Annotated in this window: 71 protein-coding genes, 2 rRNA genes and 2 other annotated features (1 of these 75 only partly in view); all 73 genes read right to left on the bottom strand. The window is 44.9% G+C overall.

Features of this window, described 5'->3' with window-relative positions; translation table 11 throughout:
* Nucleotides 1-143 carry the 5' portion of an iron-sulfur carrier protein/transcriptional regulator SalA gene (salA, locus tag GLW00_RS19155; RefSeq protein WP_160916751.1) on the bottom strand. Its footprint begins 910 nt before the window's first position, so the window shows 143 of its 1053 coding nt (coding positions 1-143); the start codon lies at nt 141-143; its stop codon lies beyond the left edge, outside the window.
* Nucleotides 144-223: 80 nt separating this feature from the next.
* Nucleotides 224-949: an N-acetylmuramoyl-L-alanine amidase CwlD gene (cwlD, locus tag GLW00_RS19150; protein WP_160916749.1), complete on the bottom strand. Its 726-nt coding sequence runs from the start codon at nt 947-949 to the stop codon at nt 224-226.
* A 122-nt stretch (nt 950-1071) separates the two neighbouring features.
* Entirely contained in the window at nt 1072-1920 is an 849-nt protein-coding gene (locus tag GLW00_RS19145; RefSeq protein ID WP_160916747.1) for a VOC family protein, read from the bottom strand.
* Nucleotides 1921-2178: 258 nt separating this feature from the next.
* Nucleotides 2179-2571 (bottom strand): 30S ribosomal protein S9, encoded by a 393-nt coding sequence (rpsI, locus tag GLW00_RS19140; protein WP_075038155.1) that lies wholly within the window; start codon nt 2569-2571, stop codon nt 2179-2181.
* An 18-nt stretch (nt 2572-2589) separates the two neighbouring features.
* Complete coding sequence (gene rplM, locus GLW00_RS19135; RefSeq protein ID WP_146818442.1) at nt 2590-3027, bottom strand: 50S ribosomal protein L13; 438 nt, start codon at nt 3025-3027, stop codon at nt 2590-2592.
* Nucleotides 3028-3241: 214 nt separating this feature from the next.
* The gene (truA, locus tag GLW00_RS19130; protein WP_160916745.1) at nt 3242-3982 is read right to left on the bottom strand and encodes a tRNA pseudouridine(38-40) synthase TruA; all 741 of its coding nucleotides are present in this window, start codon (nt 3980-3982) and stop codon (nt 3242-3244) included.
* Between the two features lie 16 nt (nt 3983-3998).
* Nucleotides 3999-4796, bottom strand: coding sequence for an energy-coupling factor transporter transmembrane component T family protein (locus GLW00_RS19125; protein WP_115894998.1), 798 nt, complete (start codon nt 4794-4796; stop codon nt 3999-4001).
* On the bottom strand, nt 4789-5661 hold the full coding sequence (locus tag GLW00_RS19120) for an energy-coupling factor ABC transporter ATP-binding protein (RefSeq protein WP_160916744.1): 873 nt from the start codon (nt 5659-5661) through the stop codon (nt 4789-4791). The genes GLW00_RS19125 and GLW00_RS19120 overlap by 8 nt, the downstream gene beginning before the upstream one ends.
* A complete protein-coding gene (locus GLW00_RS19115; RefSeq protein ID WP_115895000.1) occupies nt 5637-6476 on the bottom strand; it encodes an energy-coupling factor ABC transporter ATP-binding protein in 840 nt (279 codons plus the stop codon). The genes GLW00_RS19120 and GLW00_RS19115 overlap by 25 nt, the downstream gene beginning before the upstream one ends.
* Nucleotides 6477-6665: 189 nt before the next feature.
* On the bottom strand, nt 6666-7025 hold the full coding sequence (rplQ, locus tag GLW00_RS19110) for a 50S ribosomal protein L17 (protein WP_160916742.1): 360 nt from the start codon (nt 7023-7025) through the stop codon (nt 6666-6668).
* 45 nt (nt 7026-7070) lie between these two features.
* Nucleotides 7071-8015, bottom strand: a complete 945-nt coding sequence (locus tag GLW00_RS19105; protein WP_089654419.1) for a DNA-directed RNA polymerase subunit alpha — start codon at nt 8013-8015, stop codon at nt 7071-7073.
* A gap of 180 nt (nt 8016-8195) precedes the next feature.
* A complete protein-coding gene (gene rpsK / locus GLW00_RS19100; protein WP_146818455.1) occupies nt 8196-8591 on the bottom strand; it encodes a 30S ribosomal protein S11 in 396 nt (131 codons plus the stop codon).
* A gap of 30 nt (nt 8592-8621) precedes the next feature.
* Nucleotides 8622-8987: a 30S ribosomal protein S13 gene (gene rpsM, locus GLW00_RS19095; protein ID WP_160916740.1), complete on the bottom strand. Its 366-nt coding sequence runs from the start codon at nt 8985-8987 to the stop codon at nt 8622-8624.
* A 24-nt stretch (nt 8988-9011) separates the two neighbouring features.
* Nucleotides 9012-9125 (bottom strand): 50S ribosomal protein L36, encoded by a 114-nt coding sequence (rpmJ, locus tag GLW00_RS19090; RefSeq protein ID WP_002509257.1) that lies wholly within the window; start codon nt 9123-9125, stop codon nt 9012-9014.
* 28 nt (nt 9126-9153) lie between these two features.
* Entirely contained in the window at nt 9154-9372 is a 219-nt protein-coding gene (gene infA / locus GLW00_RS19085) for a translation initiation factor IF-1 (protein WP_008636026.1), read from the bottom strand.
* Nucleotides 9350-9685, bottom strand: a complete 336-nt coding sequence (locus tag GLW00_RS19080; protein WP_035511657.1) for a KOW domain-containing RNA-binding protein — start codon at nt 9683-9685, stop codon at nt 9350-9352. Before GLW00_RS19080 ends, infA begins: the two co-directional genes overlap by 23 nt.
* A 16-nt stretch (nt 9686-9701) precedes the next feature.
* Nucleotides 9702-10448, bottom strand: coding sequence for a type I methionyl aminopeptidase (gene map / locus GLW00_RS19075; protein WP_160916738.1), 747 nt, complete (start codon nt 10446-10448; stop codon nt 9702-9704).
* On the bottom strand, nt 10445-11098 hold the full coding sequence (locus tag GLW00_RS19070; protein ID WP_115895002.1) for an adenylate kinase: 654 nt from the start codon (nt 11096-11098) through the stop codon (nt 10445-10447). Before GLW00_RS19070 ends, map begins: the two co-directional genes overlap by 4 nt.
* Before the next feature lie 43 nt (nt 11099-11141).
* Entirely contained in the window at nt 11142-12434 is a 1293-nt protein-coding gene (gene secY, locus GLW00_RS19065; RefSeq protein WP_115895003.1) for a preprotein translocase subunit SecY, read from the bottom strand.
* Complete coding sequence (rplO, locus tag GLW00_RS19060) at nt 12434-12874, bottom strand: 50S ribosomal protein L15 (RefSeq protein WP_089654425.1); 441 nt, start codon at nt 12872-12874, stop codon at nt 12434-12436. Before rplO ends, secY begins: the two co-directional genes overlap by 1 nt.
* Before the next feature lie 30 nt (nt 12875-12904).
* A complete protein-coding gene (gene rpmD / locus GLW00_RS19055; RefSeq protein WP_089654426.1) occupies nt 12905-13087 on the bottom strand; it encodes a 50S ribosomal protein L30 in 183 nt (60 codons plus the stop codon).
* An 18-nt stretch (nt 13088-13105) separates the two neighbouring features.
* Complete coding sequence (gene rpsE / locus GLW00_RS19050) at nt 13106-13600, bottom strand: 30S ribosomal protein S5 (protein WP_326315280.1); 495 nt, start codon at nt 13598-13600, stop codon at nt 13106-13108.
* 23 nt (nt 13601-13623) lie between these two features.
* Complete coding sequence (rplR, locus tag GLW00_RS19045; RefSeq protein WP_115895005.1) at nt 13624-13986, bottom strand: 50S ribosomal protein L18; 363 nt, start codon at nt 13984-13986, stop codon at nt 13624-13626.
* A gap of 35 nt (nt 13987-14021) precedes the next feature.
* Nucleotides 14022-14558: a 50S ribosomal protein L6 gene (gene rplF / locus GLW00_RS19040; RefSeq protein WP_089654428.1), complete on the bottom strand. Its 537-nt coding sequence runs from the start codon at nt 14556-14558 to the stop codon at nt 14022-14024.
* Between the two features lie 30 nt (nt 14559-14588).
* The gene (gene rpsH, locus GLW00_RS19035) at nt 14589-14987 is read right to left on the bottom strand and encodes a 30S ribosomal protein S8 (RefSeq protein WP_089654429.1); all 399 of its coding nucleotides are present in this window, start codon (nt 14985-14987) and stop codon (nt 14589-14591) included.
* A gap of 30 nt (nt 14988-15017) precedes the next feature.
* Nucleotides 15018-15203, bottom strand: coding sequence for a type Z 30S ribosomal protein S14 (locus GLW00_RS19030; protein ID WP_035511674.1), 186 nt, complete (start codon nt 15201-15203; stop codon nt 15018-15020).
* Nucleotides 15204-15229: 26 nt separating this feature from the next.
* Nucleotides 15230-15769, bottom strand: coding sequence for a 50S ribosomal protein L5 (gene rplE / locus GLW00_RS19025; RefSeq protein WP_115895006.1), 540 nt, complete (start codon nt 15767-15769; stop codon nt 15230-15232).
* Between the two features lie 26 nt (nt 15770-15795).
* The gene (gene rplX / locus GLW00_RS19020) at nt 15796-16107 is read right to left on the bottom strand and encodes a 50S ribosomal protein L24 (RefSeq protein ID WP_035511676.1); all 312 of its coding nucleotides are present in this window, start codon (nt 16105-16107) and stop codon (nt 15796-15798) included.
* Between the two features lie 40 nt (nt 16108-16147).
* A complete protein-coding gene (rplN, locus tag GLW00_RS19015) occupies nt 16148-16516 on the bottom strand; it encodes a 50S ribosomal protein L14 (RefSeq protein ID WP_035511677.1) in 369 nt (122 codons plus the stop codon).
* Nucleotides 16517-16558: 42 nt separating this feature from the next.
* The gene (rpsQ, locus tag GLW00_RS19010; protein WP_035511679.1) at nt 16559-16822 is read right to left on the bottom strand and encodes a 30S ribosomal protein S17; all 264 of its coding nucleotides are present in this window, start codon (nt 16820-16822) and stop codon (nt 16559-16561) included.
* A 24-nt stretch (nt 16823-16846) separates the two neighbouring features.
* Nucleotides 16847-17047, bottom strand: coding sequence for a 50S ribosomal protein L29 (rpmC, locus tag GLW00_RS19005; RefSeq protein ID WP_008636054.1), 201 nt, complete (start codon nt 17045-17047; stop codon nt 16847-16849).
* Entirely contained in the window at nt 17037-17471 is a 435-nt protein-coding gene (rplP, locus tag GLW00_RS19000; RefSeq protein WP_027953416.1) for a 50S ribosomal protein L16, read from the bottom strand. The genes rpmC and rplP overlap by 11 nt, the downstream gene beginning before the upstream one ends.
* 18 nt (nt 17472-17489) lie before the next feature.
* A complete protein-coding gene (gene rpsC / locus GLW00_RS18995) occupies nt 17490-18131 on the bottom strand; it encodes a 30S ribosomal protein S3 (protein WP_035511682.1) in 642 nt (213 codons plus the stop codon).
* A gap of 3 nt (nt 18132-18134) precedes the next feature.
* Entirely contained in the window at nt 18135-18476 is a 342-nt protein-coding gene (rplV, locus tag GLW00_RS18990) for a 50S ribosomal protein L22 (protein ID WP_035511684.1), read from the bottom strand.
* Between the two features lie 20 nt (nt 18477-18496).
* Nucleotides 18497-18775, bottom strand: a complete 279-nt coding sequence (gene rpsS, locus GLW00_RS18985; RefSeq protein ID WP_035511685.1) for a 30S ribosomal protein S19 — start codon at nt 18773-18775, stop codon at nt 18497-18499.
* Nucleotides 18776-18832: 57 nt separating this feature from the next.
* A complete protein-coding gene (gene rplB / locus GLW00_RS18980) occupies nt 18833-19666 on the bottom strand; it encodes a 50S ribosomal protein L2 (protein ID WP_146818467.1) in 834 nt (277 codons plus the stop codon).
* Between the two features lie 36 nt (nt 19667-19702).
* Nucleotides 19703-19990 (bottom strand): 50S ribosomal protein L23, encoded by a 288-nt coding sequence (rplW, locus tag GLW00_RS18975; RefSeq protein WP_146818469.1) that lies wholly within the window; start codon nt 19988-19990, stop codon nt 19703-19705.
* Nucleotides 19990-20613 (bottom strand): 50S ribosomal protein L4, encoded by a 624-nt coding sequence (gene rplD, locus GLW00_RS18970; protein WP_160916736.1) that lies wholly within the window; start codon nt 20611-20613, stop codon nt 19990-19992. The genes rplW and rplD overlap by 1 nt, the downstream gene beginning before the upstream one ends.
* Before the next feature lie 21 nt (nt 20614-20634).
* Complete coding sequence (gene rplC / locus GLW00_RS18965; RefSeq protein WP_089654434.1) at nt 20635-21270, bottom strand: 50S ribosomal protein L3; 636 nt, start codon at nt 21268-21270, stop codon at nt 20635-20637.
* Between the two features lie 32 nt (nt 21271-21302).
* On the bottom strand, nt 21303-21611 hold the full coding sequence (rpsJ, locus tag GLW00_RS18960) for a 30S ribosomal protein S10 (RefSeq protein WP_089654435.1): 309 nt from the start codon (nt 21609-21611) through the stop codon (nt 21303-21305).
* A 570-nt stretch (nt 21612-22181) separates the two neighbouring features.
* Nucleotides 22182-23372 carry an elongation factor Tu gene (gene tuf / locus GLW00_RS18955; protein WP_089654436.1) on the bottom strand — a complete coding sequence of 397 codons (1191 nt, stop codon included), beginning with the start codon at nt 23370-23372 and terminating at the stop codon, nt 22182-22184.
* A gap of 127 nt (nt 23373-23499) precedes the next feature.
* A complete protein-coding gene (fusA, locus tag GLW00_RS18950; protein ID WP_115824706.1) occupies nt 23500-25578 on the bottom strand; it encodes an elongation factor G in 2079 nt (692 codons plus the stop codon).
* A gap of 41 nt (nt 25579-25619) precedes the next feature.
* Complete coding sequence (gene rpsG / locus GLW00_RS18945) at nt 25620-26090, bottom strand: 30S ribosomal protein S7 (RefSeq protein ID WP_160916734.1); 471 nt, start codon at nt 26088-26090, stop codon at nt 25620-25622.
* Nucleotides 26091-26142: 52 nt separating this feature from the next.
* On the bottom strand, nt 26143-26562 hold the full coding sequence (gene rpsL / locus GLW00_RS18940) for a 30S ribosomal protein S12 (RefSeq protein ID WP_089654439.1): 420 nt from the start codon (nt 26560-26562) through the stop codon (nt 26143-26145).
* 94 nt (nt 26563-26656) lie between these two features.
* A complete protein-coding gene (locus tag GLW00_RS18935; RefSeq protein ID WP_089654440.1) occupies nt 26657-26908 on the bottom strand; it encodes a 50S ribosomal protein L7ae-like protein in 252 nt (83 codons plus the stop codon).
* A gap of 143 nt (nt 26909-27051) precedes the next feature.
* Nucleotides 27052-30663: a DNA-directed RNA polymerase subunit beta' gene (rpoC, locus tag GLW00_RS18930; RefSeq protein WP_160916732.1), complete on the bottom strand. Its 3612-nt coding sequence runs from the start codon at nt 30661-30663 to the stop codon at nt 27052-27054.
* Between the two features lie 72 nt (nt 30664-30735).
* A complete protein-coding gene (gene rpoB, locus GLW00_RS18925; RefSeq protein WP_160916730.1) occupies nt 30736-34263 on the bottom strand; it encodes a DNA-directed RNA polymerase subunit beta in 3528 nt (1175 codons plus the stop codon).
* A 315-nt stretch (nt 34264-34578) separates the two neighbouring features.
* Complete coding sequence (locus GLW00_RS18920) at nt 34579-35250, bottom strand: class I SAM-dependent methyltransferase (RefSeq protein WP_439108906.1); 672 nt, start codon at nt 35248-35250, stop codon at nt 34579-34581.
* An 83-nt stretch (nt 35251-35333) separates the two neighbouring features.
* Nucleotides 35334-35699: a 50S ribosomal protein L7/L12 gene (gene rplL / locus GLW00_RS18915; protein WP_089654443.1), complete on the bottom strand. Its 366-nt coding sequence runs from the start codon at nt 35697-35699 to the stop codon at nt 35334-35336.
* Between the two features lie 50 nt (nt 35700-35749).
* Nucleotides 35750-36250, bottom strand: coding sequence for a 50S ribosomal protein L10 (rplJ, locus tag GLW00_RS18910; protein WP_160916763.1), 501 nt, complete (start codon nt 36248-36250; stop codon nt 35750-35752).
* 43 nt (nt 36251-36293) lie between these two features.
* Nucleotides 36294-36439: a sequence feature (ribosomal protein L10 leader region), on the bottom strand.
* A gap of 51 nt (nt 36440-36490) precedes the next feature.
* A complete protein-coding gene (gene rplA / locus GLW00_RS18905) occupies nt 36491-37186 on the bottom strand; it encodes a 50S ribosomal protein L1 (RefSeq protein WP_146818485.1) in 696 nt (231 codons plus the stop codon).
* Between the two features lie 117 nt (nt 37187-37303).
* Nucleotides 37304-37729 carry a 50S ribosomal protein L11 gene (gene rplK, locus GLW00_RS18900; protein ID WP_035511717.1) on the bottom strand — a complete coding sequence of 142 codons (426 nt, stop codon included), beginning with the start codon at nt 37727-37729 and terminating at the stop codon, nt 37304-37306.
* Nucleotides 37730-37881: 152 nt separating this feature from the next.
* Entirely contained in the window at nt 37882-38418 is a 537-nt protein-coding gene (gene nusG / locus GLW00_RS18895; protein ID WP_146818487.1) for a transcription termination/antitermination protein NusG, read from the bottom strand.
* Nucleotides 38419-38547: 129 nt separating this feature from the next.
* Nucleotides 38548-38724 (bottom strand): preprotein translocase subunit SecE, encoded by a 177-nt coding sequence (secE, locus tag GLW00_RS18890; protein ID WP_160916728.1) that lies wholly within the window; start codon nt 38722-38724, stop codon nt 38548-38550.
* A 40-nt stretch (nt 38725-38764) separates the two neighbouring features.
* Nucleotides 38765-38914, bottom strand: a complete 150-nt coding sequence (gene rpmG / locus GLW00_RS18885) for a 50S ribosomal protein L33 (RefSeq protein ID WP_074736204.1) — start codon at nt 38912-38914, stop codon at nt 38765-38767.
* Between the two features lie 79 nt (nt 38915-38993).
* Nucleotides 38994-39650, bottom strand: coding sequence for an RNA polymerase sporulation sigma factor SigH (gene sigH / locus GLW00_RS18880; protein ID WP_160916726.1), 657 nt, complete (start codon nt 39648-39650; stop codon nt 38994-38996).
* Between the two features lie 81 nt (nt 39651-39731).
* The gene (locus tag GLW00_RS18875; RefSeq protein WP_115824702.1) at nt 39732-40241 is read right to left on the bottom strand and encodes an NYN domain-containing protein; all 510 of its coding nucleotides are present in this window, start codon (nt 40239-40241) and stop codon (nt 39732-39734) included.
* Between the two features lie 3 nt (nt 40242-40244).
* Complete coding sequence (gene rlmB, locus GLW00_RS18870; RefSeq protein WP_160916724.1) at nt 40245-40988, bottom strand: 23S rRNA (guanosine(2251)-2'-O)-methyltransferase RlmB; 744 nt, start codon at nt 40986-40988, stop codon at nt 40245-40247.
* Nucleotides 40985-41392 carry a Mini-ribonuclease 3 gene (locus GLW00_RS18865; protein WP_160916723.1) on the bottom strand — a complete coding sequence of 136 codons (408 nt, stop codon included), beginning with the start codon at nt 41390-41392 and terminating at the stop codon, nt 40985-40987. The genes rlmB and GLW00_RS18865 overlap by 4 nt, the downstream gene beginning before the upstream one ends.
* Nucleotides 41393-41396: 4 nt before the next feature.
* Nucleotides 41397-42797, bottom strand: a complete 1401-nt coding sequence (gene cysS / locus GLW00_RS18860) for a cysteine--tRNA ligase (protein ID WP_160916721.1) — start codon at nt 42795-42797, stop codon at nt 41397-41399.
* Complete coding sequence (cysE, locus tag GLW00_RS18855; protein ID WP_202412574.1) at nt 42787-43449, bottom strand: serine O-acetyltransferase; 663 nt, start codon at nt 43447-43449, stop codon at nt 42787-42789. Before cysE ends, cysS begins: the two co-directional genes overlap by 11 nt.
* 72 nt (nt 43450-43521) lie before the next feature.
* Nucleotides 43522-43740, bottom strand: a binding site (T-box leader).
* A gap of 44 nt (nt 43741-43784) precedes the next feature.
* On the bottom strand, nt 43785-45254 hold the full coding sequence (gene gltX / locus GLW00_RS18850; protein ID WP_160916719.1) for a glutamate--tRNA ligase: 1470 nt from the start codon (nt 45252-45254) through the stop codon (nt 43785-43787).
* Nucleotides 45255-45311: 57 nt separating this feature from the next.
* Nucleotides 45312-46502: a bifunctional 2-C-methyl-D-erythritol 4-phosphate cytidylyltransferase/2-C-methyl-D-erythritol 2,4-cyclodiphosphate synthase gene (locus GLW00_RS18845; RefSeq protein ID WP_160916717.1), complete on the bottom strand. Its 1191-nt coding sequence runs from the start codon at nt 46500-46502 to the stop codon at nt 45312-45314.
* Nucleotides 46503-46600: 98 nt separating this feature from the next.
* The gene (locus GLW00_RS18840) at nt 46601-47695 is read right to left on the bottom strand and encodes a PIN/TRAM domain-containing protein (protein ID WP_160916715.1); all 1095 of its coding nucleotides are present in this window, start codon (nt 47693-47695) and stop codon (nt 46601-46603) included.
* Between the two features lie 154 nt (nt 47696-47849).
* Nucleotides 47850-48923: a DNA integrity scanning diadenylate cyclase DisA gene (disA, locus tag GLW00_RS18835; RefSeq protein ID WP_160916713.1), complete on the bottom strand. Its 1074-nt coding sequence runs from the start codon at nt 48921-48923 to the stop codon at nt 47850-47852.
* Nucleotides 48924-50303 (bottom strand): DNA repair protein RadA, encoded by a 1380-nt coding sequence (gene radA / locus GLW00_RS18830; protein ID WP_160916711.1) that lies wholly within the window; start codon nt 50301-50303, stop codon nt 48924-48926. It abuts the gene before it with no gap.
* A 261-nt stretch (nt 50304-50564) separates the two neighbouring features.
* Entirely contained in the window at nt 50565-53024 is a 2460-nt protein-coding gene (gene clpC / locus GLW00_RS18825) for an ATP-dependent protease ATP-binding subunit ClpC (protein ID WP_160916709.1), read from the bottom strand.
* Nucleotides 53025-53042: 18 nt separating this feature from the next.
* Complete coding sequence (gene mcsB, locus GLW00_RS18820) at nt 53043-54113, bottom strand: protein-arginine kinase McsB (RefSeq protein ID WP_160916707.1); 1071 nt, start codon at nt 54111-54113, stop codon at nt 53043-53045.
* Nucleotides 54113-54661, bottom strand: a complete 549-nt coding sequence (gene mcsA / locus GLW00_RS18815) for a protein-arginine kinase activator protein McsA (protein ID WP_160916705.1) — start codon at nt 54659-54661, stop codon at nt 54113-54115. The genes mcsB and mcsA overlap by 1 nt, the downstream gene beginning before the upstream one ends.
* A 20-nt stretch (nt 54662-54681) precedes the next feature.
* Nucleotides 54682-55146, bottom strand: a complete 465-nt coding sequence (locus GLW00_RS18810) for a CtsR family transcriptional regulator (RefSeq protein WP_160916703.1) — start codon at nt 55144-55146, stop codon at nt 54682-54684.
* A 167-nt stretch (nt 55147-55313) separates the two neighbouring features.
* Nucleotides 55314-56006, bottom strand: coding sequence for an MgtC/SapB family protein (locus tag GLW00_RS18805; protein ID WP_160916702.1), 693 nt, complete (start codon nt 56004-56006; stop codon nt 55314-55316).
* An 85-nt stretch (nt 56007-56091) separates the two neighbouring features.
* Nucleotides 56092-56205, bottom strand: a 5S ribosomal RNA gene (gene rrf / locus GLW00_RS18800).
* 89 nt (nt 56206-56294) lie between these two features.
* Nucleotides 56295-56415 (bottom strand): 23S ribosomal RNA (locus GLW00_RS18795); the annotation flags it as partial.

Below are 56415 nucleotides of genomic sequence, written 5' to 3'. Positions count from 1 at the left end.
CCGATCAATATCTTAACGCTGACATGATTTTTCTCTTCCTTAATTTTTATCTCTTCAACTCCACCTGTTTCTTCCAACGTTTTATGTAAAAACGGGTCTTCGATCGAATGGAGGATTTCTAGTACTTTTCCTTCTGTCAACAAGCCGTTCACCATCCTTAGAAATATGTTTCACTATGGCTAGTATAACATATATGAAACGCTTTCTAAGTGATTTGCTTCAATCAATCTTCTGATGGCAGCTCTCTTTCTGTCACATACCGGAGCACTCCCTGATAGATGGATGCTGACATCTTCCTTTGGTAATCATTATCCTTTAACAATTCTCTTTCCCCAGGGTTTGATAAAAACCCGGCTTCCACTAAGACACCTGGAGCTTTCGCGTGTTTAAGGATATAGATACTGGACAAGCCAAAAGCTCCACGATCCGTATTCCCTATGTTCTCCTTGATTTCGGATTGAATAAACTTGGCCAACGTTTTGCTTTCCTCATTTTTTGGATAGTAAAAAGTCTGGGCGCCGCTCCATTTTTCAGAAGGAATGGCATTCAAGTGTATACTGATGTATAAATCCGCTTCTTTTTCTTCAATGTACTGAACCCTGTTCCTGACATCTTCCGCCTGCCTGCGCCGAGCTTTTTCCGCTTCATCTGATGCAAGGTCATTGTCATCATCACGGGTTAGGTACACGAGTGCTCCCGCTTGCTGCAAATAATCACGAAGGTACTCAGCCATTTGCAGCGTAATGACTTTCTCTTCCGTACCATCTTTGCCAGAAGCACCAGCATCAGGTCCCCCATGCCCAGGATCCAATACAATCACTTTACCGGACAGCGGAGATGACCATACTGTCCAAGCGTCCTTTGCTTCCTGAATCGGATAGGAAACAGCGCACACCAATACAATGATCCCTGCTAACCATAGAAATGTTTTCAACCTAGGATTTCGCATGCCTCACACTCCCTTATACTCCTCCATTTCACTATATGGGACAGGATGGACAAATATGTGAAAGCATGAGGAAGCTTTTTAGCAGGGAATCATAACACTCTATTTTCGTTTTGGTTTAAAATTTAAACAACTAACCGTATGCGGTTCTTTGATGGATCTATGGTGTAGATCACTCCATCCTTTTCATCGACAGAAGCTCCCATTTGCCGGATTCTATGGATCGCTTCTTCCCTTGAGTGGTTCTGAGGAAAATGAAGATCAAACCATTTCAACCCTGCTTCCTGCTTCTCTGGAGACGGGGCATCGGTACCCTTCCATGTGTTGAGCCCGATGTGGTGATGATAGTTAGCCGATGAAATAAACAAGGCTTCATCACCGAGCCGGCCCACTACATCGAAACCTAAGCCATCACAATAGAATTGTTTCGCTTTTTCAAGGTCAGAGACATGGAGATGAACATGCCCCATGACCGTCCGGTCCGGCAGACCCACCCACCCGGGGTTCGTTTCAAAACGGAACAACCCCTCAAAGTCCAATGGGTCAACTGCCATCTTCACCTCACTGCCGGACCATTCCCATAAGGAAGAGGGCCGGTCAATATACACCTCAATTCCATTTCCATCAGGATCAGAAAAGTAGATCGCTTCACTAACGAGGTGATCGGCTGAAGCCACCTGAACGTTTTTATTAATCAAGTGTTTGACCAAATCGGCGAGATCTGACTTTTCCGGCAAAAGGAGCGCAAAGTGATACAGTCCTGTCGCTTTTCTATTAGGTGGTCTAACATCTTGATCCTCCTCAAGGACAAGAAGCGGCTTTTCTCCCCCTGCACTTAAATGAACGGCTTTACTGGACCGCGCCCATATTTGAAAACCGATAATGTTTGTATAAAAATCCAACGATCGATTCAAATCCATGACTCGTAAAGTGACTAGATTGACATGGATGTTTTCTTTTTCATGAAAAAGCATGTGAACTCCTCCATTCGTATATCTTTTCCCTCAGTATATCGGAATAAGAATTTCACATATATTCATATGCTTTCAAGTATGTCTGGCACCGGCTTTACTTTCATAGATGCCTGGCACCCCTTTCGCTAGTTCCAGTGCCAGGCACCCTTTGTTAGCCACCGTTGTCTGGGACGTCATTTAAGACCTCACCGAAACAAAAATAAACATAAAAAAAGACTCCCAACCGAGTCGGTTGAGAGTCTTTTGCATAAGCATTGATTAACGCTTGGAGAATTGTGGAGCGCGACGAGCACCTTTAAGACCGTATTTCTTACGCTCTTTCATACGTGCGTCACGAGTCAATAGACCAGCGCGCTTCAATGGTGTACGGTATTCAGGATCCGCTTGTAACAATGCACGAGCGATTCCGTGACGGATTGCACCAGCTTGTCCTGTGAATCCACCGCCATCTACGTTTACATAAACGTCATAGTTACCTTCTGTTTCTGTAACAGCTAGAGGCTGTTTCAGAATCATACGAAGCGTTTCATATGGGAAAAAGTCTTCAGCATCACGTTTGTTTACTACTACACGACCAGTTCCTGGAACAAGACGTACACGAGCTGTTGAGCTCTTACGACGACCAGTACCTGAGTATTGTACTTGTGCCACTAAGATTACCTCCTTTGATTATCCGCGAAGTTCGTAAACTTCTGGTTTTTGTGCTTCATGCTTGTGGTCCGCACCAGCGTAAACATGAAGTTTCTTGCCCATCTTACGTCCAAGACTTCCTTTTGGAAGCATCCCTTTAACAGCAAGCTCTAGCATTTGCTCAGGGTATTTCGTACGCATTTCGTTAGCCGTACGGGATTTCAAACCACCTACGTGGTTAGAGTGACGATAATAGATCTTATCGTTGATTTTGTTACCTGTAAGTTGGATCTCACCAGCATTAATGATGATGACGTGGTCACCAGTGTCAACGTGTGGTGTGTATGTTGGTTTATTTTTACCGCGAAGGATCGCAGCAACTTCGCTCGCTAAACGGCCGAGTGTTTGCCCTGCAGCATCCACAACATACCATTTACGTTCAACGTTGTTTTCATTTGCCATGAAAGTTGTGCGCATATCGGTTTCCCTCCTGAAATGTTTGATTTCTCATAGACTTCGTTACTACTTTATCATTTATCTCAAATACGATTAGTTTTCCGGGGCTAACCGTGGTACAGAAATAAAATGCCATAGAATATAATATAACACCTTGTAACTATATGTCAAGGGCATGCACACCTGGATTCGTTGTTTTTTTAAAAGAGTGCCTCAATTTCCGGGGCGAACCCATCTAATAAAACACTTCCCATAAAAACAAGCCTTGCGGGGGTGCCGTCTTCCCTGCTTCGTTACGGTTTTTTGCTTCGATGATCCTCTTTACATCTTCAGGGTCACGTTCGTTCCTTCCAATTTCCAAAAGCGTGCCGACAAGAATCCGAACCATGTTATAGAGGAAGCCTGAGCCACGGAAGACAAAAACCATGTCATTTCCCTCTTTGGTTATCTCTGCTTTGTAAATCGTCCGAACCTTGGCCCCTTTGATGTCTGTCTTCGGTGAACAAAAAGAGGTGAAATCATGCTCTCCCTCAAGATGCCTGCACGCTTCTCTCATCCGGTTGATGTCAAGTTCTGCGCGTACGTGGTGAGTATAGTGACGGCGGAAGAGATCAGGCTCATGAGCCTGATAGACATAATAGCGGTACTCTTTTCCCTTGGCATCATATCTTGCATGGAATTCTTCCGTTGCTTGCTCAGCAGAAACGACTTGAATATCATCCGGTAGAAGCGAGCCCAAGGCTCTTTTCCAATTCGCAATAGGAATATGGAGGGGAGTATCAAAATGAATTACCTGACCGACCGCGTGAACACGGGCATCCGTACGTCCGGAAGCGACCACTTTCACCTGATCTCCTTTGTGCATTTTCCTTAATGCTTTTTCAAGCTCCGCCTGAATGGTATTCCCATTAGGCTGAACCTGATAGCCGGCGTAATTCGTCCCATCATAACCGATGACCATACGAATTCTTTTCATAAAACGATCCTCCCCGTCAGCTTCTCGTCATGAATAGGGCGATGACTAATAGAGCGAACAGGACATACAAAGAAATATCAAGCTTCGATATCCTCAGCTCCCTGAGTTTTGTACGACCTTCCCCTCCTTGATAGCCACGCGCTTCCATCGCCATAGCGAGCTCTTCTGCGCGTTTGAACGCACTGACGAACAAAGGTACTAGAAGAGGTACAATCGCCTTCACACGGTCCTTTAACGCCCCTGTGCGGAAATCTACCCCTCGGGAGGCCTGGGCTTTGGAAATTTTCTCTGTCTCCTGCATCAGTGTCGGAATGAAGCGGAGGGAGATCGACATCATCAGTGCCAGTTCATGGACTGGGAACTTCACTTTTTTCAGTGGACCCAACAGCTCCTCGATGGCATCTGTAATTTCTATCGGCGTTGTTGTCAACGTAAGCAGCGAGGTCACAAGAATGAGGAGAAAGAACCGTAATGAAATGGCTCCCCCCTGGACAAGACCTTCTCTGTATACATCCCAGCCCAATATAGAAAACACGACGTCCCCCTCCCTCGTGACAATTAAATGGAGAAGGAACGTAAACACAATAAGGAACCATACCGGTTTCAAACCTTTCATAATGTAACGGAAGGGGACCCGGGATAGCAAGGCACTGCCAACAGCAAAAAGAGCAAGTACCCCGTAGCTCATAACAGAGTTAGCAAAAAATACGATCACAACAAAAAAGAAGATGATAGCGATTTTCGAACGAGGGTCAAGGCGATGGATCACGGAATCTGTCGGAATATATTGGCCGATAATTAAAGAACTACTCATGATCGCTGCCCCCTCTCACTTTGCGGGCTAATTCTTTTGCTAACTCAGCTATGGTCTGCCCTTTATACTCAAGTTCAATCCCATACTCTTTCTCAGCCTTGCTCAAGAAGGAGATAACTTCCGGAACATCCAACTGGACGCGCTCAAGGTCTTCCTTCTGTTGAAAAATCTCCAATGGAGTCCCTTCTTTGTAAAGTTCCCCATGGTTCATGATCAAAATATAATCGGCATAAGCAAGCGCATCTTCCATACTGTGAGTGACTAAGATTGTCGTCAGTTCCTTTTCACGATGAAGGTCGTAAAACATATCCATCACTTCACTTTGACCGCTGGGATCAAGTCCTGCCGTTGGTTCATCTAAAACAAGGACCTTAGGATCCATGGCAAGTACCCCGGATATAGCTACACGACGCATCTGCCCACCACTCAAGTCGAATGGTGAACGATCGAGCAAATCTTCAGGAAGCTTCGTTGCTTGAACCGCAGCTTTTGTCCGTCGCTCAATTTCTTTCTGGGGGACACCAAAATTCTGGGGACCGAAAGCAATGTCCTTGGCCACTGTTTCTTCGAACAATTGGTGTTCAGGATATTGGAATACAACACCGACTTTCTCACGTAACTCTCTCAAGTGCTTGTTTTTCACACCAGCTTCAATGGTGAAGTTACCCACCTGTATTTTTCCTTCTGTTGGCTGCAGCAGTCCGTTCAAGTGCTGAATCAGCGTCGACTTCCCTGACCCAGTATGACCAATGACAGCTACAAAGGATCCAGATTCAATCGAGAAGGTCATATCATTCAGTGCTTTGTGTTCGAATGGACTATTCGGTTGATAGGTATAGCTTACATGGTCAAACGAGATGTGCATAAGTCCTCCAACAACTCCTGGTGATTGAGTGGCTCACGAGATAGGCTTAAACCTTCTGCTTTGAGATGATCAGCCATTTTACTTACAAACGGAGTATCCAAGCCAATTTCAGTCAACTGTTCTTTTCTAGAGAATACGTCACGCGGCGTCCCTTCCATCCAGACTTCTCCACCATTCATGACGATCACTCTTGAAGCCAATGTCACTTCTTGAAGGTCATGGGTAATGGTCACTAATGAAAGGTCTCTTTCCTGCTGGACGTCGCTGACGGTCTGCATGATTTCTTTTCTTCCTTTTGGATCAAGCATAGCGGTTGCTTCATCAAGAATGATAAATTCAGGGGACACAGCAAGGACGCTGGCGATGGCCACGCGCTGTTTTTGGCCTCCTGATAATCGATGGGGTTCATGCGTCTCGTATGCTTCCATACGGACAGAGTTCAGACTTTCTTGAATCCGCTCAAGCATAAGGTCACGAGGCATACCGTGGTTTTCCATACCAAAGGCTACATCATCCCTTACGGTAGTCCCAACAAACTGGTTATCCGGATTTTGAAAAACCATCCCCACCTGTTTCCTGACTTCCCATACCGTCTCAGGGGTCACTTTCATTCCATCGACGATAATTTCCCCTTCCTGAGGGAACAAAAGCCCATTCATTAATTTAGCAATTGTCGATTTGCCTGAACCATTATGACCGATGATGGCCACCCATTCATCCGGACCTATGGTGAAGCTCACGTCCTTTAACACCCAGGGCATGTCTTCCTGGTATTTAAAGGACACATGACGAAACTCGACTTGTCTCTCTCCCATCTGTGTTCCTCCTCTGCTCAACTGACTATTTCCCAGGAAATATGACACCATTTCCTATCAACCGAAGGGTGGCTCATCTAAATTCCGACGCCACCCTGACGGTGTTTCCTTCCATTTGGATATAAAAAAAGGGCTGGATGTAACCTCGCGATGAGATTCAGTCCTGCCCTTTTACCCTCATGGTATTCATTAAACTAGTTCAATGATCGCCATTTTCGCTCCATCACCTTTACGCTCGCCTAGCTTAAGCACGCGAGTGTAACCACCTTGACGGTCTTCATAGCGTGGGCCGATGTCAGAGAATAGCTTTTGCAAAGCTGTCTGCTCCCCATCTTCGTCGGCTTGCGCATTGTAAAGGAATGATTCAGCTTGACGACGGGCATGTAGATCGCCGCGTTTCCCTAGTGTAATCATTTTTTCTACAACAGATTTAAGCTCTTTCGCTTTAGCTTCTGTTGTTTCCAAACGTTCGTGAATGATCAAGTCTGTCGCTAAGTTGCGAAGTAGCGCCATACGCTGATCCGTTGTACGTCCTAGTTTTCTAGCCATTGATAATCCCTCCCTTATCTGAATCTCTTAGATGTGTTCTATCAATCAATCGTCTTTTCTTAGACCTAATCCCAGTTCGTCCAACTTGTGCTTCACTTCTTCAAGTGACTTGCGACCAAGGTTACGTACCTTCATCATGTCTTCTTCAGACTTATTCGCAAGTTCCTGCACTGTGTTGATACCAGCGCGCTTCAAGCAGTTGTAGGAACGGACAGATAGATCAAGTTCTTCGATCGTCATTTCTAGAACTTTTTCTTTTTGGTCCTCTTCTTTTTCAACCATGATTTCAGCTTTTTGAGCTTCATCAGTCAGGCCTACAAAGATATTGAGGTGTTCCATATAGATTTTAGCCCCAAGAGAGATCGCTTCTTCCGGACGAATGCTGCCGTCCGTCCATACATCCAACGTCAACTTGTCAAAGTTAGATGTTTGACCGATTCTAGTGTTCTCTACTTGATACGTTACACGGGATACCGGCGTAAAAATAGAGTCAACTGGAATAACGCCAATTGGTTGATCCTCATGGTTGTTTCCTTCAGCCGGACGATATCCTCGGCCGCGTTCTGCTGTAATACGTGCACGGAAGCTGGAGTTGCTATCTAATGTTGCGATGTGAAGATCTGGATTAAGAACTTCTACATCACTGTCGTGCGTAATGTCAGCCGCTGTAACTTTTCCTTCACCCTGTACATCAATCTCCAAAGTCTTTTCTTCGTCGGAATACACCTTCAAAGCTAGTTTCTTCAGATTAAGAATAACTGTGGTTACGTCCTCGACGACACCTTCAATGGTTGAGAACTCATGAAGGACCCCGTCAATTTGAACTGATGTGACAGCAGAGCCGGGAAGTGAGGATAATAGGATACGACGCAAGGAGTTCCCTAGAGTTGTACCATACCCACGCTCAAGCGGTTCTACGACGAACTTACCAAAAGTAGACTCATCGCTGATCTCGACCGTTTCAATCTTTGGCTTTTCAATTTCGATCATTTACACTAAACCCTCCTTCAAAACGTCGAAACCCCGGTTAGACAATAGGTCTAACCGAAATTCCTCAGGTAGGCAGTCCCGATAAAAAGACAACTGCATATTTTCTCTGTCTACGACGGTGATGATATAAAAGCTATCATAACCCATTATAGACAGGGTGACAAATTCTATTCAGAACTATTATACGCGACGACGTTTTGGTGGGCGGCAACCATTGTGTGGAACTGGAGTTACGTCACGGATTGCCGTAATTTCAAGACCTGCTGCTTGTAGAGAACGGATCGCTGCTTCACGACCAGCACCAGGGCCTTTAACTGTTACTTCAAGAGTTTTCATACCGTTGTCCATAGCGTCTTTCGCTGCAGCTTCAGAAGCCATTTGAGCAGCGAATGGAGTAGATTTACGGGAACCTTTGAAACCAAGGGATCCGGCACTGCTCCATGCGATAACGTTACCTTGAACATCAGTGATCGTTACGATTGTGTTGTTGAAAGTAGAGCGGATGTGTGCCACACCGGTCTCTATATTCTTTTTCACGCGACGCTTACGACTACGAGTGTTTCCTTTACGTGCCATATAGTTAGCTTACCTCCTTTGTGATGCTTATTATTTACGTTTGTTAGCCACGGTACGACGTGGGCCTTTACGTGTACGAGAGTTGTTTTTTGTCTTCTGTCCGCGAAGTGGAAGTCCACGACGGTGACGGATTCCGCGATAAGAACCGATCTCGATCAAACGCTTGATGTTAAGAGAGTTCTCACGACGAAGGTCACCTTCCGTGTTGTGTTGCTCCACTGCTTTACGGATTTTACCTAGTTCGTCTTCTGTAAGGTCGCGAACGCGAGTATCTTCAGAAACGCCAGCTTCAGCTAGTACGTCTTTGGCAAGGGATTTACCGATACCATAAACGTAAGTTAGGGATACGACTACTCGCTTATCACGAGGAATATCTACACCTGCAATACGTGCCATAAGTTACGTGCACCTCCTTCAGTTTTAGCCTTGTTTTTGTTTATGCTTAGGGTTTTCACAGATAACCATGACTTTACCTTTACGTTTGATGACTTTGCATTTTTCGCAAATTGGTTTTACAGAAGGCCTTACCTTCATCATCCATACCTCCTTTAAGATCGGAGTTTTATTTATAACGGTACGTAATACGTCCTTTAGTTAAGTCATAAGGGGAAAGTTCTACCGTTACCTTGTCTCCTGGTAAGATTCGAATGAAGTGCATGCGAATTTTCCCGGAAACGTGCGCTAAAACGGAGTGACCGTTCTCGAGTTCAACCTTGAACTGAGCGTTCGGTAAGGTTTCAACGACGGTCCCTTCTACTTCAATTACATCGTCTTTCGCCATCGAGTTGATCTCCCTTCTTCAAATCAGTCACTGCTTCATTGACATATTTTGATACGGCAAATCGAAGCTTGCCATTTGTGACACGACCAGTTTCCAGAAGGCTGTCCTGGACTTCCGGAGAGATGAAATCCATAAGCTCAACATGTTGCAAATTCTTTTTCTTTGGTCGATCATACTTACGTTTCTCTCCGTCGGCAAGCAGCACAAAGCGGCCATCCAGTACATCGATTACTACCGCGTACTGTCCTGCCTCACGCCCCTGCACAATACGAACAATTTGACCTATTCGCGGACTCGACTCAGATTCGTTCAAAAACGATCACCTTCACTTAGGATTTTGTAAGGATTTCGTACCCTTCATCCGTAATTGCAATGGTGTGCTCAAAGTGAGCGCACCTTTTACCATCTTGAGTGACTACCGTCCAATGATCGCCGAGCGTCTTCACATAGCGAGAGCCAGCGTTCACCATCGGTTCTACAGCCAATACCATGCCAGGTTTGAGGCGTGGTCCTTTGTTTGGCGGGCCGTAATGAGGAATTTGCGGATCCTCATGAAGCTCCTGCCCTACTCCGTGACCCACATACTCCCTCACAATCGAAAAGCCTTCAGGCTCAACGAAACTCTGGATCGCATGAGATATATTTGAAAGGCGTACACCTGGTTTTGCTTCATCAAGTCCTTTAAACAATGATTGCTCAGTAACTCTCAACAATTCCATGGTTTCATCATCGACGGTTCCGACCGGATACGTCCAGGCCGAGTCTCCGTGATAACCTTTATATTTGGCACCAATATCGATGCTGATGATATCACCTTCGTTCAACACCCTGTCCCCAGGGATACCATGAACGAGTTCTTCGTTGACAGATGCACAGATACTTCCACGGAATCCATTATAACCTTTAAAAGATGGGATTGCATCCATACTGCGTATGAATTCATCTGCAATCTTATCCAATTCCCCAGTTGTTATACCAGGTTGGATCTTTTGTTCCAACTTTTGGTGCGTCAAGGCGACGATCCGCCCTGCTTCACGCATAATATCTAATTCCCGTGAAGTCTTACAAATAATCATTCAGCTAGTTCTCCCAGCTTTTGATCGATGTCTTGGAATACTTCGTTGATATCTTTGTCACCTTCGAATGATACCAAGTAGCCTTTCTCTTGGTAGAAATCAAGCAGAGGTTGTGATTGCTCAACATTGACCTCCAGGCGCTTTCTTACGGTGTCAGGCTGATCGTCTTCGCGCTGAATCAACTCAGAGCCATCGTGATCACACTTGCCATCTTCTTTAGGCGGGTTGAAGACCACGTGATAGGTAGCACCGCACGTAGGGCAGATGCGTCGTCCAGTAAGACGCTCGATGAGTTGCTCCTTGGGAACATCGATATGAAGGACATAGTCCAATGACTCTTTCATATCAGTTAATAGGTTCTCAAGAGCTTCTGCTTGGGCGATTGTTCTCGGGAAACCATCTAAAAGGAATCCTTTTTGACAATCAGGTTTACTTAGACGCTCGCGAACGATTCCGATGGTCACTTCATCGGGAACCAATTCGCCTTTGTCCATATAGGATTTGGCTTCTTTGCCCAGTGCTGTTCCTTCTTTGATAGCTAATCGGAACATATCTCCAGTTGAGATATGAGGGATGTCATATTTTTCGACTATCTTCTCAGCCTGAGTACCTTTACCGGCACCAGGGAGACCCATCAGAATTAAATTCAACGTGTTCCCCTCGCTCTCATTTATTCATTAGCTTTGACACTAATTATTTAATGAATCCTTGATAGTGGCGTTTTACAAGCTGACTTTCCAGCTGCTTCATGATCTGAAGGGCAACCCCTACAACAATCAGCAGTCCGGTACCTCCGATTTGAATACTTGGTGGCAGCTGCGCGGCAGAGCCCAAGATGATCGGCAGGATAGAGACAGCTGCAAGGAAGATGGATCCTACGAATGTTAATCGGTACATCACACGAGTCAAGTACGTTTCCGTATTGGCTCCAGGACGAATCCCCGGGATATACCCGCCTTGCTTCTTCAAGTTTTCTGCCATTTGTTCCGGGTTGACCTGAACAAAAGTATAGAAATAAGTGAAGGCAATGATCAACGCAACATAGATAATCATTCCAGGCCAGTTTTGATAATCAAATATATATTGAATGACGGAGGCTACTTCGCTGTTCTCAAAAAGACCAGCGACGGTTCTTGGTGCGATAATAAAAGATATCGCAAAGATGACCGGAATGACTCCTGCAGCATTCACTTTTAGTGGTAAGTGAGTAGAATGCCCACCTACTGGCGAACGGTTAACCAAACGTTTTGCATATTGAATAGGAATCTTACGAAGGGCTTGTTGGATGAAGATGACTCCCACAACAACCGCAATAATAACAAGTACAATCAGAGCGATGATGACCAGGTTAATGAACAATTCTTCTCCAGCACCGGAAATGTATTGATCATACAACTGGTTGACACCGGTCGGGATTGCAGCAACGATCCCTGCAAAAATTAGAATGGAAATACCATTTCCAACACCGTGTTCAGTGATTTGCTCACCAAGCCACATTAGAAACGCTGTACCGCCTGTCAAGACAAGAGCAATGATTAAGAATTTCGTAACCCCTGGGTCAGCGATCAATTGACCACCAGCCAGTGCATTAAAACCTATAGACATGCCGATGGCTTGAATGAAAGCGAGCACGATCGTTCCATAGCGGGTAAACTGAGCTAATTTTCGACGGCCGACTTCACCTTGCTTCTTCCATTCCGCAAACTTAGGAACGACGTCCATCTGCAACAATTGCATGATGATGGAGGCTGTAATGTAGGGCATGATCCCCATAGCGAAGATGGAGAAGTTTTGTAATGCCCCGCCTCCGAATGTGTTCAGGAAACCGAACGCATTCTGTTCATCCATGAAATTGATGGCTTCTCTATTTGTAAAAGGAACCGGGATGAATGTTCCCAGGCGAAAAACAATGAGCATCAACAAAGTGAAAATAATCTTCCGTCGAATATCACCCACGCGCATAAAATTGGAGATTGTCCGGAACATTAAATCACCTCAGTTTGACCGCCCGCTGCTTCAATTGCTTCTTTCGCGGAAGCAGAGAACTTGTGAGCTTTCACTGTAAGTTTCTTTTCGATTGAACCTTTAGCTAATACTTTGATTCCGGCTTTTTGGTTGCTTACCACACCAGACTCAAGCAATAGCTCAGGAGTAACCTCTGTGCCTTCTTCGAAGCGATTCAGTGCATCAAGGTTGATAATCGCAAATTCCTTACGGTGAACGTTAGTGAAACCACGCTTAGGCAGGCGTTGGAAAAGTGGCATTTGACCACCCTCGAAACCTGGGCGAGTTTTGCTTCCTGAACGCTGGCCTTGACCTTTGTGACCACGACCGGAAGTTTTACCGTTACCAGATGCCATACCACGACCTACGCGGTTACGTTCTTTACGAGTACCTTTAGCAGGTTTTAGTTCATGCAGTTTCATGCGTTGCACCTCCTTATATCTTTTGTAGAATTAAACTTCTTTAACCGAAACTAGGTGAGACACCTTATTAGCCATACCTCGGATCGCTGGGTTATCTTCAAGTACGACAGTTTGACGGATCTTATTCAGACCTAGCGCCTTGACAGTAGAGCGCTGATCTTGCGGTCTACCAATAACACTGCGCGTGAGGGTAATTTCTAACTGTTTAGCCATTTTATTTCCCTCCTTATCCTACAGTTCTTCTACTGATTTACCACGAAGTTTAGCGACGTCTTCTGCACGCTTAAGCTCGCTAAGTCCAGTGATTGTAGCACGTACCATGTTGATTGGCGTGTTAGAACCAAGTGACTTAGATAGGATGTCTTGAACACCTGCAAGCTCAAGTACCGCACGGACAGGTCCACCAGCGATAACTCCGGTACCTTCTGCTGCTGGTTTCATAAGAATGTTACCTGCACCAAAACGTCCGTTGATTTCGTGTGGAATTGTCGTGTTCTTCACTGGTACTGTGATTAGATTTTTCTTAGCATCATCAATGGCTTTCTTGATCGCTTCCGGTACCTCTTGGGCTTTTCCTGTACCGAATCCGACATGACCATTTTTATCTCCAACTACAACCAATGCAGCAAAACGGAAACGACGTCCACCTTTAACTACCTTAGCTACACGGTTGATGGTAACTACGCGTTCTTCAAGATCAAGTTTGTTAGGATCGATGTTTGTAATCATTTATGTCCCTCCTTTAACTATTAAAATTCTAGGCCGGCTTCGCGAGCGGCTTCAGCTAGTGCTTTCACACGTCCATGATACAAGTAACCTCCACGGTCGAATACAACAACTTTAAAACCGTTGTCGATCGCACGCTTAGCCACTAATTCACCGACTTTTTGAGCAGCCTCGACATTGCCTGTAGCATCAAGGTTGAAGTCATTGTCTACAGTAGACGCACTTGCTACTGTTACTTGGCTTTCATCGTTGATTAGCTGAGCATAAATGTGTTTGTTAGAGCGATATACGTTCAAGCGTGGGCGTTCAGCGGTGCCAAAGACATTCTTACGAACGCGTGCATGACGCTTTTTACGTACGACATTTTTATCTGCCTTCGTGATCATCAGGGTCACTCCTTTCTATACGTTAGCTACGAGTCTTACTTAGCTGTTTTACCTTCTTTTCTGCGTACATATTCGCCTTCGTAGCGAATTCCTTTACCTTTGTAAGGCTCTGGAGGACGGATCGCACGGATTTTCGCAGCTACTGCACCAACAAGTTCTTTGTCGATTCCTTTAACTGTTACTTTCGTGTTGGATGGAACTTCGATTTCGATACCTTCGTGGTTATCGACTTCAACAGGGTGAGAGTAACCAGCGTTGATTACAACATTTTGACCCTGTTTCTGCGCACGGTAACCAACACCGATGATTTCAAGACTCTTTTCATAGCCTTTAGAAACACCTTCAACCATGTTACCGATCAGGCTGCGTGTAGTACCGTGAAGAGCACGGTGTTCTTTGTGGTCGCTCGGACGAGCTACAGTAAGAACGTTGTCCTCAACTTTAACTGTGATGTCCTTGTGGAAAGTACGAGTCAATTCCCCTTTAGGACCTTTAACTGTAATCGTGTTGTTATCCTGGATGATTTCTACACCTTCAGGAATTTCAAGTGATTTTAAACCTACGCGAGACATATGTTTGCACCTCCTGTCTGATCTGTTTTTTTACCAGATGTAAGCTAGAACTTCGCCACCGATGGCTTGTTCACGAGCTTCTTTATCTGTCAATACACCTTTTGAAGTGGATACAACGGCTACACCTAGACCGTTAAGAACTTTCGGAAGTTCTTCAGCGTTAGCGTAAACACGTAGACCTGGCTTACTGATACGCTTCACACCAGTGATTACACGCTCGTTGTTTTGACCGTACTTAAGGAAGATGCGAAGAACTCCTTGCTTGTTGTCTTCTACAAATTCGTAGTCACGTACAAAACCTTCGCGCTTAAGAATATCAGCAATTTCTTTTTTAACGTTGGAAGCTGGAAGCTCAAGCTTCTCGTGACGCACCATGTTAGCGTTACGAATACGTGTCAGCATATCTGCAATTGGATCTGTCATTGTCATAACTCATTAACCTCCTTCCCTGTTTCGGGTTTACCAGCTGGCTTTTTTGACACCAGGGATTTGACCTTTATATGCAAGTTCACGGAAACAAATACGGCAAAGCTTAAACTTACGAAGTACGGAGTGCGGACGTCCGCAGCGTTCACAACGCGTGTATTCGCGCACTTGGTACTTCTGTTTACGCTGTTGCTTCGCGACCATTGATTTTTTAGCCACTATTTTCCCTCCTTATAGTTAGCTCATTATTTTTGGAACGGCATACCGAACTGAGCTAGAAGTTCACGTGCTTCTTCGTCAGAGTCAGCTGTAGTGACAATAACGATATCCATACCACGCACTTTGTTTACTTTATCGTAATCGATTTCTGGGAAAATCAATTGCTCTTTAACACCAAGTGTGTAGTTTCCACGACCGTCAAAAGCTTTCTTAGAAATACCACGGAAGTCACGCACACGTGGAAGAGATACAGCGATCAGCTTTTGGAGGAATTCGTACATGCGCTCTCCACGAAGTGTAACCTTCGCGCCGATTGGCATACCTTCACGTAGACGGAAACCTGCAATTGATTTCTTCGCTTTTGTGATAACTGGCTTCTGTCCAGTGATCAATGTTAGTTCTTCTACAGCTGTGTCAAGTGCTTTCGCGTTTTGAACAGCGTCACCTACACCCATGTTGACAACGATTTTCTCAACTTTTGGTGTTTGCATGATGGAATCATATTCAAATTTGTTCATCAAAGATGAGACAACTTCTTCTTGATATTGTTTCTTTAGTTCGTTCATCGTGTGGCCCTCCTTTCCTGTATGGCTTATTTATCTAGTGCTTCACCAGATTTTTTCGCGATACGAACTTTCTTCCCGTCCTCGACTTTGTAACCAACACGTGTCGGCTCACCAGTCTTAGGGTCGATCGGCATTACGTTGGATACGTGGATCGCAGCTTCTTGTGTTAGGATTCCACCTTGTGGATTCTCCTGAGAAGGCTTCGCGTGCTTTTTCACTTCGTTCACACCTTCAACAAGAACACGATCTTTCTTCGGATAAGCTTCAAGGATTGTTCCTTGTTTGCCCTTATCCTTACCAGTAATCACCATTACTTTATCACCTTTTTTTACGTGCATTCTTCGCGCACCTCCTTAACAAGGCATTTCATTCAGGCTTTTATAATACTTCTGGAGCTAGAGATACAATCTTCATGAATTTAGCATCACGAAGTTCACGAGCTACCGGTCCAAAGATACGAGTACCGCGTGGGCCTTTGTCATCACGCACGATTACTGCTGCGTTTTCATCGAAACGGATGTAAGAACCATCTTTACGGCGCACTCCACTCTTAGAACGTACGATAACAGCTTTTACAACTTCACCTTTTTTAACAACGCCTCCTGGTGTTGCCTGCTTCACAGTAGCAGTGATGATATCACCGATGTTAGCTGTTTTGCGGCCGGATCCACCCAATACTTTGATTGTCTGGATTTCGCGGGCACCAGAGTTGTCTGCAACTTTCAGACGAGATTCCTGTTGAATCATAACATGTAACCTCCCTTCGGATTAACTCCGAGCGAACTTTATTTAGATAATGACAGACTCTTCAACAACTTCTAGAAGACGGAAACGCTTAGAAGCAGACAATGGACGAGTTTCCATGATGCTTACGATGTCGCCGTTTTTCGCTTGGTTGTTTTCGTCATGAGCTTTGAACTTTTTGGAATACTTTACGCGCTTGCCGTAAAGTTTGTGGAACTTATAAGTTTCTACTAGTACGGTGATGGTCTTATCCATCTTGTCAGAAACGACACGGCCAGTATAAACTTTACGATTATTACGTTCAGTCATGTGAGGGTGACCTCCTCTCATCTATTAGTTATTTACGCCTAGCTCACGTTCACGAGCAACAGTCTTCATACGTGCGATGGACTTGCGAACTTCACGGATACGTGCAGTGTTCTCAAGTTGACCTGTTGCCAATTGGAAGCGTAGGTTGAAAAGTTCTTCTTTAAGAGACTTAACTTTTTGTTCAATTTCGGCAGTGGTTAATTCACGGATCTCATTAGCCTTCATTGATTTCACCACCAATTTCTTCACGTTTTACGAATTTTGTACGGATCGGCAGTTTGTGTGAAGCAAGACGCAACGCTTCGCGTGCAACCTCTTCAGATACACCTGCGATCTCGAACATGATTTTCCCTGGCTTCACGACAGCTACGAAACCTTCTGGAGCACCTTTACCGGAACCCATTCGTACTTCTAGGGGCTTAGCAGTATAAGGCTTATCAGGGAAGATTTTAATCCAAACTTTACCGCCACGCTTCATGTAACGAGTCATCGCGATACGCGCTGCCTCGATCTGACGGGCTGTGATCCATGCAGGATCAATTGCTTGCAAACCATATTCACCGAATGCTACTTCAGTACCGCCTTTTGCACGGCCTTTTAAGCTAGTACGGTGTTGACGACGATATTTAACACGTTTAGGCATTAACATAATGCTTTTCCCCCTTCCTTACTTGTCAGTTTTAGTTGGAAGGACTTCTCCACGATAGATCCACACTTTAACACCAAGCTTACCGTAAGTAGTGTCAGCTTCTGCAGTTCCGTAATCGATGTCTGCACGAAGTGTGTGTAGTGGTACTGTTCCTTCACTGTAATATTCAGCACGAGCGATATCCGCGCCACCTAGACGACCAGATACTTGGGTACGAATACCTTTAGCTCCTGCACGCATAGCGCGTTGAATTGTTTGTTTTTGAGCACGACGGAAAGATACGCGGTTTTCCAATTGACGTGCGATATTGTCAGCCACAAGAGTAGCGTCAAGATCTGGCTTTTTCACTTCAACGATGTTGATGTGAACGCGTTTACCAGTTAGTTGGTTTAGAGCTTTACGAAGTGCTTCTACTTCAGAACCGCCTTTACCGATAACCATTCCTGGCTTAGCTGTGTGCACAGTAATGTTTACACGGTTTGCTGCGCGTTCGATTTCTACCGTAGAAAGAGCAGCATCTTTAAGACGATTTTCAACATATTCACGAATCTTAATGTCTTCATGTAACAAGTCTGCATAGTCTTTGCCAGCGTACCACTTGGATTCCCAATCGCGGATAACGCCGATACGAAGACCTACCGGATTAATTTTTTGACCCACTGATTATCCCTCCTTTTTTTCTGATACGACCACTGTGATGTGGCTTGTGCGTTTGTTGATTTGGCTTGCGCGGCCCATAGCGCGAGGGCGGAAACGTTTAAGAGTTACGCCTTCGTTTACAAACGCTTCGGAAACGTATAGGTTTTCCGGGTCCATTTCATAGTTGTGTTCTGCGTTAGCGATCGCGGAGTTAAGAAGTTTCTCAACTACTGGAGATGCGCCACGCTGTGTTAGACGTAGTGTAGCCAGAGCTTCACCAACATTTTTTCCTCGAATTAAATCAATTACCAGACGAGCTTTACGAGGAGCGATACGAACGGTTTTAGCAACTGCTTTAGCTTGCATTAGAGTGCCTCCTCTCTATATTAACGTTTTGTTTTCTTATCGTCGCCAGAGTGTCCCTTGAACGTACGGGATGGCGCGAATTCACCTAGTTTGTGACCAACCATGTCTTCAGTCACATAAACTGGTACGTGCTTACGACCGTCATAAACGGCGATTGTGTGTCCGACGAAGTTAGGGAAGATCGTAGAACGGCGAGACCAAGTCTTTACGACCTGCTGTTTATTATCTTCGTTCAACTTCTCGACTTTTTTCATTAAGTGATCATCTACAAAAGGTCCTTTTTTCAGGCTGCGGCCCATGAATAAACCTCCCTTCGCGATTGAGAGACGGGTTTTACTGCCCGCCCGACAATCCCGTTATTTTTTACCGCGTCTACGTACGATATATTTATCAGACGGCTTGTTGCGTTTTCTCGTTTTGTATCCAAGAGTTGGTTTACCCCATGGAGATACTGGAGATGGCATACCGATTGGTGCGCGTCCTTCACCACCACCGTGTGGGTGATCACTAGGGTTCATTACGGAACCACGTACTGTAGGGCGCTTACCTTTCCAACGAGAACGTCCAGCTTTACCTACGCTGATTAGTTCGTGCTCAAGGTTACCGACTTGACCGATTGTTGCACGGCAAGAGCTTAGTACCAAGCGAACTTCACCTGATGTCAGGCGTACAAGCGTGTATTTTTCTTCACGACCAAGGATTTGTGCAGAAGCACCTGCAGAACGGACAAGCTGTCCTCCGCGTCCTGGTTTAAGTTCTACGTTGTGTACGATTGTACCAACTGGAATGTCTTTCAACTGAAGAGCATTACCTGGTTTGATATCTGCACCTTCACCAGAAATAATTTCCGTTCCAACCTTCACACCTTTTGGAGCTAGGATGTAACGTTTTTCACCATCAACATAATTGATTAGTGCAATGTTAGCGGAGCGGTTCGGATCATATTCGACTGTAGCAACGCGTCCAGGTATTCCATCTTTGTCACGCTTGAAGTCGATAATACGATACTGACGCTTGTGGCCTCCGCCCTGATGACGAACTGTCAGCTTACCCTGGTTGTTACGTCCACCTTTTTTATGAAGTGGAGTGACAAGGGAGCGTTCAGGTTTGTCAGTTGTGATTTCAGCGAAATCAGATACTGACATGTGTCGACGACCGTTAGTAATCGGTCTGAACTTTTTAATCGCCATCTTTATTTCCCTCCTTCATATTTCAATTCGTGTATTTTATGCTTCGAAGATTTCTAGTTCTTCGCTGTCCTGAGTCAATGTGATGACTGCTTTCTTACGATCGGAGCGGTAGCCGCCGTAACGACCCATACGCTTGAACTTACCTTTAAGGTTCATTGTGTTGACTTGTGCAACTTGAACGCCAAAGATTTCTTCAACTGCTTTTTTAATTTCAGTTTTGTTAGCTTTCGGGCTAACTTCAAACGTATATTTCTTTTCTCCCATAAGATCAGCAGAATGTTCAGTAATGACAGGGCGCTTGATAATATCGCGTGGTTCTTTCATTATGAGAGCACCTCCCCTGCTTTTTCAGCTGCTTCCTTAGTAAGGATCAGCTTGTCATGCGTTAGCAAGTCTAACACACTTACTTGCTCTACAGGAAGACTCTTCACTGTAGGGATATTGTTAGATGATAGAGTTACATTTTCGTCTGCTTCAGCAGTAACGATCAATGCTTTCTCGTTAACATCTAGTGCTTTTAGAATGTTTGCAACTTCTTTTGTTTTCGGAGCATCAAGAGAAAGGCTCTCAAGAACAATGATGTTTTCTTCTTTCACTTTAGAAGAGAAAGCAGATTGAAGTGCCAAACGACGTACTTTTTTAGGCATCGTGTAGCTGTAGCTGCGTGGTGTAGGACCGAAAACAGTTCCGCCACCTACCCATTGTGGTGAACGGATAGATCCTTGGCGCGCACGGCCTGTACCTTTTTGGCGCCATGGTTTGCGTCCGCCGCCACTAACTTCAGAACGTCCTTTTACTTTGTGTGTGCCCTGGCGAAGATTCGCGCGTTGCATCAACACAGTTTCGTGTAAAACGTGAGTATTAGGTTCAATTCCAAATACAGATTCATTTAGTTCGATTTCACCAACATTAGAACCGCTTTGGTTTAATAGTGCTACTTTAGGCATGACATATCCTCCCTTCGTTTATTATTTGCTAGCCTTAATTGCACTTGTAATCTTAACGTAAGATTTTTTCGCGCCTGGTACATTACCTTTGATAAGTAGTAGATTACGCTCAGCGTCCACTTTTACTACTTCAAGGTTTTGTAGAGTTACTGTTTCGCCACCCATTTGTCCTGCAAGACCTTTGCCTTTGAAGACTTTGGACGGGTCAGCACCTTGCCCCATAGAACCGGAACGACGGTGGAAACGGGAACCGTGAGTTTTAGGTCCAGTAGATTGGTTGTGGCGCTTGATTGCACCCTGGAATCCTTTACCCTTAGAAGTTCCTGTAACGTCAATTGCGTCACCAGCTTCGAAAATATCAACTTTAACCTCTTGACCTAATTCAAAGTCATCAAGGTTTGTATTACGGAATTCACGAACGTAGCGCTTAGGTGTTGTGCTTGCTTTATCAGCGTGCCCTTGAGCAGCTTTTTTCAAGCGGTTTGACTTTTCATCAGCAAAACCAAGTTGGATCGCTTCATAACCGTCATTTTCTGTTGTTTTCTTTTGAAGAACAACGTTTGGCTCAGCCTGAACAACTGTTACTGGGATCAACTCGCCATTTTCAGAGAAAATTTGAGTCATGCCGACTTTTCGTCCTAAGATTCCTTTCGTCATCCGTTACACCTCCTATTATCTTTACGATTTATTTATAGTTTAATTTCGATATCCACACCAGATGGTAGATCCAAACGCATAAGTGAATCAACAGTCTGTGGTGTTGGATTAACAATGTCGATTAGACGTTTGTGTGTGCGCATTTCGAACTGCTCACGAGAGTCTTTATACTTGTGAGTCGCACGAAGTACAGTATATACAGAACGCTCTGTTGGAAGCGGGATCGGACCAGATACATTAGCTCCGGAACGCTTCGCAGTGTCTACGATCTTTTCTGCGGACTGATCAAGTACTCTGTGATCATACGCCTTTAAACGAATACGAATTTTCTCTTTTGCCATTATTTTCCCTCCTTCTTCGCCCATTTTTGAAATAGACATTCTCCGCGAAAAAAACTTGACCACCAGCCATGGCAAAGGGGCCGGGTGTGTCAACAACCTTTCGCTTCATCGCCTTTTATGACCAACATTATTCATTATATAGAAGAAATGCAGTCAATGCAAGGATAAATCCATAATTTTTTCATCACGGACACTTAAAACATTATACTAGCGTTCACCACTTTTTTCAAGGGGATAGCTAGTATTCATAGGCTTTCCACCAAATGTTTCCGACTACCTCTTTGAAATCCATTGTCCATTTAAACAAATATGAATGAGGATATCAACCATCTCTGTGTAAAGAATAATTTTCTAAACATTCATAATAGATTAGATCCTTATAAGGTTGTCAGTGATGGAAATATAAAAGCCGATTACCGGCAAGACGGAAAACCTACCCACTTCATTCGGCCGGCATGTTATAGCAAAGACTATATTCTTTGGAAGGAATTCAATAGCATGGTTGTATTTCTTCATTAAAAAAGAGCAACAGCCAGAAGCTGTTGCTCTTTATATAGGATAGAACTGAAATTACTTAGTGATTTCAGAAACTACGCCAGAACCTACTGTACGTCCACCTTCACGGATAGAGAAACGAGTTCCGTCCTCGATCGCGATTGGGGAGATAAGTTCTACAGTCATTTCAACGTTGTCCCCAGGCATAACCATTTCTACGCCTTCAGGAAGTTGAATAACACCAGTTACGTCCGTAGTACGGAAGTAGAACTGTGGGCGGTAGTTAGAGAAGAATGGAGTGTGACGTCCACCTTCGTCTTTAGCTAGTACATAAACTTCAGCTTTGAAGTTTGTGTGTGGAGTGATAGAACCAGGCTTAGCTAATACTTGACCACGGTTGATGTCTTCACGCTTAACACCACGAAGAAGTGCACCGATGTTGTCTCCAGCTTCAGCGTAATCTAGAAGCTTACGGAACATTTCAACACCAGTTACAGCAGTTTTGCTGGACTCTTCAGCCATACCGATGATTTCAACTTCGTCACCGACTTTAACTGTACCACGCTCAACACGACCAGTTGCAACTGTACCACGACCAGTGATAGAGAATACGTCCTCAACTGGCATCATGAATGGCTTGTCAGTGTCACGGTCTGGAGTTGGAACGTACTCGTCAACTGCATCCATAAGATCGTAGATTGCTTGCTCATACTTCTCTTCACCTTCAAGAGCTTTAAGAGCAGAACCGCTGATTACTGGTACGTCATCACCATCGAAGTCGTACTCAGAAAGTAGATCGCGAACTTCCATTTCTACTAGTTCAAGAAGCTCTTCGTCGTCTACCATGTCAACTTTGTTCAAGAATACAACGATAGCTGGTACACCTACGTTTTTAGAAAGTAGGATGTGCTCACGTGTTTGTGGCATTGGACCGTCAGCTGCAGATACAACTAGGATCGCGCCGTCCATTTGAGCAGCACCAGTGATCATGTTCTTAACGTAGTCAGCGTGACCTGGGCAGTCAACGTGTGCATAGTGACGAGTTTCAGTTTCGTACTCAACGTGTGCAGTGGAGATTGTGATTCCACGCTCACGTTCTTCAGGAGCACCGTCGATCATGTCATATGCCATTGCTTCACCAGAACCAGAACGCTTGTGAAGTACAGTCGTAATCGCTGCAGTTAGAGTTGTTTTACCGTGGTCAACGTGTCCAATTGTACCAATGTTAACGTGGGACTTGGACCGGTCAAATTTTTCTTTACCCATTGTATATTTCCTCCTTTAGATAAGTAACAATTTTGGTTTTCAAGATTTATGATGTAGCTTAGGAGTAAGTAAGAGTCACTCCTAAGCTTACACTACAAGTTATACTTTAACTCGTCTAAAAAATCAATTATTCACCAGCATTTTTCTTGATGATTTCCTCAGAGATGCTCTTCGGAACTTCTTCATAGTGGTCGAAGTGCATTGTGTACGTACCACGGCCTTGAGTGTTGGAACGCAACGCTGTTGCATAACCGAACATCTCAGATAGTGGAACGAATGCTTTAACCACTTGTGCATTACCACGAGTTTCCATACCTTCTACACGTCCACGACGGGAAGTTACGTCACCCATGATGTCGCCCATGTATTCCTCAGGAATAACAACTTCTACTTTCATCATCGGTTCAAGTAGAACAGGCTTACACTTGTTTTTTGCCTCTTTAAGTGCCATGGAAGCGGCAACTTTAAAGGCCATTTCGTTGGAGTCGACATCGTGGTAGGAACCGTCATAAAGAGTCGCTTTGATGTCTACCATAGGGTAGCCAGCCAATACACCGTTTTCCATAGACTCTTTAATACCTTGTTCTACAGATGGAATGTATTCACGTGGCACAACACCACCGACGATCTTGTTAACGAATTCGAAACCAGCGCCTTCTTCGTTAGGCTCGAACTCAACCCATACGTGACCGAATTGTCCACGACCACCGGATTGACGTACGAACTTACCTTCCACTTGTGCACTACCGCGGAATGTTTCACGGTAAGCAACTTGTGGAGCACCAATGTTCGCTTCAACTTTGAACTCACGCTTCAGACGGTCAACGATGATGTCCAGGTGAAGTTCACCCATACCAGCGATGATCGTTTGACCCGTTTCAACGTTTGTTTCAGTTTGGAACGTTGGATCCTCTTCAGCTAGTTTACCAAGAGCGATGGACATCTTATCTTGGTCAGCTTTAGATTTAGGCTCGATAGCAACAGAGATTACCGGATCAGGGAATTCCATGGACTCAAGAATAACAAGACTCTTTTCGTCACATAGTGTATCACCCGTACCTGTATCTTTAAGGCCTACCGCACCTGCGATATCCCCTGCATATACAGTGGAGATCTCTTCACGAGAGTTGGCGTGCATTTGTAGGATACGACCTACACGTTCACGCTTGTCTTTCGTGGAGTTTTTCACGTATGATCCAGCATTCAATGTACCGGAGTAAACGCGGAAGAAAGTAAGTTTACCTACATAAGGGTCTGTAGCGACTTTAAAGGCCAATGCAGAGAATGGCTCGTTGTCGTCAGGCTTACGTACAACTTCTTCTTCTGTTTGTGGTACGTGACCTTCAATTGGAGGTACATCTAGTGGAGATGGTAGATAATCGATAACACCATCAATTAGAAGTTGAACTCCTTTGTTCTTGAAGGCAGAACCACAGAATACTGGGTAGAATTCAACACTTAGAGTTGCTTTACGGATCGCATCCTTAAGCTGGTCGTTTGTGATTTCTTCTCCCTCTAGATACTGCATCATCAAGTCTTCATCGAGTTCTGCAACAGCTTCTACTAGCTTGCCACGGTACTCTTCAGCTTGATCTTTGTAGTCGTCAGGAATCGGGCGTGCTTCAGCACGTGTTCCCAAGTCGTCCATGTAGTAGTATGCTTCCATCGTTACTAGGTCGATGATTCCTTCGAACTCATCTTCCGCACCGACAGGAAGTTGAACAGCTGCTGCATTTGCTCCTAGGCGGTCTTGCAACGTACCTAGGGAGTAGATGAAGTCAGCTCCGATTTTGTCCATTTTGTTAATGAAGACAATACGTGGAACACCGTATGTCGTAGCTTGGCGCCAAACAGTTTCTGTTTGAGGCTCAACACCAGATTGTGCGTCAAGGACAGCTACGGAACCATCAAGTACACGCAGGGAACGTTCAACTTCAACAGTGAAGTCTACGTGTCCTGGAGTATCGATGATGTTGATACGGTGACCTTTCCACTGAGCAGTCGTAGCGGCGGAAGTGATTGTAATTCCGCGCTCTTGTTCCTGCTCCATCCAGTCCATTTGGGAAGCTCCTTCGTGAGTTTCACCAATCTTGTGGATACGTCCTGTGTAGAAAAGAATACGCTCTGTCGCCGTTGTTTTACCAGCGTCGATGTGAGCCATTACCCCGATATTCCGAGTCTTTTCCAAGGAGAACTCTCTAGCCATGCATCTTTCTCCTTCCTGTTTGAACCTTTATTTTTTGGTGATTACCAGCGATAGTGAGCGAATGCTTTGTTCGCTTCCGCCATCTTGTGCATTTCTTCGCGACGCTTCACAGATGCACCTGTGTTGTTAGCAGCATCTAGAATTTCGTTAGCTAGGCGCTCTTCCATCGTTTTCTCTCCGCGAAGACGCGCATAGTTTACGATGAAACGCAAGCCTAGTGCCTGGCGACGTTCTGGACGAACTTCAACAGGTACCTGATAGTTGGAACCACCTACACGACGAGCGCGTACCTCCAATACAGGCATTACGTTCTTCATTGCTTGATCAAATGCTTCCATAGCGTCATTGCCGCTACGTTCTTGAACAAGTTCAAATGCTTTATAAAGGATTTTCTGTGCTTTACCGCGCTGACCGTTAACCATGATTTGGTTGATCAAGCGAGTAACAAGCTTAGAGTTATACATTGGATCTGGTAACACATCACGTTTAGCTACTGGACCTTTACGTGGCATATGTTCCCCTCCCTTCTTCGATGTTTTTATTTAAGCGATATTTACATATCGATTATTTTTTAGCTTTTGGTTTTTTCGTACCGTATTTGGAACGACCTTGCATACGGCCATCAACACTTGCTGTGTCAAGAGCACCACGTACAACGGTGTAACGTACACCTGGCAAGTCTTTAACTTTACCGCCACGGATAAGAACAACACTGTGTTCTTGAAGGTTGTGGCCTTCACCAGGGATATAAGCGTTAACCTCAAGCTGGTTAGTTAGACGAACACGTGCATACTTACGTAGGGCAGAGTTCGGTTTCTTAGGTGTCATTGTTCCAACACGTGTGCAAACCCCACGCTTTTGTGGAGAAGAAAGATCAGTCATACGCTTTTTATAGCTGTTGTAACCTTTGTTCAAAGCTGGAGAGTTTGACTGCTTCGTTTTGCTTACGCGTCCTTTGCGTACCAATTGGTTAATTGTTGGCATGTTTGTATCCTCCCTTCGTACTTTTTTAATACCACACATCCAGGTGGTTCATATAAAGGCAAAAAACAAAGCTTTCGCGTCATACGCCAAAACTTTATTGCTTTATCGCCACTGTAGCCGCACCAACATCAATACCACATGCATTCCCGAGCTCCTCCATCGAAGGGACTCGTGTGTGAGGAATGTTCAGTTGTTGGGCTAATTTAGCTACTTTAAGTGTCATCGACTGATCAGCATCGTCAGCCGTAATGACTTCAACCACTTCGCCATTTTTCATGGCTTTCAGTGTTTGTTTGGTTCCAATAATTATATCGGATTTAGCCTGTGCTACTTTTTCATAAGACATCTTCATATCCTCCAAAGTAACAAGGATAAATGGAAGCACCTTGATTATATTATCACTCACCCAAATGCATGTCAACTGCATCTGGGTGAGTTTTTTTAGTGCTTCCTTTAATTTTACACCTTGTTAACATCTACTTCTTTATTTTAAGAATGTGTGACTTCTTCGGTCACTTCTGGAACCTCTTGTCGTTGTTGCTCGGATTGCGCTTGAATCTTGCGGTAACGAGTCATACCCGTACCTGCAGGAACAAGCTTACCGATAATAACATTCTCTTTCAATCCTAGCAACTCATCGCGCTTACCTTTAATGGCTGCGTCTGTAAGGACACGTGTTGTCTCCTGGAAGGATGCAGCGGATAGGAAGCTGTCTGTTTCAAGAGACGCTTTGGTAATACCAAGGATGACTGGACGGCCGACAGCCGGCTGGCCACCTTCCATAAGCGCTTTTTGGTTCGCTTCTTTGAATTGATGAATTTCAAGTAGAGAACCTGGAAGTACATCGGTGTCACCAGAATCAAGGACACGTACTTTACGAAGCATCTGGCGTACCATAACTTCAACGTGCTTATCGGAGATTTCCACCCCTTGCATACGGTAAACTTTCTGCACTTCTTTGAGAAGGTATTCTTGAACGCCGTCAAGTCCCTGTACGGTCAGCAATTCTTTAGGATCAATGGAACCTTCAGTCAGAGGTTCACCTGCTTTGACCTCATCTCCAACCGACACTTTCATACGTGCACCGTATGGAGCCGTGTATGAACGTGATTCTACAGCGCCTTGAACGACAATTTCCTGCTTCTCTTTGACTTCATTGATTTCGTGTACCGTACCATCAATTTCTGTGATAACGGCTTGACCTTTCGGATTACGCGCTTCCACGATCTCCTGGATACGTGGAAGACCCTGCGTGATATCGTCTCCGGCTACACCACCTGTGTGGAAGGTACGCATTGTAAGCTGTGTACCCGGCTCACCGATGGATTGTGCAGCGATGATTCCGACCGCTTCACCGACTTCAACTTCATCACCTGTTGCAAGGTTACGGCCATAACACTTCTTACAAACCCCATGTTTTGTATTACAAGTGAATGCCGTACGAATCACAATCTCTTCAATGCCAGCATCAACGATTTGTCGTGCGACATCTTCATAAATAACTTCATTTCTTTCAACCATAATCGCATCTGTTTCAGGGTGCTTCACTGTCTGGAATGCTGTACGTCCGATGAGACGGTCGATCAATGGTTCAACCACTTCGGTACCCTCTGTCAGTGCAGCTACAGGCAAGCCTCTGTCTGTTCCACAATCGTCCTCACGAACGATAACATCTTGCGCTACGTCTACAAGTCGACGTGTCAAGTAACCAGAGTCAGCTGTCTTAAGGGCTGTATCGGCAAGTCCTTTACGGGCTCCGTGTGTAGAGATGAAGTATTCAAGTACTGTCAGACCTTCACGGAAACTTGATTTGATCGGTAGTTCAATGATTCGTCCAGCCGGGTTGGCCATCAGACCACGCATACCAGCAAGCTGCGTGAAGTTAGAGGCGTTACCACGGGCTCCGGAATCACTCATCATGAAGATCGGGTTACGCGGGTTCAAGGACTTCATCAGACGGTTCTGAATATCATCTTTAGCCGCAGACCAAATTTCAATGACGCGATCGTAACGTTCTTCTTCTGTGATTAGACCACGACGGAACTGCTTCAAGACTTTATCCACTTTCTCTTGCGCTTCATCAAGGATTTCCTGCTTCTCTGGAAGTACGACAACGTCAGATACACCGACAGTAATACCGGCCTTCGTGGAGTATGCAAACCCAAGATCCTTCATGCGGTCAAGCATCTTAGACGTTTCACTGATGGAGAAACGCTTAAACACTTCAGCGATGATATCACCAAGGATTCCTTTCTTGAATGGAGATACTTCTTCACGCTTAGAAATTTCTTCACGGATATCTGTACCTTTTTCAATGAAGTAGTGATCAGGAGTCTTGATTTCCAAGTTCTCTTTCGTCGGTTCATTGATATATGGGAATGAATTCGGCAGCATTTCGTTGAAAATCAACTTACCTACTGAAGTCAGTAGAAGCTGCTGATTCTGTTTCTCAGTAAATGTTTCGTTATTCAAAGAGCTAGCCTGAACTGCTACACGCGTGTGCAGATGAGCATAGCCATTTTGGTAAGCCATTAGAGCTTCGTTCAAGTCTTTGAAGAACATGCCTTCTCCGATGGCACCTTTTCTCTCAAGAGTCAGGTAGTAGTTACCTAATACCATATCCTGGGAAGGTGTAACGACCGGCTTACCATCCTTAGGGTTAAGGATGTTTTGAGCAGCAAGCATCAAGATACGCGCTTCCGCCTGAGCTTCTGAGGATAACGGCACGTGTACGGCCATCTGGTCTCCATCAAAGTCGGCGTTGTATGCCGTACATACAAGCGGGTGCAGACGAATGGCACGACCTTCAACAAGAGTCGGTTCAAAGGCCTGGATACCCAAGCGGTGCAATGTTGGTGCACGGTTGAGTAGAACCGGGTGTTCTTTGATGACATCTTCAAGGACATCCCATACTTCGTGGTGTACGCGCTCGATCTTACGCTTCGCTGATTTGATGTTATGAGCAAGACCTCGGGATACGAGTTCTTTCATAACGAATGGTTTGAACAATTCAAGGGCCATTTCTTTTGGAAGACCACATTGGTACATCTTCAAGGATGGTCCTACGACGATAACAGAACGGCCGGAATAGTCGACACGCTTACCTAGCAAGTTCTGACGGAAACGTCCTTGCTTACCTTTCAACATATGAGAAAGGGATTTAAGTGGTCGGTTTCCTGGTCCTGTTACAGGACGGCCGCGACGGCCATTGTCGATCAAAGCATCAACAGCTTCCTGCAGCATACGCTTCTCGTTTTGAACGATGATGGTCGGTGCACCAAGATCCAACAAACGCTTCAGGCGGTTGTTACGGTTGATTACACGACGATACAAGTCGTTCAAATCAGAAGTTGCAAAACGCCCACCATCGAGCTGGACCATTGGACGAAGTTCCGGTGGAATGACCGGAAGAACGTCAAGAATCATCCATGATGGATCGTTTCCTGAGTTACGGAAGGATTCTAATACTTCAAGACGCTTGATTGCACGTGTACGGCGTTGTCCTTGAGCTGTCTTCAGCTCTTCTTTCAACGTCTCTACTTCACCATCAAGGTCGATATCATATAGAAGCTTACGGATCGCTTCCGCGCCCATAGCTGCCTGGAATCCTTGTCCGAACTTCTCGCGGTATGAGCGGTACTCTTTTTCAGAAAGCAATTGCTTCCTTTCAAGAGCCGTCTCACCCGGATCCGTTACAATATAGGCTGCGAAATAGATGACTTCCTCCAAAGCTCTCGGAGACATATCCAACACAAGCCCCATACGGCTCGGAATTCCTTTGAAGTACCAAATATGAGAGACAGGGGCAGCTAGCTCTAGGTGCCCCATACGCTCACGGCGAACTTTCGCCTTGGTTACTTCAACGCCACAGCGGTCACAAACGACACCCTTATAACGGACACGCTTATATTTTCCGCAGTGACATTCCCAGTCTTTCTGCGGGCCAAAGATTCGCTCGCAGAAAAGACCGTCTTTTTCTGGTTTCAACGTACGATAGTTGATGGTTTCTGGCTTCTTAACCTCACCGTAGGACCAAGAACGAATCTTATCCGGTGAAGCCAGGCCTATTTTCATATACTCAAAGTTATTTACATCTAGCAAGGGGCCTACCTCCCTTTCAGTATCCGGGTTTTACCCTAAGCTTAGAACACGAGCAGCAGCAGTGTTTCTATCTTAATCGTCTAAGTTCAAATTCTCGGATTCTTTGGTTTGCTCTTCTTCGATATCGCGCATTTCGATCTCTTGTTCATCAGCAGAAAGGATCTTCACATCCATACCTAAACTCTGAAGTTCTTTAATTAGGACCTTGAATGATTCAGGGACCCCTGGTTCAGGAACGTTATCACCTTTAACGATGGCCTCGTACGTTTTCACACGTCCGACGACATCATCTGATTTGACAGTCAAGATCTCTTGAAGAGTATAAGCCGCACCGTATGCTTCAAGTGCCCATACCTCCATCTCACCGAAACGCTGTCCACCGAATTGTGCTTTACCACCAAGCGGTTGTTGCGTGACCAATGAATACGGTCCAGTTGAACGGGCGTGCAGTTTATCGTCAACCATGTGTGCAAGTTTAATCATATACATAACACCAACGGATACACGGTTATCAAATGGATCACCTGTACGTCCGTCATAAAGAATTGTTTTCGCATCACGAGCCATACCTGCTTCTTGCAGTGTCTCCCAAACGTCTTCCTCACGCGCACCGTCAAATACCGGGGTGGCAATTCTCTCACCCATTAAGCGAGCAGCCATACCCATGTGAAGCTCCAGTACCTGACCGATGTTCATACGCGACGGAACACCTAGTGGGTTCAACATGATGTCTACCGGTGTACCATCCGGAAGGAAAGGCATGTCTTCTTCTGGAAGAATCTTAGAAATAACACCTTTGTTTCCGTGACGACCGGCCATTTTATCCCCTTCAGAAATCTTACGCTTCTGAACGATATAGACACGGATCAACTGGTTAACACCCGGTGGTAGTTCGTCACCATCTTCGCGGTTGAAGATCTTCACATCAAGGACAATTCCGCCTGCACCGTGTGGCACACGCAGGGAAGTGTCACGCACTTCACGAGCTTTTTCACCGAAAATCGCATGTAGAAGACGTTCCTCTGCCGATAGTTCTGTCACACCTTTTGGAGTAACTTTACCAACAAGTAGATCTCCGTCGCTTACTTCAGCACCTACACGGATAATTCCGCGGTCGTCCAAGTCACGAAGGGCATCTTCCCCAACGTTCGGAATGTCACGAGTGATTTCTTCTGGTCCAAGCTTCGTATCACGAGCTTCAGACTCATATTCTTCAATGTGAATGGACGTGTACACATCATCTTTAACGAGGCGTTCACTCATGATGATCGCATCCTCATAGTTGTAACCGTCCCATGTCATGAAGGCAACAAGCGGGTTTTGACCCAGTGCCAATTCACCCATATCCATCGAAGGTCCGTCAGCCAGGATTTCGCCCTGTTTGACGCGATCTCCTTTAGAAACAATCGGGCGCTGGTTGTAACAGCTTCCCTGGTTGGATCGAATGAATTTCTGCAGACGATAACGGTCAAGATCTCCTTCGACCTCTTTGCCATCCACTTCAGAAATACGGCGGACACGAACTTCTTTCGCTTCTACGCGCTCTACAATTCCTTCGTGTCGGCAGATGACCGCAGCACCAGAGTCTTTACCAGACACATACTCCATACCTGTACCCACAAGCGGAGCATCAGGCTTGAGCAATGGCACCGCTTGACGCTGCATGTTCGCACCCATCAAGGAACGGTTGGAGTCATCGTTCTCAAGGAAAGGAATACATGCGGTCGCTGCAGATACAACCTGCTTCGGTGATACGTCCATGTAGTCGATACGGTCACGGCTTACGACGGTGTTCTCACCACGGAAACGGGCGATTACTTCTTCATCTGTAAAGGCTCCATCATCTTCAAGCTTGGCGTTCGCCTGAGCGACAACGTAGTTGTCTTCCTCATCAGCTGTCAGATAATCGATTTGCGCTGTAACTTTATTCGTATCTGGATCAACGCGGCGGTATGGCGTTTCGATGAAACCAAACTCATTTACTTTCGCATAAGAGGAAAGGGAGTTGATCAAACCGATGTTCGGACCTTCCGGCGTTTCGATCGGACACATACGACCATAGTGGGAGTAGTGTACGTCACGAACTTCAAATCCTGCACGTTCACGAGTCAGACCACCCGGTCCCAATGCTGAGAGACGGCGCTTGTGCGTCAGTTCTGCCAACGGGTTCGTTTGGTCCATGAACTGAGACAATTGCGAGCTTCCGAAGAACTCTTTAATAGAAGCAATGACAGGACGAATGTTAATCAATTGTTGTGGTGTGATGGAGGACGTATCCTGAATGGACATACGCTCACGAACCACACGCTCCATACGAGAAAGACCAATACGGAATTGGTTCTGCAGCAATTCACCAACAGAACGCAGGCGGCGGTTACCTAGGTGGTCGATGTCATCCGTTCCACCCACATCGTGCAACAAGTTGAAGAAATAGCTGATGGAAGAAAGGATATCCGCAGGGGTAATGTTCTTCACGTCACGGTCAATGTTTGCATTGCCGATGACATTGATGGAACGTTCACCTTCTGGGTCCGTCGGGTCAACAATTTTGACAGACTGAACCTGGATAGGATCTTCAAGGACACCGTCTACCGGGTCCAACGTTTCTTCACTCAATGTGCCCTCTTCGTCATCAAAGTGAGGGATCAGCTTATTCAATAGACGACGATCAATCTTGTCCCCTTTTTCAGCGATCACTTCGCCCGTTTCTTCGTCTACCAGCGTTTCTGCCAGCGTCTGATTGAACAAACGGTCTTTGATGTGAAGTTTTTTATTCATTTTATAGCGACCTACACGCGCTAGGTCATAGCGTTTCGGGTCGAAGAAACGGGAAACGAGCAAGCTTTTCGCATTCTCTACTGTCGGCGGCTCGCCAGGGCGTAGACGCTCGTAGATCTCAAGCAATGCTTTCTCTGTGTTTTCCGTATTGTCTTTTTCCAACGTGTTCTTCAAGTATTCGTTATCACCAATAAGATCGATGATCTCCTGGTCTGTGCCGAATCCTAAAGCACGTAAAAGCACGGTGATCGGTAACTTACGGGTACGGTCGATACGGACGTGTACGACGTCTTTAGCATCGGTTTCGAACTCAAGCCACGCTCCGCGGTTCGGGATGACGGTAGCTGTGTAACCTCTCTTACCATTCTTATCAATCTTCTTGTTAAAGTACACGCTAGGAGAACGAACAAGCTGAGAAACGATAACACGCTCAGCACCATTGATTACAAAGGTACCTGTGTCTGTCATAAGTGGGAAGTCACCCATAAATACTTCTTGTTCTTTCACTTCTCCTGTCTCATTATTTAAGAGACGTACTTTCACACGAAGTGGTGCGTTATATGTTACATCGCGATCCTTTGACTCATCGACTGGATACTTTGGTTCGCCAAGACTGTAGTCCACAAACTCCAATGACAAATTACCTGTGAAATCTTCGATTGGGGAAATATCCTGGAACATTTCCTTCAAACCTTCTTCTAAGAACCAATCGTAAGAAGCGGTTTGAATTTCAATCAAGTTCGGTAATTCTAATACCTCACTGATGCGTGCGTAACTTCTGCGCTGGCGGTGTCGTCCATACTGAACTAGTTGACCTGTCAACTGATTCACCCCTCAAATCAAGCATTTTAATAACGAAAAAAGGGTCCGGCAAGACATGCCGAACAGGCTTGCGGTTGATCTTGCCACAAGCACTATTTAAACATCCGTTTCACAACGAATGGTGATTCTTCATTTCTCTCTAACGTTAGACAAAAAAGAAAAAGGCTTTTCATACGTAAAAACCTCATTTACTTTCAGTGTTCGATTTTACCATTCTGACCATCTATCAACTTTTTATACACATTTCTAAAAAAAGACTTGACAGAGTTCAGATATATTGGCATTTTTCAATACTAGCACAACTAGTAGGGCTAGTCAAACTTTTTTAGCTCTAAGGATGTAGTACCCTTTGTGCTTATCCACGACCTCTGCATTTCCGAACAAATCTTCAAGTTTTTGCTTCGCAGACGGCGCACCCTGTTTCTTTTGAATCACGACCCACAGCTCTCCTTCATCAAGTAGAGCTTCCTTCGCTTCTTCAAACATTGTGTGGACCACTTGTTTCCCGGCCCGGATGGGTGGGTTTGTAAGGATAGCGGCAAACTTCTGATCTACTATTCCTTGTAAACGGTCGCTTTCTTGAATCGTAATGTTCACTACTTCATTATCTGCGGCATTTTTTTCGGCCAGCCCCAACGCTCTCTCATTTACATCGACCATAAATACATGACGGTCTTCGTGAGCTTTAGCCAGGGACAAACCGATCGGGCCGTAGCCACAACCAAGGTCAAGTATGTCACCTTGAACACCTGGTTCCTGGAAGGTATCAATTAAAAAACGCGATCCGAAATCCACTTCTTTTTTGGAAAAGACAGCATTATCCGTCGTGAATGTGAAGACATGACCGAGCAACTCAAAGTTCCATGTCGTTTCTTCACTGCTCGTCGTTGTTTTCTTTGAATAATAATGCTCCGACATAACCCGAACACCTTCTTTTTCATCTATTGAAATGGCAAGGTTTATTCCTGATTCTAGCAAGTCTAACAAATCATGAGCACTCTTGCTAAATATGCCTGTTAAGAAAAAGAAAGCCCGCCGATAAATCAGCGAGCTTTACTTTAAACATTCTCTTACTTAACTTCGACAGAAGCGCCTGCTTCTTCAAGCTTAGACTTGATTTCTTCAGCTTCTTCTTTAGAAATAGCTTCTTTGATTGTTGCCGGAGCACCATCAACCATTTCCTTCGCGTCTTTAAGACCAGCACCAGTGATTTCACGTACTGCTTTAACTACTTTGATCTTAGAAGATCCAGCAGATTCTAGTACTACATCAAATTCAGTTTGCTCTTCAGCAGCTTCGCCACCTGCAGCAGGCGCGCCAGCAGCAACTGGAGCTGCAGCAGATACACCAAATTCTTCTTCAATTGCTTTAACTAGATCGTTAAGCTCAAGAACAGACATTTCCTTAATCGCTTCGATAATTTGTTCGTTAGACATGAGAAATTTCCTCCTTAGTTTTTGTTGTTATAGTTTAAACGAACGCTAACTTACGCGCTTTCTTCTTCTTTTTGATCCGCGATCGCTTGCGTAGCGTAAGCGAAGTTGCGGATAGGTGCTTGTAGTACGCTTAGGAACATAGATACAAGACCTTCGTAGTTTGGAAGGTTTGCAAGTTCTTTGATTTGCTCAAGAGTTGCAACTTGACCTTCAACTACCCCACCTTTGATTTCAAGGCTATCGTGATCTTTAGCGAAGTTGTTCAATACTTTAGCCGCAGCTACAGCATCGTCTTCATGGAAAGCGACAGCTGTCGGTCCTTGAAGGACTTCGTTAAGTTCAGATAGTTCGACTTCGTCAGCAGCACGACGGACCATTGTGTTTTTATACACTTTGAAATCTACGCCTGCTTCACGAAGCTGGGTACGAAGTTCAGTAACTTCTGCTACATCAAGTCCGCGGTAGTCTACAACGACTGCAGATTTACTGTTGCGGAACTTGTCAGCCAAGTCAGATACAATCTGTTTCTTCTGTTCGATAACACTGCTCATTGTTCCACCTCCTATTGACTTTTCATCATACCGTTCGAAGGTTTTACTCATAAAAAAACACCTCCACATAGACATGGAGGTGTTTCATAGAGCAGGGCAGATCGCGCTGCTCTATTTATATCACACACCTCGGCAGGACTTTAAGTGGGAACCCACACCTGCTGTCTACGGTATAACGTATTTATTTATACAACGCTACCTAGTATATCTCGTAGATAACGGAAAGTCAACACTTTTTTATTACTTCGTGTAACCAGAAACGTCTACTTTGATTCCAGGTCCCATTGTAGATGAAACAGCAGCGTTACGCATATAAGTTCCCTTAGATGCTTGTGGCTTCGCTTTAACAAGTGTTTCAGTGATTGCTGCGAAGTTTTCAGCCAGCTTGTTCTCATCGAAAGATGCTTTACCGATTGGAACATGGATGTTCGCTGCTTTATCAACGCGGTATTCTACTTTACCTGCTTTGATTTCGTTAACAGCTTTTTCTACTTCGAATGTCACTGTACCTGTTTTAGGGTTTGGCATAAGACCTTTTGGTCCTAGTACTCGACCTAGTTTACCAACTTCAGCCATCATGTCAGGAGTTGCTACTACAACATCAAAATCGAACCAACCTTGGTTGATCTTGTTGATTAGGTCTTGTTCACCTACGTAGTCAGCACCTGCTGCTTCTGCTTCTTTCGCTTTATCACCTTTAGCGAAAACAAGCACACGCTGAGATTTACCTGTACCGTGTGGAAGCACCATTGCGCCACGGATTTGCTGATCCGCTTTCTTAGGATCTACACCCAGACGGAATGCCGCTTCGACAGTTTCGTCAAAGTTCGCTTTTGAAGTTTCTTTTACAAGCTTGATGGCTTCTTGCACATCGTAAGCTTTTGTACGGTCAACAAGCTTCGCTAGCTCTTGTTGCTTTTTCGATTTCTTAGCCATTATTAATTTCCTCCTCGTTGTGGTTTTAACGGATTTTCCTCCCACGAATAAAGGTTGCGAAAGAGTCAATAGCTCCATTTCCGCAACCTTTTCCTATCTCCATGTAACGCTGTGGGATTAATCTTCGATCGTGATTCCCATGCTGCGCGCTGTACCTTCAACCATGCGCATTGCAGCTTCAACGTCAGCAGCGTTCAAATCAGGCATTTTCGTTTCTGCGATTTCGCGTACTTGGTCGCGTTTAACAGAAGCTACTTTGTTACGGTTCGGTTCACCGGAACCTGATTCAACTCCTGCCGCTTTCTTAAGAAGAACAGCAGCTGGTGGAGTTTTCGTAACGAATGTAAAGGAACGGTCCTCATAAACCGTAATTTCTACTGGAATGATCGTACCTGCTTGTTCCTGTGTACGAGCGTTAAATTCCTTACAGAATCCCATGATGTTAATACCTGCTTGACCTAGTGCTGGTCCAACCGGCGGTGCTGGGTTCGCTTTACCTGCAGGAATCTGAAGCTTTACAACATTAATAACTTTTTTAGCCACGAGACACACCTCCTTAAAGTCCGTGATGTGGTAATAGGGTTCAACCCCTCCCACTCATTGCGATATCTACGCAATCGCCCTCTTTTGGGGCGCATATAGAACATAAAAATTCTAGCATCTTTATTTCCAATATGCAAGGGGAGAGTTGAATTTTATAATTTTTCGATTTGGGTAAAGTCTAACTCTACCGGGGTTTCACGCCCGAACATATTGACGTGGACTTTCACTTTCTGCTTGTCCGTATCAATATATTCAATGGATCCTGTGAAGTTTGCGAAAGGTCCGTCTGTCACTTTAACACTTTCCTTCACCTCGAAGTCAACCTCCGCTTTCGGCTGTTCGTTCATGCCCATGCGCTTAAGAACCGTTTCTACTTCTTCAGGCAGGAGAGGGATCGGCTTAGAACCGGAACCAGTGGATCCTACGAAACCAGTAACACCTGGCGTATTACGTACCACGTACCAGGAGTCATCTGTCATGACCATTTCAGCCAAAACATAACCAGGAAATACTTTTTTCTTCGCCACTTTCCTCTTGCCATTTTTAATTTCTGCTTCTTCGTCCTCGGGAACAAGAACACGGAAGATCTTGTCTTCCATTCCCATTGATTCCACACGCTTTTCCAGGTTTGTTTTCACCTTGTTCTCATAACCTGAATAGGTGTGGACTACATACCATCTTTTTTCCATATTCGCAGGACAAGTGCTTGCCCTTCCCTCCCTTATACTAGAGTTGATGAATATTACTCCAACATGAAAAAACCCGCGGGACGGGTTTTTTGTAAGTCTATCTCCTATTATAGCATAAAAACCACTCTACTATTCTTGAGCGATGAGTTCAATCACTTGGGAAATCCCAAGATCTACAATAGCGAAGAATACAGCTACGAAAGTGACAGTCAAAATAACCGTAACCGTGTACTTCCACAGTTCCTGACCTTTAGGCCAACTAACCTTCTTCATCTCTCGTGCTACATTCTTGAAGAACTTAAACATGCTGTAATACCCCCAAACTTGCGCCAACTGGCTTCCTTCTCTATTTCGTCTCGCGGTGTAAAGTATGCGTTCCGCACTTTTTACAAAACTTGCGGACTTCAAGACGTTCGGATTGGTTGGATCGATTTATATATGAACTATAATTCCGACTTAAACATTCTGTACAAGCTAATATGACTTTTTTTCTCATTATCCGTCACCTCAATCTAGAGATGTTTACACATACTCACTAAATGTAGCACTCTTACCGATTACTGTCAATGCAGCTTTCATAGAGTGATTTCATTGACTTCCAAGTATTTTTCAAGCTTTCTCTTCACACGTTGTAAAGCGTTATCAATAGATTTCACGTGTCGATCAAGCTCAACCGAAATCTCCTGGTAGGAACGTCCGTCCAAGTAGAGGGTCAGCACTTTTTTCTCTAAATCACTTAATAACTCTGACATTTTCTCTTCCATGTCTGAAAACTTCTCTTTATTAACAATCAATTCTTGTGGGTCGATAGCCTTTGAACCAGCGATGACATCCAGTAATGTCCGATCTGATTCCTCATCATAAATAGGCTTGTCCAAAGAAACGTAGGAATTCAACGGGATATGCTTCTGTCTTGTGGCGGTTTTAATTGCGGTGATAATTTGACGGGTGACACATAATTCTGCAAAGGCTTTGAAGGATGACAGCTTGCCTTCTCTGTAATCGCGGATGGCTTTGTAAAGACCGATCATCCCTTCCTGGACGATATCCTCCCGGTCTGCGCCAATAAGAAAGTATGTCCGAGCTTTCGCCCGCACAAAATTCTTGTACTTATTAATCAAGTAATCTAGCGCCTGGACCTGTCCTTGATTAATCCGTTCAACGACTTCTTCGTCATCAAGCTTGCTAAGATCCAAATCGTTGGTGCTTTTCTCCGTTTGTAAGATGCTCACACAGGATCCCTCCGACCGTGCTACCTCAATATAGCAATATTATACAGTACGATTCTGAAAAGCGTCAACAAGTTGTCAGAATTATTTATCTCCTCGGCGCCATTTCTCAAACAGTTCCCTTACCTCTTTATTGATTGGTATTTTAGATTGATAAGGGTACTGGTTCTGGCTTTCGACATCTTTCTCTATTTGGTTTTCAATATTCTTCACTTCAATATACAGTTCTCTTGCTGATTTTCTGAAAGCTCCCTGCCCGAAAATGGTCCGTTGTTCTGCATAGTCTGACGTCGCGACATAGACTTGAGTACGAACATCATTCAACTCTCCTGCGAGTTTTTCAATCCGTTCATCAGCGGTTTCGTTTTCTTTTGTAAAGATAACTTCAACTTTGTAATTTTTTTGTTTTTTTTCAACTCCCCGGACATGGTATGCATCAAAAACGATCATGATCCGGTCCCCGGTGTATGATTGATACTCCGCCATCATCTCTATAAGGAGATCCCGGGCCTGGCCGAGATCTTTCTCCTTTAGATTTTTTAATTCCGGCCAAGCGCCAATCATATTGTATCCATCGACAATTAAGACGTTCATGCCTTATTCCCCTAACGGATGACGCTTTCTATAGACTTCGTACATCAAAAGGGAAGCCGCTACAGATGCGTTCAAAGAAGTTACTTCTCCGGCCATAGGCAGACTGACCGTCCAATCACACTTATCTTTCGTTAATCGGCTCATGCCGCGACCTTCACTTCCAATGACGAGGGCGATCGGCATTTTCCCGTCAAGCTCCCGGTAATCTTCTGTACCTACTGCGTCTGTACCTACCACCCAGACAAACCTTTCCTTCAACTCATCAATCGTCCGGGCAAGGTTCGTTACACGAGCAACCGGAATATATTCGATCGCCCCTGTCGACGTTTTCGCAACGGTTGCCGTTAAAGAAACAGAACGTCTCTTCGGTATGATGACACCATGTGCTCCTGCCGCATCTGCCGTCCGCAGTATGGAACCGAGATTATGCGGGTCTTCAATTTCATCACAAATAATGAAAAATGGAGGCTCGTCCCTTTCTTCTGCTTTCGCAAATAAATCTTCCAAATCACTGTATTCATACGCAGCCACCGAAGCAATGACCCCCTGGTGATTTCCATCAACAAGCTGGTCAATTTTCTTCTTTGGCACTTTTTGAACAATGAGCCCTTGTTCCTTGGCCAGCTGTTCAAGCTTTTTGTACGCCTGGTGCTGCAACTGATCCGATACCATCACTTTATTGATCGGTCTGCCTGACCGGATGGCTTCCTGGACCGAATTCTTTCCGATGATCCATTCTCCGCTCATGATTCTTCACTCCTTTCTTCAACTATTTGAATAGCGTTTTGTATCAATGTTTCCAGCCGCTCGGTCTGGCCCGATAAATACAAAAACCCTAAAACCGCTTCGAATGCGGTCGAATAACGATAAGTCTGTACGTTGGTGCTTTTAGGGACGGATCCCGATTTTGCGTTCCGCCCCCTCCTAAGCACACCTTCCTCTTCTTCCGTGAGCCTTCCTTCCTGCTGCCATACATTAACCACATTCGCCTGCGACACAGCCGAAACAAACTGGATGGCTGCCTGGTGAAGATGCTGAGGCTTCACCTCTCCTTTTTCAAGCAGGTGCTGCCTCACATAAAGCTCATAAACAGAGTCGCCCATATAGGCGAGAGCAAGACTCTTCATCTGTTTCGCATTTGCAATCGCCATCGTCCTACCCCCGCTTCCATCTCGTGCCCTGGGATGTATCTTCAAGGATGATGCTGCGGTCTTTCAACTCATCACGAATTTCGTCGGCACGCGCGAAGTCACGATTTTTTCTGGCTTGCTTCCGCTCTTCAATCAGAGCATCCACTTCCTCATCGAGCAATTCTTCCTGAGCCTGCAGTTGAATACCGAGAACCCCTGTCAATTCTTCGAACAACTCTTCAAAAGCCGTTAAGACTTTTTCGTGAGTCTGCTCCTCCTGTAAATATAGGTTTGCCGCTTTGGTTAAATCAAACAGGACGGAAATCGCGTTTGCCGTGTTGAAGTCATCATCCATTTCTTTAATGAATTGCTCTTTATATCCAGCCACTTTATCCAGCCACTCACTTTGATCTTCCTTCAAGCTCATCGTGGAATTTTTTCGGTGCTGGATATTTTCATACGCATTCTTGATACGATCAAAGCTGCTTTTCGCCCCTTTCAACAACTCATCACTGAAGTTGATGGGATGACGGTATTGGACACTCAGCATGAAGAAGCGGATCACTTGAGGGTCATGCTTTTTCACAAGATCGTGGGCAAGGATGAAGTTCCCTAAGGACTTCGACATTTTTTCATTGTCAATATTAATATACCCGTTATGCATCCAGTAGCGGGCAAAAGATTCCCCGTTATGAGCTTCTGATTGCGCAATCTCATTTTCATGGTGGGGGAATGTTAAATCCTGCCCGCCCGCATGGATATCAATCGTATCTCCAAGGTATTTCTTCGCCATCGCTGAGCACTCGATATGCCACCCCGGCCGGCCGCTTCCCCAAGGACTCTCCCAGGTGATTTCGCCTTCCTTCGCATCTTTCCAAAGTGTGAAGTCTAGCGGATCTTCCTTTTTGTCCCCGACTTCAATGCGGGACCCGGATCTTAACTCATCAATGGACTGGTGGGAAAGCTTTCCGTATTGATCGAAAGAGCGCGTACGGAAATACACGTCCCCTCCTGCTTCATAAGCAAAACCTTTGTCGATCAACCCCTGGATAAAGCTGATAATCTCATCCATGTTTTCCGTCACACGCGGATGATCCACGGCTTCTTTCACGCCAAGTGCCCCAACGTCTTCTTTGTATGCCGTAATGAAACGATTGGCGATATCTGTGACTCCTTCGCCCATTTCATTCGATGCTTTAATTAATTTGTCATCGACATCTGTAAAGTTGAGTACATAATGGACATCATATCCTCTGTATTCAAAATACCTTCTCACTGTATCGAATACGATCGCCGGCCTTGCATTCCCTATGTGAATGTAGTTATAAACCGTTGGACCGCAAACGTACATTTTCACTTTTCCTTCTTCCAGCGGCTGGAATGGTTCTTTTTTTCTTGTCAGTGTGTTGTATATGTTAATCGCCATGTTGGTTCACTCCTTTGGTTTCCTTCAATTCTTTGCGCAGTTCTGCCATTTCCTTTTCGATTTCGTTCAACCGGTCGTACACAGGGTCCGGGAGTTTGTGATGGTCAAGATCCTTCTTTTGAACTTTCTTGCCATCCTGGATGACGACATGACCAGGGATACCGACAACCGTCGAGTTGTTCGGAACATCATGGAGCACCACCGAACCAGCTCCTACCTTAGAGTTTTCCCCAATCGTAATCGATCCCAGCACTTTCGCTCCCGTGGCGACTAATGAGTTATCAAGGAGTGTCGGGTGCCTTTTTCCTTTTTCTTTCCCTGTTCCTCCAAGCGTCACTCCCTGAAAAATCGTCACATTATCACCAATTTCACACGTTTCCCCAATAACGACGCCCATGCCATGGTCAATGAAGAAACGTCTCCCGATCTTCGCTCCAGGGTGTATTTCAATGCCCGTCAGGAAGCGGCTCCATTGAGAGATCAGCCGGGCAAGGAAGAAAAACTTCCGCTTGTGACAAGCATGGGCCACCCGGTGCGCCCATATCGCATGCAGTCCTGAATATGTCAGAATCACTTCAATATAAGAACGAGCAGCAGGATCTTGATCGAACACCACATCCACATCTTCTTTAAACATTTTGAACAGCCCCATACTTGCTCCCCTCCTTGTGCTGAAACAGAAGCGTCCCCCATAAAAATAAAAAACGCGCCTTTGTGCCAATGGCACAGAGACGCGTCGAACGTGGTTCCACTCTGTTTGGGATCGGCTTTTAGACCTTTCCCCGCTTCATCCTTGATAACGGAAGGTACCCGCTTCGGCATACTTCGTTCAGCCGAAGACTCCGAGGTGCATTTCAAAGGCTTCTCTACGAACCACTTCCAGCCGTGGTGATTCTCTCTGTAGAAGAGAGGGCCTCTTACTTCTCCTCATCAACGTTTCGTATAGGTATCTCTACTATATGATATTCTTTCCCACTTGTGAACGAATTAAGCTTGCAACTTGCTTAATACATCATTCAGACGAACCGTGACCGTTTCGAGTCCAAGCAAATGAATCGCATTCGGAAGTTCAGGGCCGTGGGTTTGACCGGTCGTTGCTACACGGACAGGCATAAACAACTTCTTCCCTTTATGCCCTGTCTCTTTCTGAACAGCTTTGATTTGCTTTTTAATGTTTTCAGGTGTGAATTCTTCAAGCTCATGAAGGTTCTTCTTGAACGTTTCCAATACTTCCGGTACTTGTTCTCCTTCAAGGACTTCCATCGCAGCCTCATCATACTGAATTTCCTGATTAAAGAACAATTCGGTCAGTTCGACGATTTCCGCTCCATAGCTCAATTGTTCCTGGTAAAGACTGATAAGCTCACGAGCCCACTTTCGATCTTCCTCACTCATATCTTCAGACAAGCGTCCAGCTTCAATTAAATGAGGCAGAGCAAGCTCAACAACGCGGTCCAAATCAGAAGCTTTAATGTACTGATTGTTCATCCACTTCAGCTTCGCCGGGTCAAAGACCGCTGGTGAAGTGGATAGTCGATCTGCATCAAAGATCTCCACAAGCTGATCCTGTGTGAATATTTCTTCTTCCCCGACTGGCGACCACCCTAGTAGAGTGATGAAGTTGAAGAGAGCTTCCGGAAGGTATCCTAGATTCTTATATTGTTCAATAAACTGAAGGATGTGCTGGTCACGCTTACTCAGTTTCTTACGCTCTTCATTGAGGATCAATGTCATATGACCGAACTTTGGAGCTTCCCAGTCGAACGCTTCATACACCATCATTTGCTTAGGTGTATTGGAAATATGCTCTTCCCCGCGAAGGACGTGTGTGATTTTCATTAAATAATCATCAATCGCAACAGCAAAATTATACGTTGGAGTTCCGTTCTGCTTAACGATGACCCAATCACCAAAATCGCTGGACTCAAAAGTGATGTCCCCACGGACGATATCGTTGAACGTGTACGTATGGTTTTCAGGGACGCGGATACGAATACTAGGCTTACGGCCTTCCGCTTCAAATGCTGCGATTTGCTCTTCTGTAAGGTCGCGGTGCGCACCAGAGTATTTCGGCGCTTCGCCACGTGCCATTTGCGCTTCACGTTCTGCTTCAAGCTCTTCTGATGTCATATAGCATTTGTAAGCAAGACCGCGTTCCATTAGTTCATCGACATATTTCTTGTAAATATCCAGACGTTCCATCTGACGGTAGGGACCATATTCGCCCCCTTTTTCTGAACTCTCGTCCCATTCAATACCCAACCATTTCAAGTAGTCGAGCTGGCTCTTTTCTCCGCCCTCGACGTTACGCTTTTCATCCGTATCCTCAATACGAATGACGACCTTTCCACCTGCGTTTTTCGCATAAAGGTAGTTGAATAGAGCTGTCCTCGCATTACCAATGTGAAGGTGCCCTGTCGGACTTGGTGCATAACGCACCCTTACTTCGTTAGACATAATTGTTCTCCTTTCCTGTTCCGGTCTATATCCTTGACTTATTTTATCACTTTTTGTTTAGGTATGCTGATTATTTTGCAAAAGGACGACCGCTTGTGCGGCAATTCCTTCCTTCCGGCCTGTAAAGCCGAGTTTTTCTGTAGTTGTTGCTTTCACGTTAATCCGTCCAGGTTCCACCCTAAGGAGAGAGGCGATGCTCTCACGGATTTGATCAATGTAGGGCGCCATTTTAGGAGCCTGGGCGATTACCGTACAATCCATGTTCCCCAGTTCATACCCACGCTCTGTCACGATATCCCACACGTGCTGAAGCAGTTTCCCTGAGTCTGCATCTTTGAATGCAGGATCCGTGTCTGGAAAATGTTTGCCGATATCCCCTTCACCAATTGCTCCAAGACACGCATCCGCAATCGTGTGAAGCAGGACATCTGCGTCTGAATGACCGAGCAACCCCTTTTCATGTGGGATTTCGATTCCTCCGATGATACAAGGACGTCCTTCCGTCAATTGGTGTACATCAAATCCTTGGCCGACACGAAACATAGGGCCATCCTCCACCTTTCCATTTCTCTGATTACTCAAGTAAGCTTGGGCTTTATGTAAGTCTTCTGGAGTCGTAAGCTTGATATTGTCATAGCTTCCCTTCACGATGGCCACTTCTTTATCCAACCTCTCAACGAGAGAAGCGTCGTCTGTGCCGTAGTATCTGCTTTTCCTCGCTCGTTCATGCGCATCATAAATCAAATGATAAGAGAAGGCTTGAGGAGTCTGGGCCGCCCATAACGTACTTCTATCCAATGTGTCCAACCCATGATCTGACTTCTGCTTGATCGTATCCGTCACCGGTACGGCAAGAAGAGCAGCCTCTTTTTCGTATGTCGTCACCGACAGTTCGTGTAAGAGCTCCTGAGGGACAAACGGACGGGCCCCGTCATGAATAAACACAGGAATCCCTCTGTTTCGAACGGCCTGCAACCCTGCAAATACACTATCCTGCCGTTCTGCTCCTCCATTGACGAGGTGTACCGGCTGACGGAGCGGATATTCTTGTAGAAGCTCTTCCATCTGGGACCGTTCGCGTTCGTTAGTCACTAAGATCAACTCTTCACACCAATCATCCTCATCAAAGACGGAAAGGGTATGACAGATTAACGGTTGGTCACCGATTCTCAAAAACTGTTTATTGCGGCCGGCGAGCATCCGCTTCCCCTGCCCTGCCGCGAGTATAATGGCTGTATATTTTTTCATGCGTATCCATCCTACGTTTGTTTAGACGTTCATAAAATAACAAAAGCGATAACACGCATGTTATCACTTTTGTCATTCTCTATTTGTTTATACCGTTTTTACAAGGCTTTTTCAAGTGATTTCGGCTTTGCAAAAATCATACGACCGGCTGATGTCTGCAACACGCTGGTCACTACCACTTCAATTGTCTTCCCGATAAAGTCTTTCCCTTCTTCGACAACGATCATTGTGCCGTCATCCAAGTAGGCGACCCCTTGATTCTGCTCTTTCCCGTCTTTGATGACTTGAATTGTCATCTCTTCCCCAGGAAGAACGACCGGTTTCACAGCATTCGCAAGATCATTAATGTTCAAGACTTGAACATTTTGAAACTCACAAACTTTATTCAAGTTGAAATCATTCGTTACGACAATCCCGTCCATCACTTTCGCAAGCTTCACAAGCTTACTGTCTACTTCCTGAATGTCTTCGAAATCCCCTTCGTAAATCTCAACATTCACAGGAAGATCTTTTTGAAGACGGTTCAGGACATCCAACCCACGACGTCCACGATTTCTTTTCAGACCATCGGATGAATCAGCGATGTGCTGCAATTCTTCCAATACGAATTGTGGAATCACAATTGTTCCTTCAAGAAAATGTGTATCGCAAATATCCGCAATACGGCCATCAATGATGACACTTGTATCCAAGATCTTTCGTTTTGGAATCAAAGCAGGATCCAAGGTAGAATCCTCCTGAAGTTCTTCTTCTGGCTTCTTCTCTTTCCTTGAAACCAAGTTCAGGAATTCATCTTTCCGTTTAAAACCGACCTGAAACCCAAAGTAACCTAGTAAGAATGTTAAAAAGATCGGTACAACCTGATTAACTACTTGAATTTGGATATCTTGCACAGGGATGTTGATCAAGTAGGCGATAATCAGCCCGACTATCAAACCGAGACTTCCAAACAGCAAATCTGCTACTGGGGCCCGGACGAGAGTGTCCTCGATCCACCTTAAAAAATCGACAATATAATCCACAATCCAAAAAGTAAATAAAAATAATATAAGTGCTCCTAGTACGGCCCCTAAGACAGATTGAATCCAATTCTGCCATGTCAGTCCCATGGTTGTGAACAACTCTGGAAAATAGAGGTAACCGATGGTTCCGCCGGTTATGACAATAAACAACTGTACGATACGTTTAAGCACTTGTATTCACCTCCTCAAACACAGTATGACCAAACCTAACAACCATTAACCATATAAAAAAGGAATGATGGTTTTTAACTTAGCACAACTTCCAAATTAAGTCAATGAGCAAACAGATAATCATACCATATTGTTCACAAATAAGTCAATATTCTTATATATGGCGATCTACGAACAACTGTTCTTGTATGCGATCAAGGCCATCTCTGATTTTCATCGCACGAATCTCTCCTACACCATCGACTTCAACAAGTTCTTTAGGAGAAGCCTGGATCAGCTCTTCCAACGTCCCAAACCTTTCTACCAAGTGTTCAATAATGAGAACTGGAAGTCTTGGGATACGACTTAAAATCCGGTACCCTCTGGGAACGATAGGGTCCGACAATTTCGTATTCGGTGAATACCCCATAAGTTTCAATACCTGCTCATCCGAGAGAAGTTCCGTATTGGTGATTTCCTGCATTTTTCTCAGAATATAATAAGGTTCATAATCCGGCCGCTTACTATAATCACGTAAAAGCAAAGTTGCTTCATCTTCAATATTCGAAACTAATTCCGTCAATTGCAGCTGAATCAAACGTCCTTCCGTACCGAGCTCATTCACATAGTTCAAGATCTCGGTCTTCGTCCGGAGCACCATTTCAATACGGTGGACGACCTGCACGACTTCCGAAAAGGAAACCATGTTTTCAAACTCCATGGCCCCAAGATTCGTCACACTTTGATCCAGTACATTTTTATACTTTTCCAACGTCTGAATCGCCTGGTTGGCCTTCGTCAAAATCACACCAATATCCTTGAGCGAGTAACGGAGAGAACCTTTATACAACGTGATTACGTTCCGTCGTTGAGATATCGCTATGACGAGAGCCCCTGTTTGTTTAGCCACCCGCTCTGCCGTCCGGTGCCTCATCCCCGTTTCCGTGGACAGGATATCCGGGTCCGGCATCAATTGTGCATTGGCATAAAGAATGCGCTTTCCTTCGTCATTTAAAATTAATGCCCCATCCATTTTCGCCAATTCGTAAAGGTGGGCGGGCGTGAAATCAGACTGGATATGGAAACCGCCATCCACAAGATCCCGCATATGATCGCCGTATCCAAGCACAATCAACCCACCTGTTTTTGCACGAAGGACGTTATCAATCCCATCTCTCAGTGGTGTGCCAGGGGCCACCAGCTGGAGAATTTCTCCGATTCCATTTTCGTTGATTTCATGCCATTCCATTTATGAATCCCCCAGTGTTACCTTCATCGCCTCCTGAACGGTACTGACACCGATCACTTCGATTTGAGAAGGAGGCGTCCAGCCATCCATGTTCTTCTTGGGAATGATGACCCTGTTGAAGCCTAATTTCGCCGCTTCCTGGACCCTTTGCTCAATTCTTGCAACTCTTCGTATCTCACCCGTCAAGCCAACTTCCCCAACGACCACATCATCTCCATTTGGAGACTGATTCCGGAAACTTGAGGCAATGCTGATCGCAACGGCTAAATCAATCGCCGGCTCATCCAATTTCACGCCACCAGCGACTTTTACGTAAGCATCCTGGTTCTGAAGCAGGAGCCCTGCTCTCTTTTCCAAAACAGCCATTAAAAGCGGTACACGGCTGTTATCAAGACCTGTAGCCATCCGTCTCGGGTTTCCGTATGCCGTCGGTGAGATCAAGGCCTGTATTTCTACAAGTACCGGTCTTGTCCCTTCCATGGAAGCCACCACGATTGAACCCGCAGCCCCTTGCGAACGTTCTTCCAGGAAAATTTCTGAAGGGTTCAGAACCTCTTCCAGGCCTTTCTCCTTCATTTCAAAGATTCCCATTTCATGAGTACTTCCAAAACGGTTCTTCACACTTCTTAGAATTCTGAATGTGTGATGCTGCTCTCCTTCGAAATAAAGGACGGCATCCACCATATGTTCAAGCAGACGTGGGCCGGCAATGGAACCTTCTTTAGTAACATGCCCCACGATGAAAATAGGGATACCTTTGCTTTTAGCAATTCTCATCAAGTGACTTGTACATTCACGAACTTGGGAAACGCTCCCCGGAGCAGAGGTCACATCTTCTTTGAAAATGGTCTGGATCGAATCTATGACCACAAATTTTGGTTCAATGTTTTCAATTTGGTTGATGACATCCTGTAAGTTTGTTTCCGGTAAAACATAGAGTTCATCGGATGTAATATCCAAACGCTCGGCCCGAAGCTTCGTTTGTCGCGATGACTCCTCCCCGGATATGTAGAGGACAGGAAAGTCTTTTTTCGCGATCTGTGCAGAGACCTGAAGCAAAAGAGTGGATTTACCGATTCCCGGATCCCCGCCAATCAAAACTAGAGACCCCGCCACGATTCCTCCACCTAACACCCGGTTAAACTCAGGCATATCTGTCGGCATACGTGGTTCTTTTTGCGACTTTATTTGTGTGATTTTTTCAGGTTTCGTTGTTGCGGAAGTGGAGCTTGTCTGAAACACATGTCTGGAATTCGCCGGAGCAGCTGTCATTTCTTCAACCAGCGTGTTCCATTGATTACACCCCGGACATTTTCCCATCCATTTAGGTGTCTCATACCCACATTCCTGGCAAACAAACTTCGTTTTCCTTTTTGCCAAGATTATCTCGCTCCTTATTCTTATTATTCTATACGTAAAAGATTGTGAATCAGTTTCACGATCTTATCAATTGTATTAAATCATTCTAGTAAAATCATAGCGGAAGAAGAAAAAAATCGGAAGGCAAACCCTTCCGATTTTTCTTAGGCTCTGTTCACTATATGATGAATTTCTATGAAATAGAAGAAGGGGAGCAGCCCTTCATCCTCGTCATTTCCACCATCTGTGTGATCTGAGTCTTCCTGCTTCTATACAACTATTTTAATTCGTAGACTCTTGCTGGGTATGAACCACAAAGTTCTTATCATCATCAAGCTCAATTTTCACACTTTGCCCTTTGGCGATGTTTTCTTTCAAGAGTTCTTCTGAAAGCAGGTCTTCCACATTCTTTTGTATAGAACGGCGCAATGGACGTGCTCCGTATTCCGGATCGAACCCTGATTCTGCAATATGCTGAATAGCGGCATCCGATAAGACGAAGTCAATCTCTTGTTCTTTCAGACGTTTACGCAGTTCTTCGACCATCAATGTCACAATATCTTTCATGTGTTTTCTCTCCAGGGAGTGGAAAACAATCGTTTCATCGATACGGTTCAAAAACTCAGGACGGAACGCTTTCTTCAAAGCATCTGTCACTTTAGATTTCATATCTTTATAATCCTGATCGGTATCACCCATGGAGAAGCCAACATATTTGTTCTGTTTCAATTCTTGAGCACCGACGTTGGATGTCATGATCAGCACGGTGTTACGGAAATCTACGACGCGTCCTTTGGAATCGGTTAGACGACCATCCTCAAGAACCTGAAGCAAAATGTTGAATACTTCCGGATGCGCTTTTTCAATTTCGTCAAGCAGGACCACAGAGTAAGGCTTATTGCGTACTTTCTCTGTTAATTGGCCGCCTTCATCATAGCCGACATAACCTGGAGGTGAACCGACAAGGCGGGACGTACTGTGTTTTTCCATATACTCGGACATGTCGATTCGGATCATCGCATCTTCTTCTCCGAACATGCTCTCTGCTAAAGCGCGAGCGAGTTCTGTTTTACCGACACCTGTTGGTCCAAGGAAAATAAATGAACCGATTGGACGTTTCGGATCTTTAAGTCCGGCACGGGCACGGCGGATCGCTTTAGAAATCGCTTTGACCGCTTCTTCCTGGCCGATCACACGGTTGTGAAGAGTATCTTCAAGATGGAGAAGGCGTTCGCTCTCATCTTTCGTCATCTTGGAGACAGGCACTCCCGTCCATGTAGATACGACAGAAGCAATGTCCTCTACTGTAACTTCGGAATCTTCCTGCCCTTGTTTTTCTTTCCACTCATCTTTCGTTTGTTCCAACTCATCTCTCAAGCGCTGTTCACTGTCTCTTAAAGAGGCAGCTTTCTCAAATTCCTGACTCTGTACAGCAGCATCCTTCTCTTTCCGCACTTCTTCAAGCTTCTGTTCTAACTCTTTCAAGTTCGGTGGAGCTGTGTAGGAGCGCAGACGAACTTTGGATGCAGCTTCATCAATCAAGTCAATCGCTTTATCCGGCAAGAAGCGGTCTGTGATGTAACGATCAGAGAAACGGACCGCGGACTCGATTGAGTCATCCGTAATCGTTACACGGTGGTGTGCTTCATAACGGTCGCGAAGACCTTGGAGAATTTGGATGGATTCATCGAGGTTCGGTTCATCTACTTGGATAGGCTGGAACCTACGCTCAAGAGCAGCATCCTTCTCAATGTATTTGCGGTACTCATCGAGTGTCGTAGCACCGATACATTGCAATTCACCACGAGCAAGAGACGGCTTAAGGATATTGGATGCATCAATCGCACCTTCTGCCCCACCAGCACCGATTAACGTGTGCAGTTCGTCGATGAACAGGATGATGTTCCCTGCCTGACGAATCTCTTCCATCACTTTTTTCAGGCGGTCTTCAAATTCACCACGATACTTGGTCCCGGCAACGACGGTACCCATATCAAGGGTCATCACTCGTTTATCGCGAAGTATCTCCGGTACTTCATTATTCATAATCTGCTGTGCCAGACCTTCAGCGATGGCTGTTTTACCAACACCAGGCTCACCGACAAGAACCGGGTTATTCTTCGTACGACGGCTCAATACTTGAATGACACGCTCAATTTCTTTGCTTCGCCCGATGACAGGGTCAATGTTTCCCTCTTTCGCAATCGCTGTAAGGTCACGAGCCAGTGAATCAAGCGTCGGAGTATTAGCATTCGCTGCCTGAGCACCTGATCCGCCACCACGACGGTTTTGACCACCTGTGGACTCATTGTTCCCAAGCAATTGTAATACCTGCTGACGAGCCTTGTTCAAGCTTACACCCAGGTTATTCAGGACACGGGCGGCCACGCCTTCTCCTTCACGGATCAATCCAAGAAGGATATGTTCAGTTCCTACGTATGAGTGTCCCAGTTTACGAGCTTCATCCATAGAAAGCTCAATGACTTTCTTCGCACGAGGCGTATAATGAATCGTTTGGGAAACTTTCTCTCCCTTACCGATTAATTTCTCTACTTCCTGCTGGATTTTTGAAGACTCAAGTCCTAATGCAGTCAGAGCTTTGGCAGCTATGCCTTCTCCTTCACTAACTAAGCCTAAAAGGATATGCTCCGTACCAATGTTATTATGACCTAAACGAACAGCTTCTTCCTGTGCCAGCGCTAATACTTTTTGTGCTCTTTCTGTAAATCGCCCAAACATCATGGACATTCCCTCCTAACATTATTCTTCATTTTCTAATTGAAGTCGTTCGCGAATTAATGATGCTCTTCTTACATCCCTTTCATCAGGGGATAAAGGAGTTTTCGCGTATTGTTGCAAGAATCCGGGCTGTGTAAGAACCATCAATTCATTTAAAATCGTTCGCGGAATATGATCGATGAATCCTAGATCGATGCCAAGCCTCAAGTCAGAAAGGCATTTTGCCGCCTCCTTAGATTCTATGATTCGACTATTGGTCAATACACCATAGGAGCGAAAGATACGGTCCTCCAATTGAATACTCGAGCGAGCCATCAAGGCTTCTCTTGCTTTTCTCTCTTGTTCAATCAGCTGTTTGACGACACTGTGAAGGTCTTCAACAATATCCTCTTCTGATTTACCAAGGGTAATCTGATTGGATATCTGATAAATATTTCCAAGAGCCTCGCTGCCCTCCCCGTAAATCCCCCTCACCACAAGACCCAGTTGGTTAATGGCCGGCGTCATACGGTTTATTTGGTTCGTCATGGATAAGGCAGGCAAATGCATCATGACAGAAGCTCTCATTCCCGTACCCACATTAGTCGGACAAGCGGTTAAATATCCCCGTTTCTCATCAAAAGCATAATCCACTTTTTCTTCGAGCCAATCATCCAGTTGACTGGCTTGTTCCAGTGCCTGATCCAACTGAAAGCCGGGGAAATATAACTGTATGCGAATATGATCCTCTTCATTAATCATAATTGATACTTGTTCATTTTGTGAGATGAGAGACGCCGACTTATCCGCTTTTTCAGCTAAATGTGGACTGATCAAATGTTTTTCTACCAATACTCTCTTTTCAATAGGCTGTAAATCTTTCATCTGGACCAGCTCAAAGTCTTTATAATCTCTGAAAGACTTCTTTTGGAACTCTTGCTGGAAGAATTCCAACACTTTATTCAATGTCTCCTCTGAAGCAATGATAGGAAAAGGATGTTGTGAGAAATTACGAGCAAGTCGTATACGGCTGCTGAGTACAATATCGCTGTCCGGACCCTCTTGCTTCATCCACGGACTAATAGCTTCATTCATGAATTGCTGTAAAGACATTACTCATCACCATCCTCCCTATGATGCAGTTGACTTTCTAAAGATCTGATCTTATCTCTAACTTTCGCTGCCTCTTCGAATTCTTCCTGCTCAATTAATTGTCGAAGATTAGTTTTATATTCTTCCATCTCTTTTTTAAGATGTAAGTTTCCACCTTCCCTTTTCGGGATCTTTCCATCATGTCTTGTGTTCCCGCTGTGAACACGGCGCAGAATGGGATTCAGTCGTTCATCGAATGTTTTATAGCATTCTGCACAGCCAAACTTCCCTATCCTTGCAAACTCCTCGTAGCTTAGCCCGCAATTGGGACATTTCAGCATCGGTTTTTGAGTATATGAGTGAGCGCTCTGTCCTTTTAAAGGAGAAGGTCCCTCGGAATGGAACAGACCTGAAAGGAGATCATTCAAGGTGAAGTTCTCTTCCCCGTAATTCATGTACCCATTTTCCTTCGCACATTTTTCACATACATGGACTTCTGATTTTTGACCATTAATCACCTGCGTCAAATGGACGGTAGCAGGACGCTGATGACATTTCTGACACTCCATCTGAATCTCTCCCTTCTCACTCAACATTTATATTTAAGGGTGAATAGCATCGCTGTCATGATTCGGGCACGAACTTCATCGCGAAGTGGTAAAGAAAATGCAAGAACGTCGCGATCGATAACACTTGCCATCAGTTTGCTTTCCCGTTCAGTGATGATCTCATAATCTACCAGCCTTTCAAGAACATCAATGGCTTTCGTTTGGGAAACATGGGGGTTGATGAGCTCCATCACCTCTTCAATCATTTCTGATCCTTTTCGGTACTGGATTCGGCTGATACGGATATACCCGCCGCCTCCCCTTTTACTTTCCACTATATATCCTTTTTCCACAGTAAAACGTGTCTTAATCACATAATTGATCTGTGAAGGTACACAATCAAATTTCTCGGCAAGTTCACTACGCTTGATTTCAATCGCCTGGTGTCGATTTTCATCTAAGATCTCTTTGAGATATTCTTCAATAACATCAGAGATATTCCGCATGCTCCCTCCCCCTCTTTTGACTTTGACTATCTTTGACTTTAATTTTATTATACTCATTTTTGTTTGTCATGCAACTTGTTTGTTTAGAAGAATTACATCTTCTATGTTTCCCCTTTTCATCATGAAATAAAACAAAAAAAGCTGCACAGAATCAACTGTGCAACTCTTTAGTACCGATGTCCACATTCTTCTACACCATCCATCAAAGACAGACGCTCTAAAAGAAGGGATCGATCATACCTTTGTCCTTTATTCAATTCAACGACGACCTTTTTTTGAGTTTGATCCAACGCAACAATATCTATTTTCCGGACATCCAACTTCATTTGTTCAAATACGGTCAACACTTTATTAACCGGAGCATCCTTACTTATGGTCACTTGAAAAATATTTTTTCGATTCCCATTGAACTTTTCTTTTTCAACCTTATTTAGAAAAACTAAGCTCATAAGCACAAAGATTGTTGTGACCGTCGCCACGTCATACATCCCTGCACCAACAACGAGGCCAATACCGGCTACCGTCCATATGGAAGCTGCTGTAGTTAACCCTCTAATAGTCATCCCGTTGACAATTATAGTGCCGGCCCCTAAAAATCCAATGCCGCTAATGACATAGGAAGGGATGCGGGCTGGATCGAAACGGACATGTTCATATTGATCAATAAACGTTTCAAAACCATACAAGGAAAGGAGCATCATCATACAAGCCCCCACCCCGACAAGAATATGGGTGCGGAAGCCAGCCGAATGATTCTTGACTTCCCTCTCGAAGCCAATCAACCCTGAAAGAAGGAGTGCAAAAAATAACCGGAAAACAAATAAAAGAATGTCGTCATGAAAGAAATATGACCAGTTCAAACGATCCCTCCTTTCTTTTATGTCTATGTTTAATGAAGTTGATATAGAAAAAAACCAGAAGAATGATCTTCTGGTTTTTCAAGTGATGTGGCGGCGTCCTACTCTCACGGGGGTAAACCCGACTACCATCGGCGCTGAAGAGCTTAACTGCTGTGTTCGGTATGGGAACAGGTGTGACCTCTTCGCCTTCACCACCACATCAATATAAAGTTTGAGGTGAACCCTCAAAACTGGATAAGGAAACATCTTGTTTGAAAAGCAACGTTCTTCACGAATGATTATAATCAGATAGATAAGTCATCGATCCATTAGTATCCGTCAGCTCCACGTGTCACCACGCTTCCACCTCGGACCTATCAACCTCATCGTCTCTGAGGGATCTTATTTGCTTAAAGCAAAGGGAAATCTC

Source organism: Halobacillus litoralis (assembly GCF_009856445.1).
Classification (GTDB): Bacteria; Bacillota; Bacilli; order Bacillales; family Halobacillaceae; genus Halobacillus; species Halobacillus litoralis.
This window is presented reverse-complemented; position numbering and strand designations above follow the sequence as displayed.

Excerpts from the sequence above, each read along its gene's own strand:
- GLW00_RS18875 (WP_115824702.1), bottom strand. The coding sequence starts at position 40,241 with ATGAACGTCTTAATTGTCGATGGATACAATATGATTGGCGCTTGGCCG.
- infA (WP_008636026.1), bottom strand. The coding sequence starts at position 9,372 with ATGGCGAAAGACGATGTAATTGAAGTAGAAGGGACCGTCGTTGAAACC.
- truA (WP_160916745.1), bottom strand. The coding sequence starts at position 3,982 with ATGAAAAGAATTCGTATGGTCATCGGTTATGATGGGACGAATTACGCC.
- rpsH (WP_089654429.1), bottom strand. The coding sequence starts at position 14,987 with ATGACAATGACAGATCCAATTGCAGATATGCTGACACGTATTCGTAAC.
- GLW00_RS18810 (WP_160916703.1), bottom strand. The coding sequence starts at position 55,146 with ATGCGGAATATCTCTGATGTTATTGAAGAATATCTCAAAGAGATCTTA.
- rplA (WP_146818485.1), bottom strand. The coding sequence starts at position 37,186 with ATGGCTAAGAAATCGAAAAAGCAACAAGAGCTAGCGAAGCTTGTTGAC.
- GLW00_RS19115 (WP_115895000.1), bottom strand. The coding sequence starts at position 6,476 with ATGGGAGAGAGACAAGTCGAGTTTCGTCATGTGTCCTTTAAATACCAG.
- map (WP_160916738.1), bottom strand. The coding sequence starts at position 10,448 with ATGATTATTTGTAAGACTTCACGGGAATTAGATATTATGCGTGAAGCA.
- cwlD (WP_160916749.1), bottom strand. The coding sequence starts at position 949 with ATGCGAAATCCTAGGTTGAAAACATTTCTATGGTTAGCAGGGATCATT.
- rplM (WP_146818442.1), bottom strand. The coding sequence starts at position 3,027 with ATGCGCACAACTTTCATGGCAAATGAAAACAACGTTGAACGTAAATGG.
- secY (WP_115895003.1), bottom strand. The coding sequence starts at position 12,434 with ATGTTCCGGACAATCTCCAATTTTATGCGCGTGGGTGATATTCGACGG.
- nusG (WP_146818487.1), bottom strand. The coding sequence starts at position 38,418 with ATGGAAAAAAGATGGTATGTAGTCCACACCTATTCAGGTTATGAGAAC.
- rplE (WP_115895006.1), bottom strand. The coding sequence starts at position 15,769 with ATGAACGAACTAAAGAAACAATATCAAGAAGAAGTTGTCTCATCTTTG.
- rplF (WP_089654428.1), bottom strand. The coding sequence starts at position 14,558 with ATGTCTCGCGTAGGTTTAAAATCACTTGAAATTCCTGAAGGTGTAGAA.
- rpsQ (WP_035511679.1), bottom strand. The coding sequence starts at position 16,822 with ATGACTGAACGTAATAATCGTAAAGTTTATACTGGCCGTGTCGTTTCT.
- GLW00_RS19145 (WP_160916747.1), bottom strand. The coding sequence starts at position 1,920 with ATGCTTTTTCATGAAAAAGAAAACATCCATGTCAATCTAGTCACTTTA.
- mcsA (WP_160916705.1), bottom strand. The coding sequence starts at position 54,661 with ATGGAGTGTCAGAAATGTCATCAGCGTCCTGCTACCGTCCATTTGACG.
- clpC (WP_160916709.1), bottom strand. The coding sequence starts at position 53,024 with ATGATGTTTGGGCGATTTACAGAAAGAGCACAAAAAGTATTAGCGCTG.
- rplW (WP_146818469.1), bottom strand. The coding sequence starts at position 19,990 with ATGAAAGAACCACGCGATATTATCAAGCGCCCTGTCATTACTGAACAT.
- rplB (WP_146818467.1), bottom strand. The coding sequence starts at position 19,666 with ATGGCGATTAAAAAGTTCAGACCGATTACTAACGGTCGTCGACACATG.
- rlmB (WP_160916724.1), bottom strand. The coding sequence starts at position 40,988 with ATGAGCGGAGAATGGATCATCGGAAAGAATTCGGTCCAGGAAGCCATC.
- rplR (WP_115895005.1), bottom strand. The coding sequence starts at position 13,986 with ATGATCACGAAGGCAGATAAAAATGTCGTACGTAAAAAGCGTCATGCA.
- rpsL (WP_089654439.1), bottom strand. The coding sequence starts at position 26,562 with ATGCCAACAATTAACCAATTGGTACGCAAAGGACGCGTAAGCAAAACG.
- rpmJ (WP_002509257.1), bottom strand. The coding sequence starts at position 9,125 with ATGAAGGTAAGGCCTTCTGTAAAACCAATTTGCGAAAAATGCAAAGTC.
- GLW00_RS19125 (WP_115894998.1), bottom strand. The coding sequence starts at position 4,796 with ATGAGTAGTTCTTTAATTATCGGCCAATATATTCCGACAGATTCCGTG.
- GLW00_RS18935 (WP_089654440.1), bottom strand. The coding sequence starts at position 26,908 with ATGTCTTATGAAAAAGTAGCACAGGCTAAATCCGATATAATTATTGGA.
- rpsK (WP_146818455.1), bottom strand. The coding sequence starts at position 8,591 with ATGGCACGTAAAGGAAACACTCGTAGTCGTAAGCGTCGCGTGAAAAAG.
- rpsM (WP_160916740.1), bottom strand. The coding sequence starts at position 8,987 with ATGGCACGTATTGCAGGTGTAGATATTCCTCGTGATAAGCGAGTAGTC.
- rpsJ (WP_089654435.1), bottom strand. The coding sequence starts at position 21,611 with ATGGCAAAAGAGAAAATTCGTATTCGTTTAAAGGCGTATGATCACAGA.
- rplC (WP_089654434.1), bottom strand. The coding sequence starts at position 21,270 with ATGACGAAAGGAATCTTAGGACGAAAAGTCGGCATGACTCAAATTTTC.
- mcsB (WP_160916707.1), bottom strand. The coding sequence starts at position 54,113 with ATGTCTTTACAGCAATTCATGAATGAAGCTATTAGTCCGTGGATGAAG.
- rplJ (WP_160916763.1), bottom strand. The coding sequence starts at position 36,250 with ATGAGCAGTGTTATCGAACAGAAGAAACAGATTGTATCTGACTTGGCT.
- GLW00_RS19105 (WP_089654419.1), bottom strand. The coding sequence starts at position 8,015 with ATGATCGAAATTGAAAAGCCAAAGATTGAAACGGTCGAGATCAGCGAT.
- rpsS (WP_035511685.1), bottom strand. The coding sequence starts at position 18,775 with ATGGGCCGCAGCCTGAAAAAAGGACCTTTTGTAGATGATCACTTAATG.
- rpsG (WP_160916734.1), bottom strand. The coding sequence starts at position 26,090 with ATGCCACGTAAAGGTCCAGTAGCTAAACGTGATGTGTTACCAGATCCA.
- rpmD (WP_089654426.1), bottom strand. The coding sequence starts at position 13,087 with ATGGCTAAACAGTTAGAAATTACCCTCACGCGCAGTGTTATTGGTAGA.
- GLW00_RS18845 (WP_160916717.1), bottom strand. The coding sequence starts at position 46,502 with ATGAAAAAATATACAGCCATTATACTCGCGGCAGGGCAGGGGAAGCGG.
- GLW00_RS18865 (WP_160916723.1), bottom strand. The coding sequence starts at position 41,392 with ATGGCGATTGCAAATGCGAAACAGATGAAGAGTCTTGCTCTCGCCTAT.
- rplP (WP_027953416.1), bottom strand. The coding sequence starts at position 17,471 with ATGTTAATGCCTAAACGTGTTAAATATCGTCGTCAACACCGTACTAGC.
- rplL (WP_089654443.1), bottom strand. The coding sequence starts at position 35,699 with ATGTCTAACGAACAAATTATCGAAGCGATTAAGGAAATGTCTGTTCTT.
- tuf (WP_089654436.1), bottom strand. The coding sequence starts at position 23,372 with ATGGGTAAAGAAAAATTTGACCGGTCCAAGTCCCACGTTAACATTGGT.
- cysE (WP_202412574.1), bottom strand. The coding sequence starts at position 43,449 with ATGGGGCTGTTCAAAATGTTTAAAGAAGATGTGGATGTGGTGTTCGAT.
- fusA (WP_115824706.1), bottom strand. The coding sequence starts at position 25,578 with ATGGCTAGAGAGTTCTCCTTGGAAAAGACTCGGAATATCGGGGTAATG.
- rplO (WP_089654425.1), bottom strand. The coding sequence starts at position 12,874 with ATGAAACTGCATGAACTAAAACCTGCTAAAGGTACTCGTAAAGAACGT.
- GLW00_RS19120 (WP_160916744.1), bottom strand. The coding sequence starts at position 5,661 with ATGCACATCTCGTTTGACCATGTAAGCTATACCTATCAACCGAATAGT.
- rplX (WP_035511676.1), bottom strand. The coding sequence starts at position 16,107 with ATGCACGTAAAAAAAGGTGATAAAGTAATGGTGATTACTGGTAAGGAT.
- secE (WP_160916728.1), bottom strand. The coding sequence starts at position 38,724 with ATGTTTAAGTTCTTCAAGAATGTAGCACGAGAGATGAAGAAGGTTAGT.
- rplQ (WP_160916742.1), bottom strand. The coding sequence starts at position 7,025 with ATGGCTAGAAAACTAGGACGTACAACGGATCAGCGTATGGCGCTACTT.
- rplD (WP_160916736.1), bottom strand. The coding sequence starts at position 20,613 with ATGCCTAAAGTAGCACTATTAAACCAAAGCGGTTCTAATGTTGGTGAA.
- rpmG (WP_074736204.1), bottom strand. The coding sequence starts at position 38,914 with ATGAGAAAAAAAGTCATATTAGCTTGTACAGAATGTTTAAGTCGGAAT.
- rplN (WP_035511677.1), bottom strand. The coding sequence starts at position 16,516 with ATGATTCAACAGGAATCTCGTCTGAAAGTTGCAGACAACTCTGGTGCC.
- rpmC (WP_008636054.1), bottom strand. The coding sequence starts at position 17,047 with ATGAAGGCTAATGAGATCCGTGAATTAACCACTGCCGAAATTGAACAA.
- cysS (WP_160916721.1), bottom strand. The coding sequence starts at position 42,797 with ATGGCGATTAACATATACAACACACTGACAAGAAAAAAAGAACCATTC.
- gltX (WP_160916719.1), bottom strand. The coding sequence starts at position 45,254 with ATGTCTAACGAAGTAAGGGTGCGTTATGCACCAAGTCCGACAGGGCAC.
- disA (WP_160916713.1), bottom strand. The coding sequence starts at position 48,923 with ATGGAATGGCATGAAATCAACGAAAATGGAATCGGAGAAATTCTCCAG.
- rplV (WP_035511684.1), bottom strand. The coding sequence starts at position 18,476 with ATGCAAGCTAAAGCAGTTGCTAAAACCGTTCGTATCGCTCCTCGTAAA.